This window comes from Sulfuriferula thiophila, assembly GCF_003864975.1.
Lineage (GTDB): Bacteria > Pseudomonadota > Gammaproteobacteria > Burkholderiales > Sulfuriferulaceae > Sulfuriferula > Sulfuriferula thiophila.
The window spans coordinates 1-55,626 of sequence record NZ_BHGL01000014.1 but is presented as its reverse complement, the minus strand read 5'-3'; the positions used below and the strand labels follow the sequence as shown (position 1 = coordinate 55,626).

Here is a 55,626-nt window from a genome sequence, read left to right as displayed (position 1 = left end):
ATCCTTGAGCTGCATGACAGCAGCAGCGACGAACTGCACCGCGCTTCCTTAATCGCCAATGAACTGGCTGATCGCTACGCAGACACCACCAACCGCCTTATTACCAACACCAGCATCACACCTACAGCTATTGCGTGCCACGGGCAAACCATACGCCATCGGCCAGATGCCGGATATACCATACAATTAGTCAACGGTTCGAGACTTGCCGAACGTACGCATACCATGGTGATTACCGATTTTCGTAATCGTGACATTGCCGCTGGCGGACAAGGAGCACCGCTCGTTCCGGCTTTCCACGTTGCTGCATTTCGCCATCCACAACAACACCGCGTCATCGTCAATATTGGTGGTATTGCCAACCTTACTGACATACCATCCACCGGTAAAGTCATAGGATTTGACTGCGGGCCAGGGAATGCATTATTAGATGCCTGGTGCCTGCAACACACCGGTCAAGCTTATGACGATAACGGGGCATGGGGCAGCCAAGGCAAAGCCATTCCTGAGCTATTAGCCAAGTACCTGAGCCACCCATACTTTCAGTTACCCGCACCTAAAAGCGCGGGACGCGAGCAGTTCAATCTGGCCTGGGTAAACAGTCAGTTACAAGGCCATGAATCACCTCAGGACGTACAAGCCACGTTGCTACAGCTCACCGCCTTAAGCGTAGCAGATGCTATTAACCGGCATTGCGCTTTAGCGAGCGAAATTTATATTTGTGGAGGTGGCGCGCACAATGGCGCACTAATTAGCGCGCTACGCACGCACCTGCCTCAACAACGCATCGAACTCACCGACAAACTCGGCATTGATGCAGACTGGCTGGAAGCGCATGCATTTGCATGGCTGGGCTGGCAAACACTGCAGGGGTTGCCGGGCAATCTGACCGATGCTACCGGCGCTGCTCACCCATGCATACTCGGTGCGATTTATCCCGCATAAAAAAAGGAGGCCGAAGCCTCCTTTTTAACTCATGCACTTAACTACTTATGCAGAGAAAGATGAACCGCAACCACACGTAGAAGTCGCGTTAGGGTTTTTAATCACAAACTGCGCACCTTCCAGACCTTCTTGATAATCAATTTCAGCGCCAGCCAGATACTGGTAGCTCATTGGATCAATCAACAAAGTAACACCATTCTTAACCATGCTGGTGTCATCTTCATTCACAACTTCATCAAATGTGAAGCCGTACTGAAAACCTGAACATCCGCCACCGCTCACAAATACACGCAGTTTCAAATCGGTATTGCCTTCTTCTTCAATCAACTGCGCTACTTTATTCGCAGCATTGTCAGTAAATACCAGCACCGACGGCATTTCAGTCATTGCATTCATAACATACTCCTTGTAAACCAGAAATTTAGTCGTTCATTATGTACACGGGATTACTCCACGTCAAGGCAGCAATCCAATTAGTTCCAACCCCATCGTCTCAGGCAAGCCAAACATGATATTCATATTTTGCACAGCCTGACCGGATGCACCCTTCACCAGATTATCGATCACGGACAGAATGACGACCACATCACCACCCTGTGGGCGATGCCATGCAATTCGACATGTATTTGCTCCGCGCACGGAGCGAGTTTCTGGATGCGAACCGGCCGGCAACACATCCACAAAAGGCTCATCAGCGTAACGCGATTCAAATACTGATTGCAAATCAATATCTTTGACAACACGCGCATATAAAGTTGCATGTATACCGCGAATTAACGGTGTCAAATGCGGTACGAACGTCAAGCCTACCGACTCGCCCGAAAATTGCGACAAACCCTGACTGATCTCCGGCAGATGTCTGTGACCTGATGCGCCATACGCTTTAAAGTTATCTGCCGCCTCTGGGAATAACGCATGTACCTCAGCTTTACGCCCTGCACCACTTACCCCGGATTTAGCATCTGCAATCAGGTGTTGAGGATCAATCAGCCCCGCTTCTAACAGCGGCAGGAAACCCAGTTGCACTGCTGTCGGATAGCATCCAGGATTCGCCACCAGACGCGCAGATTTAATCTGCTCGCGATTTACTTCCGGCAAACCATAAATAGCCTCAGCCACCAACTCAGGGCACGCATGCTCCATGCCATACCACTTTTGCCATACAGCGAGATCCTTGATGCGAAAATCCGCAGCCAGATCGATCACACGCACACCGGCTGTCAATAGTTCACGGGCTTGCTGCATGGCTATGCCATTGGGTGTGGCAAAGAACACCACATCACAGTTTTCCAACCCCGCTTGCTGCGGATCACAGAAAGCCAGATCAACGTGCCCACGCAAATTAGGAAACATTTCTGCAACTGGCATGCCCGCTTCTTTACGTGAAGTAATCGCAGTCAGACTCACCTGCGGATGCCGCGCCAATAAGCGCAGTAACTCCACACCCGTATAACCGGTTCCGCCAACAATACCAACTTTAATCATCATTAATTCTCTACAAACAAGATAACGCTATCATAACCCACAGACAACAAAAAAGCCGCCCAGTTCTGGGCGGCTTTTTTGACGATGCAAATAATTAACGCTTGGAGAACTGTTTAGCGCGGCGAGCTTTACGCAGACCGACTTTCTTACGTTCAACCACACGCGCATCACGTGTAACCAGACCAGCTTTCTTGAGAGGTGATTTCAATTCCAAATCAAATTCAATCAAAGCACGGGTGATACCGTGACGAATTGCACCAGCTTGACCAGACTCACCGCCACCATGTACGTTTACCATGATATCGAATGCAGCCAGATTGCTAGTCAACTCTAAAGGCTGACGTACAATCATGCGACCGGTTTCACGAGAAAAATACTCGTCAACCGGCTTTTCATTCACAACGATGTTACCGCTACCCGCTTTAATGAAAACACGAGCAACAGCGTTTTTGCGACGGCCAGTGCCGTAATAGTAATTTCCGATCATGGCTTATCCTCTGATTTCCAGGGCTTTAGGCTGTTGTGCAGCATGCGGGTGAGTTGCACCTGCATAGCACTTCAGCTTTTTAATCATTGCATAGCCCAATGGGCCTTTAGGCAACATGCCTTTAACTGCTTTTTCTAATACACGACCAGGGAAACGCGCTTGCATTTTAGCAAAGCTGGTTTCATAGATACCACCAGGGTAACCAGTATGGCGGTAGTATTTTTTATCTTCCGCTTTATTTCCGGTAACTTTCAGTTTCTCAACGTTTACAACGACGATAAAGTCGCCAGTATCGACGTGAGGTGTAAATTCTGGCTTATGTTTGCCGCGTAAAATGCGTGCAACTTCGGCTGCGACGTGACCCAGCACTTTGTCTGTCGCGTCAACGACAAACCACTCGCGTGTAACTTCATGCGCTTTAGCGGAGAAGGTGCTCATTGCGGAAAAGGTGTTCATTCGAAACCCCTACAAATTCTTAAACAAGGAAAGCCGAGCATATTAATTCAAATATTCGCCCATGTCAAACATCAGCTACAATATTTGTTTTTTCCTAGATACTGCCAATGTCTTGGTTTATCACAGTTTTTGCCAGCGCGTTATTGTTGCCACCCCTCAGCCTCATCCTGCTGGGAGCCGGCGGATTATACCTGCTTTCTTCCCGCCAGCGCTTGGGTAAATGGCTGATCGCGCTTGCACTCACCCTGCTATGCGGCTTATCCATGCCCATCCTGTCCGATCACCTGCTAGCCCAGTTTGAACATTATCCGGCGCTTGACCTGTCCCGCTTGCCCCAGGCTGATGCTATCGTCATTCTGGGCGCGGGCAGCTATTCTGATGCGCCTGAATACGGCGGCGACACTGTCAGTCGCTACGCGCTGGAACGACTGCGGTATGGCGCACGACTGCAGCGTGCCAGTCATTTACCCATTGTGGTAACTGGTGGCAATCCGGCTGGAGGTACACCCGAGGCTTACCTGATGCGAGATGCGCTCATGCAGGATTTCAACGTACCGGCAAGCAGGCTGGAAGCGGACTCTGACACCACATGGGAAAACGCTCGCAATACTCGCGCAATCCTGCCGCACACCATCAAGAAAATTTACCTGGTCACCCATGCATGGCATTTACCTCGTGCCATCTATGCTTTTGAACGCGCCGGATTCGAGGTTATCCCTGCGGGCACGGCGTATAGTCTGGCACGTCACATCAGCCCTCTGGACTTCATCCCGCAACCACGCGGCCTCACCAACAGTTATTTTGCCATTCATGAAGGAATTGGACTTATCTGGTACCGCTTAAAAGGTTAAAATCACTTACATCATTTCACCTATGGAGCATTACATGAAAGCACGTATCAAATGGATAGAGGGTGTCGCGTTTCTGGGCGAAACAGGGAGTGGCCACGGCGTGGTTATGGATGGTGCTGTAGAAGGCGGCGGTCGCAATCTGGGCCCGCGTCCGATGGAAATGCTGCTGCTTGGCGCTGGCGGCTGCACTTCCTATGATGTGGTGAGTATTTTGAAGAAAGCACGCGCCGATATTACCGACTGCGTGGCCGAAATTGAAGCTGAACGCGCTGACACCGACCCCAAGGTATTTACTAAAATACACTTGCACTTCATTGTCAGTGGCCGCAACCTCAAGCCGGAACAAGTGGAACGTGCGATTAATCTGTCTGCAGAAAAATACTGCTCGGCATCCATCATGCTGGGGAAAACTGCTGACATTACTCACGACTTTGAGATCGTCGAAGTTTAAATTGCAGCACGCTGCAGCGACTGCCGCAGCGTGTACTTAACCTGACTCAGACCGGGTAGCAACGCACCGAGTAAACCGAATCGGCCTTGATGATATCAAACAGGCGATCAATATTTGGGTGCTTGCCAGGGTTCTGGCGCGCATCTTCAGTATGTTCCGCGAACAGCTCCAGCGCTTCCTGCGCGGCTTTCTGACCAATACCACCCCATTTCAAGGCCGCATGGTAATACACACGGAATGAGCCACTGCTACCGGGCTTGTTCTCAATCATGCCGCTCACATTACCCATCTCATCAAACAATTTCATTGAACCAAACTGATCAACGTTTTCGAGCGTTGCAAGATTTTCTGCAAAAGTAGCCATGGTGCTTTATACCTTCAATCCAAAATTTAAGGCGTTCATTATACCCAATAAGCGGTTTTCGTCATCACTTTGGACATTAGCTGCATTACCCCTTGAACGGGCATGGGTAAAGCCTCGCCGCCATGCGCCAGTGCCGTTTCGGCATGCCTGGCTTCGTCAATCTGCATTTGCGCTACGACTGCACGACTTTTTGCATCCGCCTCCGGCAATTCAGTCAAATGCGATGCGAGATGCGCACCTACCTGACGTTCAGTTTCTGCGAGAAAGCCCAGATTCCATTTATCACCCAACGCCCCCGCTGCCATACCTATCGCCAGCGAGCTCGCATACCACACCGGATTCAGCAGGCTTTTGCGACCACCCAACGCATTAATGCGCGCCTCGCACCAGGCCAGATGCTCAGTTTCTTCCTGCGCCGCTTCTGCCAGCGCCGTTTTCGCAGCCGGATTACGCGCCGTGAGCGCCTGCCCCTGGTAAAGCGCCTGTGCGCACACCTCACCTACGTGATTAATCCGCATCAAACCTGCGGCATGCTTCTTTTCGGCTTCACCCAGCTCCGCATCAGGCAAATCTTTGCCCGGCAACGGTCGCACACTGTGTGCGGGTGTCAACACGGTACGCAAACCGTTATCCAACGCAATAATCAATGCATCCAGATTCATACTCACCTCTAAAAATTTGTTCTGCTGTGCTTTGCACCCACATTCAGGAGCTCGCCCATAGCCATGTTGCTACCGCAACACCGAATACGCAACCGCGTTCTCGTAGCCGCCGCGTGTTTAATTTTTTCTAGCGCGCTCATTTGTGCAAGAATAACGCGATTCAGCCGAATATGAAACCAGCCTTAGCCATGCAAAAATTTCTCTACCTGCTCCTGTTGTTATGGAATGCTGCGCAAGCCTCCTCGCTGCCGCCCACGGTAACGACCGCATTACAACAAGCCGGGATTCCGTTGCAACACGTTGGTATCGTGGTCTGGGACAGCAACCAGAACGAACCTCAACTCAGCATCAATGCCACACGCTCATTCAATCCGGCATCGACCATGAAGCTGGTCACCAGTTATACCGCACTAGGTCTGCTTGGCCCCGCCTATACCTGGCCGACCGAGATCAGCACGGACGGCATCCTGCATGACGGCATCCTCGACGGTAACCTGTACATCAAAGGTTACGGTGATCCCAGCCTCAACATTGAACGCTTCTGGCAACTCCTCCACCAATTGCGCCTGCATGGTCTGCACCAGATCAATGGCGAGCTGATTCTCGACCAGAGTTATTTCCAGCCAGCACCTGCCAGCGCTTTTGACGACCAGCCACGCCGCGCCTATAACGCGCAGCCGGCTGCGCTGATGGTCAATTTCAACAGCACAGCCATTGATATTAGCGTCCATGACAATCGTATCGAGATCAACGCAGAACCGCTACCTATCAACGCCAAACTCATTAATCGCGTTAGCCTCAGCACTGCCGCTTGCACTGAATGGCTCGATCAGATCCATAGCGAGTGGCGGGCAGATAGTCAGCAATTAATTATCAGCGGTGAATATCCCGCCAGCTGCAGTGAGAAAGCATTTGCCGTCACCCTCGGCGATGCCAGCGAGCTGGCTGCTGGGCTGTTCACCTCGCTCTGGCAAAGCCAGGGCGGCAAATTCCAGGGCAACTGGCGCAACGGTGTCACCCCTGATACCGCCCAACACCTGCTGACTTACACCTCACCGCCGTTGGCACTTGCCGTCTACGACATGAACAAATTCAGCAACAACGTCATGGCACGCAATCTGTTTTTGAGCCTCAGCCAGGACGGCAGCGCCAGCACAGCGAAATCCGCCCAAGTTGTTCATGACTGGCTGCAACAGCAAAACCTGCACTTTCCCGAGCTGGTGCTGGAAAACGGTGCCGGCCTGTCACGCATCGAACGCATCGCCCCCGGCAACATGGCGCGCCTGCTGCGCTCGGCCTATCACAGCCCGGTATACGTGGAACTGGCCGCTGCTTTACCTATCGTTGCTGTCGACGGCACCATGAAAAAACGCGGCAAGAACGATCTGGTCGCCGCGCATGCCCACATCAAAACCGGCACGCTGGACGGCGTAAAAACCCTGGCCGGTTATGTCACCACACGTGCCGGGCATCAGGTAGTCGTCGTGTTTTTTATCAATGATGCCCACGCCTCTGCTGGCAATGCGGCACAGGATGCGCTGCTGGAATGGGTTTATCAGAACCAATAACTTTGCGGAGGCTATTATGCTACCTGCTTTTTTCTTTAGTCATGGCAATCCCATGCTCGACGTAAGGATCAGTTGATCTTAAATCAAACGCCGCAGCGCGTTTTGCGCAGCAATTACACCGCGATAATTCGCTTCTTCAAAAATTGAAAAACCGCTGGCATCGGCATGCGCAAATTGCAACTGCGCATGCTGTCCATCCGCCAGTTGCCGCCGTGCACTGCTTTGCAAGAATCCGGTCAGCGGCCGTGCCATCGCATGCCCCCAACGGAATACATCAATGCGCTGCACATGCTGGCGCAAATTAGGATGCGGCTGAAACAGATCGCGCAAAATGGTTTCTGCCCACTGTGCCTGTGTTTTCTCCAGCAGCATTGCTCTGGCTGCATGCGGCGGGTAGTCGCTGAATGAACGGTAATACGTCAGCACACTGGGTGCGGGAGAAACGCGCATATTCTGATGTGTGGCCACGACATAGCCCAGTGCCGGGCTGTCATACAGCACATTATCCCAGGCCAGCTCGGCGCCATTATTATCTCCGGGTGGTTTGTCCACGGTCAGATTCGCCACCAGCCAGGGCGCATAACTGACCTGACGGGCAGCCGCAGCCCAGCCTTCCGACGGATTAACCCAGACATGCGGCAATATCATCGCCGGCGCCGCAAAAATCAGCTGCCTGCTGTGCCAGCGGGTGGATTGATTGGTGGTCGGATCAAAGACATCGATACTCACACCGGATTTACCGGTTTCCATTCTGTGCACCAAAGCACTGGTCTGAATATGCGCGTTCAGTCGCTGATGCAACCGGTTAGTCAGCCATGCATTACCTTCGGGCCAGGTCAGCACTTCATCGCTATCGGTATGCATGCCGTGCCCGTCGCGGCTGGCAAAATAATGCAACCCCGCCCATGCCGACACCAGCCGGTAATCAGTGCCATAATCATCACGACACGCGTAATTGGCATACCAGTGCAGCGGCTCGCTGGTCAGCCCCTGTTGCAGCAGATAATCGCGCATGGACAGTTGATCCAGCGCGAGCAACTCGACGTCTTGCGACGACAGCGCCATCGGCAGTGCGAATGCGCGCCGTCCATCCGAGCCGTGCTGTTGCTGAAATGCTGCGATCAACTGAAAAAACTGCTGATACTGCGCCTGATCCTGTTTCGTCGCACCGATTTGCGGCAGCAACCCTTCCTGCCACAGTCCGTTTTTATACAAGCGCTCCTGCGGCGCAAAGCATAAATAGCGCTCGTCGTAGCGCGGCACAGACGCATAAGGATCGCCTTGCAACACCCCCAGATCCGCCAGCAGTTCGCGCACGAACACAGCCTCTATCCCCGGCAGCGGTAAATAATGCGCCCCCCACGGGTATGCACTAACGGCATTGCGGCCACTACGGGCATTGCCGCCCACCTCGGATTCCAGCTCAAACAGCTGAAAGTCACCCATGCCGGAACGCTGCAACTGCCATGCCGCCGACAAACCGGCCACCCCACCGCCGACGATGGCAATGTCGGTGTGCCGGGTTTGCGTCGGCGGCGGAAAATCATAACCGCGCAGCCGGTGGCCCAATGCCATGGACGGTGCGAGCAATTGCCCAGCCGGCGCACCTCGCGGCTGCGCGCAACCCGGCAAACACGCCGCGGCGGCCATGCTCAGCAGAAAATCACGGCGCCTGATTTTTCCACTCCGCTTCGTAATAACGCACCAGCGCCTGATTATTAAGACGATTCACCTCGGCAGGCACTTCGCTCATGTCCGGCGGAAACTGGAACAGCACCGGCATCAGGCTGGCATTCGCAAAGCGCAAGCCCGCCACGTCAAACCGGGTCGGTGGAGCATAAGGCAGATGGCTGGCAATGACAAAACCCCATTCGCCAAATGAAGGCACCAGCGCGTGATACGGCGTAGTAGTCAGCCCCACACTCTGTATGGTGTGCACGATGCTCCAGAACGACTGCCGGGCATACAGTGGCGAAGTCGACTGAATAACCGCCAGCCCGTGTTGCGACAAATGTTTGTCGAGCAGGCGGTAGAAGGTTTGCGAATACAGCTTACCCAGCGCAAAGCTGGTTGGATCGGGAAAATCCACCACAATGAAATCAAAACTGTCCTGATTGCGTTCCAGCCACTGCAAGGCGTCGTCATTAATCACCGTCACCCTGGGCGAAGTCAGCGCATGACCATTCAGCGCAGTCAGTTGGGTGTTATGGCTAAACAGGCGGGTCATGCGCGGGTCAAGATCCACCAGCGTGACATGGCTGATCTGCGGGTATTTGAGTATTTCGCGCACCGCCAGCCCGTCGCCGCCGCCCAGCACCAAAACCCGATGCGCGCCACGCACAGCCTGCAAGCCAGGATGAATCAGCGCCTCGTGGTAGCGATACTCATCACGCGAAGAGAACTGCAGATTATTATTCAGGAACAGGCGCAAATCGTTTTTCCAGCGCGTGAGCACGATGTGCTGATAGGCAGTCGTTTCGTTATAGATAATCTGATCGGCGTAGAGGTTTTCCTCGGCAAGCGTGGTGAAGCGCTCCGCAAACACCAGCCCGCTGGCCAGCAACAACGCGGCAACGCCTGCCTGCACCTGCAACACCCAGCGCGCGCCGAGCTCATGGCGAAATAGCCAGATACTCCACACCGCCACCAGCACATTGAACAGCCCGAACAACAAACTGGTGCGGATCAGCCCCAGATGCGGCACCAGCAGGATAGGAAACGCCAGTGACACCACCAGCGCGCCCAGATAATCCACGCTGAGCACTTGCGACACCAAGTCCTTAAAACTGTAATGCTGCTTGAGAATACGCATCACCAGTGGAATTTCCAGCCCGACCAGAATGCCGATCAGCAACACTTCGCCGTACAGCACCCATTTGAACGGCGAAGCCAGATAGGCAAATACCGCAAACAGCACCATAGACGAGGAGCCGCCTATCACCCCGACCAGCAGCTCCACCTGAATAAAGCGCGCCACCACACCGCGTTCGATAAAGCGCGACAAATACGAGCCCACACCCATCGCGAACAGATACACACCGATGACGGTGGAAAATTGCGTCACCGAATCGCCCAGCAGATAGCTCGATAACGCGCCCGCCACCAGCTCGTACACCAGTCCGCAGGAAGCAATAATGAATACCGAAAATAACAGCGCGAACTGCAACGGCAAGCGCCGCGAACTATCAGCCATGTATTGCCGATGCAATGATCAGCGCCAGACCCAGACACATCGCTGCAATCACGATAGCCAACGCGGTATTGCGCTCTTCGACCAGCTCGCGCCACAGATCATATGGTGTGAGCTTATCAATGATGACAAAAGCGATCCAGAATACGGCTATACCCAGAATCGAGTACACCAGCGAATTAAGCAGGTATTGCGGATTCAATAAGTCCATTAGACTTCTCCATTATTTGTGATAAATACTGCGCCCGGTGCCGCCATGCCCGCCACTGCCGCTACCGTGTTTGGCCTCATTCACACCCCATACACTCCAGCCGTGATATTGCGCATAGCTGAACAACGCCAGCAGAAACAGGCTAGTGGCAATAAAACTTTTATATAACATCAATCCTCTCCGTCATTACTGCTGTCGCCTGCATCGGCATAATCGCTATCCTCCCAGCGCCGCGTCTCGAATCGGCTGCCACGCCACCAGACTACCAGCGGCAAGATACTTAGCGCCGCCAGCGTCAGCCAGAAATTGCTCCAGTTAGGCACATCACGCACCAGATCAAGCTGATCAGTCACCGGCGGCGAGCTTGCATCCAGTTCGGCATCCACCTGCATGAAATACTTGCCCGGCGGCACCGCCGATAACAATACGCTGTCTGTCGCACTGCCCTCGGACCAGGAACCATCATCCCAGCCGTAGTAATAGCTCAACTCGCGTCCGAACGCATAACGCTGTCCGGTATCGACATTTACTAGCGCCATATCCAGATACAGCCAGTTATTGCTCAGGCTGGTCTGATTGCGCACCTGCAGATTAGCGGTATGACCCTTGACTTCGAACGGCTCGGTTGTCGTACTGCGCACACCATAGGCATCCCAGCTCAGCGTCTGGTGGTACACCGGCGCGCGTTGTGCCCATATAACAAAACCCATTTGCAGCAACAGTAGCAGCAGCGCCAATAGCGCAAAGGCGTTGCCATACCGGTGTTTATTATCCTCATGGGGCGAAGGCTGATTCGGCGCGATGCCATCAGGCTCAAGCAACGGCTGGGCTGGCTTGAATGCCGCAGCGATTTCTTCCGGTTGCACATATTCGGCAATCGACCAGGTCACCTCACTGGCAGTCCGCTCCCGGCTCAGCATCAGCGGCGGGGAAATATAATCGTCAACCTCCGCCGTCTCGTTGGCCTGGATACGCCAGTAAAATTCGCCGATCACATAGGTAATAACAGCGGTGTTATGCTGAAAATGCACATAATTCCGCCCCAGAAAACTGACCTTGGCTTTTGCTGCGGATGGAATGACTTTTGGTGTACGCGTAGTGGGCGAAATAAAATTCCAGTGACCACGCTCCTCGGACAGCCAGCGGAAGCTGTGCCGGTCGCTATACAGCAAATACTCCGACCATTCGTAAGGCAGCCCATCGACGGTGACGCGGCGACGTAAATAACCGACAATTTGATACTGCGCGCCGCGAAACTTGCCACGACTGCCCAGACTCAGCCGTGGGGTATAACTGACTTGTGCATGATATTTGGCAAGTATCTTGTAATTATCACTACTGCTATCAACCACCGCCCCGCAACCACCACACGCCACACTTAATGTACCCTGCACATGGACGCGCAAGGGCGCGCCACAACTCGGACAGTTGAAATTTTTAATGTGCAATGCCGCAGTTTCTGCCGCATCTTTCAGGCCAGTCAGCGCCAGCGCCGACAACTCGACTTCTTCGCCCAAATACAGTTGCGGCTGATCATCACTGTAATCCAGACTAGCAAAATGCGTGGCACTGGCCAGATCAACCACGGGTGCGGGATAACCGGCGCCCACCTTGAACGGCAGTTCACCTTCGCCAGCAATACAATGGGCCGTTTCGATATTGGTAACGCTGAAATCCTGATTCAGCAGCGTGACATGCTGGCCCAGCCTGATCTCGGCATAAGCAGGCACAGGCCGGGTAATGGCAGTGGGGAAAGTAAACACAAAACTGCCGGAAGCTTCCGACAGCCAGCCAGTGCGCTGATTGTCGAACAGCACAAACCACTCGTTCCATAGCCCTTGCGCGTATTGCAACTGAATACGCCCGATGATGGCAAAATGGCCGCCATGATAACGGCCTTCAACGCCCAATTGCAATGGCGAGGCATCCTCCAGCAAGGTGGCCATTTTGCCGATATTTTCCAGCTCCAGATCATGGCGGATCAATGTGCTCTGACAATATTCGCAGACGGCCAGCACCGATGCAGCCGAACGGAACTGCACCTGCGCCCCGCAGGACGGGCAATGCGCGACGTAATTCATCGACTGTCTAGCTCAGCTTTTTCAACAGCTCGGCTTTTTTCGCCTCAAATTCTGCAACGCTAAGGATGCCTTTGGTAGTCAGCTCATGCAGCTTTTCCAGCAAGGCAGGAATATCTTCTGGCGGGGTAGCGCTGATATTGTTTGCACCCGCAGCAGGCGTCATCGACGCCGCCATGGCCTGACCGATACCAACGCCAACACCCAATCCCGCGCCGATGCCGGCTACACCACCCTCATTGGCAGCCGCAACCGGTATCGCCTGTGCGGTCTGAAATTGCGTATATTTACCCAGATCACCAACGACATTCATGCTGATACGCTGATCGAGTATGGCTTGCAGTTCTTCCGGCAAGGACACGTTCTGCACCACCAGATTATCCAGTTCCAGGCCGTAGCGTTCAAAGACCGGCTGCAGCTTTTCATGTAAGCGCTTGCCCAGCTCATCCTGATTTGCTGCCATATCCAGAAAGGCAATGCCGGACTGCGCAAACAGATCGGTCATTGCCGCAATCATGGTATTGCGTAACTGGCCATCCAGATCGGCTACGGTATAAATTTCGCGCGTACCGCTGATTTCGGTATGGAATTTTTTCGGGTCGACCATGCGATAGGCATAGATACCAAACGCGCGCAGCCGCACCACGCCAAATTCCGGATCACGGATGGTGATAGGATTAGGCGTACCCCACTTGCGATCCATTTGCAGACGGGTGCTGAAAAAGTACACATCGGACTTGAAGGGAGACTCAAACAGCTTGTCCCAGTTCTTCAGATAGGTGAGTACCGGCAAGGTCTGAGTGGTCAGGGTATAACGTCCGGGGGCAAAACTATCCGCCACTTTGCCCTCGTCAACGAACACCGCCAATTGCGATTCGCGTACAGTCAGCGAGGCACCATTCTGGATCTCCATTTCCGCCATCGGGTAACGATAAGCCAGGATACCGTCCTCGGGCTCAGTCCACTGAATGACATCAATAAACTGTTTCTTGGCAAAGTCGAATAAACTCATATATCCTCCCTACTTATGATTTGTTTAACAACGATACGGACATAACATGAACGCAACAGCTCAGCCCGCCGCCCCCAGCAGAATCATCGCTAACTTTGAAGATATCAAAGCGCGCGTGGGCGACATGTTTCAAGTGCAAATCAGTACCGACAAACAGGAAATCCGCCATTCGGTAAAACTGCTCGGTTACCTTGCCGGCAAAACCATCATGATCACCGCCCCTACCGTTAACAACAGCGTGATGCTGTTACGCGAAGGCCAGAATCTGATGGTACGCGCCTTTTCCGGCACAGCGGCTTACGCATTCCCCAGCGAGATCATCAAGGTCTGCAACTCGCCACTGCCTTACCTGCATCTGAGTTACCCTAAAGTCACACAGAAAGTGCCTATCCGCGCTTCCGCCCGCATCAATTTCGATCTGATCGGCGTTTCCAGCAACATCACGCATGGCGAAAATGAGACTACCACACCCATCAGTATCACCGACATCAGCACCACCGGTGCGGCGATCGCCGCATCCAGTCCGCTGGGCAAAAAAGACGATCTGTTGCGTATTGCTTTCCGCGCCAAAGTCCACGATATCGTGGTTCACCCCTCGCTCAAGTGCGTAATACGTTCGCTTACCAGCACTGACGATGAAGTCAATCCCATCAAATACGGTTTGCAATTCCTCGACGTACCCACCTCGGACTTGCTGGCATTACAAAGCCTGGTCTACCAGAAAATCCTGGAAAACAAATAACGGCGGTCTTTGCACGATACCAGCCATGCATCGTGCAAACGCCTGCTTTAAATCTTGGAGCCGGCACCATACAGATAATGCGAAAATTGCGCATAATCACTGCTGACTGAACGGAACAACTTGTCCAGACTCAATACAGCCTGTTCGACGATATTAATCGCGATATACGGATGCTCTACTTTCATACGCTTGTACATCGCCCGTGACAATTTCAGCAACTGGGTATCAGTCGCCTTGGCAACCAGACGTGCAGAACGTGCGCGCTTATCGAAGAATGACATCATCCCCAGCATTTCGCCCGGACCGGAACGCACCACTTCATATTCATTCTGACCGTCCGGAATGATCAGGGCGATTTCGCCCTTCACGACAAAATACAGCTCATCACCCACATCACCCACATCAGACACGATGTCATCATTGTCAAAATGCAATACGGTCAGGTAATTCAGCAGCGTGTTCACTTCAGACACGGTCAGTGATTCGCATAAATATTGATGACTCATGAATTGAGCCAGTTCAGCATGTTCCGCTAATTGCTTTGCAACCATTTCATACTCCCTATTATTAAATCTGCTTCATTATAAATCATTAGTAGTGGCGCTTTGCGCGGCTTTTTCCAGCAGACGCATACCGCCTATCATGCCTTCCACCCGCTCACGCACGCGTGCAGCCAGCTCGCTCCAGCCAGCTTTATCAGTTACCGGCGGGATCGGCTCAAACGGATAATGGCGATGCTGCATACCCGCACACAATGGCGGGCGCGCAGCTAACGCCGCGCCATCCAGCGTCACCAGCAAATCCGCCCACGCCAGCAATGCATCATCCAGCACCGCCACTTCGCCGGACACACCTGTCAATACCGCCGCGCGCGCCTCCATCCATTCGCTACCCAGTTTTTGCGCATAATGTGCCGCAAGATTGGCCGGTGCGGGATGCAACCCGCCCAGAAACACGATGCGCGCCTGTCTTTTATATCCCATCCTTGTTCTATCGCCTTAAATATCTGCCGTTATTTTACGTATTTTGCATGGTCTTAAGGTAAGATTTCGCTTATTTCCGCATACACCCTACGTGCATACTTTATTACTGCCTTTATTGCGCACGCTTTCGGATGGCAAGTTCCACTCCGGCGAAACCCTCGCACAACAGTTCGGGGTGTCACGCGCCAGCATCTGCAATACACTCAACACTGCCAGCAGCATGGGCATAACCTTACACAAAATTCGCGGCCGCGGCTATCGTCTGCCCATCGCCCCCGACTGGCTGGATGCCGCCCTGATCAATACTGCACTGGGCGTTAACGCTGCCAATTTCAGCATCGAAGTTGTCAACAGCATCGATTCGACCAACGCCGCCTTACTGCGCGCACCATCCGACGCACCGCACCGGCATTGCCTGGTGGCAGAAACCCAGCACGCGGGCCGTGGCCGGCGTGGCCGCGTATGGCAAAGCGTACTGGGTGGCAGCCTGACCTGTTCGATACGCTGGCGCTTCAATCAGGGCATGGCCGCTTTGGCCGGGCTGAGCCTGGCGGTAGGCGTGACTTTGTTGCGTACCTTGCGCCAGTTTGGCATAGACGAAGTGCAACTGAAATGGCCCAACGACGTATTGTGGCAGCATCGCAAACTTGCAGGGATCTTGATCGAAGTACAAGGTGACGTGACCGGACCTACAGTGGCGATTATCGGTATTGGCATCAATCTGCAACTGCCCGAGACCGTGAGAGACAGCATTGATCAATCGGTTACCGACCTCACCGAAATACATGGCGCTCTTATCGACCGCAATGCATTGCTTGCTGCACTGCTTAGCCATTTGCACGAAGTCATGGATGAATTCGAACAGCACGGCCTCAGCAATCTGCGCCATGAATGGCAAGCCGCGCACGCGTTTGCCAATAAACCAGTTCGCGTGCTCATGGCCAATGGCAGTGAAATAATCGGCGATGCCATCGGCCTGGCCGAGAATGGCGCCCTATTGCTGCACACGGCGGATGATAAGCAAATTGCGGTCAACAGCGGCGAAGTGCACTTAACGCGCAGAGCACCCTGACGCCATGAACTTACTCGCTATCGACGCTGGCAATACACGCATCAAATGGGGGCTGCACGACGGCCAACAGTGGCAGCAGCGCGGCTATCTTGCCCACGACGAAATCGGTTTATTGCCGACACACATCTCTTCTGCAGATCACATCATCGTCAGCAATGTCGCCGGTGCATCTGTCGGCCTCGCCATCGCCGCAAGCTTTCCTGCCGCCAACACCATTCATGCCACACCCCGGCAATGCGGAGTAAGTAATCACTACGAACAACCGAGCCAGCTCGGTAGCGACCGCTGGGCGGCTTTAATCGCTGCTCACCAGCTTGGTGCCAGCACAGCGCTAATTGTCGGCGCGGGTACAGCACTTACTGTGGATGCGCTGCATGCCGGCGAATTCCTGGGCGGCATCATTGCCCCCGGCTACCAGCTCATGCGCTCAGCACTCACACAGAACGCTGCGCAACTGAAAGTCAGCACCGGCACATTTGCCAATTTTCCCGGCACCACTGCCGATGCCATTACCAGCGGCTGCCAGTTGGCACTCATTGGCGCGATTGAGCATATGGCCGCAACACTGCAACAACGCACGCAACAACCCGTACAAATCTGGCTGAATGGCGGCGATGCCGATTTATTGGCACCGCATCTTTCGCTTCCCGTACGTTTAGAGGACAATCTGGTACTCACCGGATTACATATTATTGCCCAAGAGGTATTCGCTTGAGACTACTGGTTTTATTACTACTGCTGCTCAATTTAGTCACCTTTGCCTGGATACAGTGGGGCCAGCCTGCACCGCAACCCGCCCCTGCCGAACTGAATCCGGAAAAAATCCGCATAGTCACTGAGCCTGCCCTGCCCGCTAAAGCCGAACCTGAACCAGCACCTGCCCCTGTCGTCGCAACAGCAGATGCAGCGAAAACCGCTGCCACGGTCGCTGATGCCGCACCAGCCAGCGCCGAATCAGCCACACCGCCTGAACCGGAAAATCCTGCGCCCGAAGCCAAACCGGTGATTCCTGGCGTATGCATAGCATGGGGGCCGATCGCGATCAACCGCGTCGAAGATGCGCAAATCCGCCTGAACCGCCTAAAACTTGGCGATCGGCTTAGCTCGGAAGATGCGGCTACCCACGGCGGCCCTTACTGGGTGTACTACCCACCGCTCAGAACCAAAGAAGATGCCGACAACAAGGTGACCGAATTACAGGCAAAAGGGATTAAAGATGTAACCGTGGTACGCGACGGCAAATGGCAGAACGCGATATCCATGGGGCTATACTCCAAGGAAGCCATTGCCAATGTCCGCGTCGAGAATTTGAAGAAACTGGGTATTGCTGCTCATATCGAAGCACGGGGCAAAGCTGCGCGCACCTTTACCCTGAGCAACCTGAGCGCTGACGAACATGACAAAATCAGGAAAATCCAGGCCGAATTTGGCGGCCCGGTATTGAAAAAAACCGCCTGCAAAACGCCTTAGCGCGGCAACAGCGCCGTCATGATTTGCGCCTTAAGCGTTTTGATTAGCGCCGCTTCATCCGACGGCACACCCTCGGCCGCTACGCAGGCCCGATCTGCGTAAAGCAAACCAAAAGGCTGCTTGTGCACCACCAGCGGCAGCACAATAAAGCTCGCTGCATCCGGCAATAATTTGGTATGCCAGGCCGGCATCAGCGCGCGCACATTCGCCACAGTCGCATCCGAAATCAGCACATCCACATCATTCTGCATCGCCAGATGGAATATATCGCGACTGCTCACGACAGGGAATACAAAACCAGCCTGACGATGCTGGTTATCTTCACCCAAAGAAATACGCGCGCGGAACTGCTGCGATTTGACGTCTTTAATACACGCTGTAGCAAAACGGAACCCCATACTGTGGTACAGCGTCTCCAGCACCAGCATGATCAGGTCATTCACTTTGCAGCGCCCCGAAGCCACCATCTCGGTCACATCCTGCACCCCCGCCAGCAGCAAATCACGTGCATTTATCGGCTTGCCGCTGGGGTGACGCTGGCCGTTCTGCACTGCACGCACATCGGCAGCCACCAACAGAAAACCATCCAGCGCACTGTCTATCCCCGACGATGTCACAACGACTGGCTCAGGCACCACAGCAGCAGCGGGCACCATCATCGGACAGATGGTATTGGTCAGGGTCTGCGTATCTTCTGCAACTCGTGCCAGCAACTCATTTAACGTGGCGCTATCCAGATCCAGTGCAGCGCCGTACCGGCCCAGCAAATTTCGGGTCATCAATCCCGTATCTGTTTTGCCCGTGTGAGATAACAACATGACCACTTCCGAACTGAAAGCGGCCACTTGCTGCAGCCAGTCCTGCCGTGTTGCAGCGGCTTTTAATGCACTGGATGGCAAAGGTGCCAACGCTTTGATAATGGTAGAAGGAATTTGCCACTGACGCAGCACCGCTTCGGCCAGACTGTCAAAACCGCAGCCCAGCACCTGCATTGCCGCTTGTGCCGGCGAGCAGGCACCCGTCGCGCTCAAGGCCATGATTTCTTCATAGGAATCCGGATCATGCATCACTACCAGCAGGCGGCCGAGATTTTTGAACAATCCGACCACAGATGCCTCTTCTGCATCCTTGAATGAACTGCGCCGCGCCAATTCGCGCCCGACCAGGCTTGCGCCCAGTGCATGCACCAGCTCACGCCGCACGCTCTGGGCAGACTTGCCGCTCATGCCCTCGACCAGCAGCATAGTCAGCGCGATCGTCTTCACCGCATCGAAACCGAGCAGAAAAATCGCTTTGGAAATAGTTGTTACCGGAGCGCCCGACGCTGTGCGATAGCCGACGGTATTGGCCATGCTTAATATCTTCTGCGTTAATGCCACATCGGATAAAATGAAATGCGCCAGACTGTGCACAGCTTCATGGTTGGATGAAGCAATCTGTACGACTTGAGACACTGAGCTACCCAAAGCGGGCAACGCAGAATCTTCCTGTATTTTTTGTTGTAAGCGCTTACGCCGCTCGGCGACTGCATCGCCGTCAGCTGAACCGAACATCACCACCACCTGCCCCCTTCTTATTTTATAAGGCGCATTGTTACACAACCTGAAAAAAAGACCAATGCAGTCAATTTATCCAGGTTGCGCTTGCCCACTCATGCCAGAATACTCATGAACCGGGCAGGTGCTGGCCCAATTCTTATTTTTTCAGGCTATCACGAATCTGGCGTAACAACACAATTTCTTCAGCCGGCTCGGCTGGGGCCGCTGGTGCAGCAGGGGCCTCTTTCTTCATTTTGTTAATAGCCTTGACCGCAACAAAGATAGCCAGTGCAACGATGGTGAAATCCACTACGGTATTAATGAACGCACCGTATTTAATCAATGGCGCGCCGGCTTTTTCTGCCAGTTCCAAAGTGGCAAAAGTCCGATCACCCAGATTCAGGTACAGCTGCTTGAAATCCACCCCGCCGACCAACTGACCGACCATAGGCATAACGATATCTTTAACAAACGAATCGACGATTTTGCCAAACGCGCCGCCGATGATCACACCCACCGCCAGATCGATCACATTACCCTTGATTGCAAACTCTTTAAACTCACTGATAAAGCTCATTTGTCTTCTCCATTATTAAAAATACAGATTAACTCATATCACTGAATCCGCGCTAGTCGTGCAAAGTTAACGATTGTTAAATTCTCTTCCCAACCAACCAAGCAACTTGCTACATGGGTTAATGGCAAAAAAAAACAGGCGACTGAAGTCGCCTGTTTTAAACTCTGACTGGCTAATGCTCTCCTGTTTATCTGATCGTCGAAAAAACAAGTCTAATATTTGCATTTATACGATTCATAGCAACTCGGCGCAAAATACCGCAGGCGTGACAATTCGAGTGCGCTCAATATGCCCTCGTTGCAGCAAACCAGCACGCCGATCACCCGTCACCAGATAGTCTGCATCGCCCGCCAAGGCCATAGCCAGCAAAAATGCATCGTCAGGATCAGCAGTTTTAATCTCAATGGTCAGACGCTCCAGCACCACGGCGCGTTGCAGATTATTGATCATGACGCCAACCTTGGCGGCTTGCAGAACAGCCTGCAACTTGGGATAGCGACTGGCTCGCCGAATTTCATCGAGTTGCAACCGTGACGTCACCACTTCAAAGCGAGCCGAACGCCAGGCACGATAGAGCCTATCTGGCGCACCATACGGCGAGATTAGCGCACTGAATAGAATGTTGCTATCCAGAACGACCCGCATCAGCGCTTACGCGCCCACTGAATGGCTTCATCAACCATCGCGGTTAAATCGGCTTCGTTCACATTTGCATTAGCAGATTTCACCTGTTCGGCTGTCAGTTCCAAAATATGCGCTTGCACTGCCTCTTCAATAAAACGCGACAAATCACCTTTTCTGCCCCCGCCCTGGCTTGCCAGAAACATGCGCAGGGATTGATCGGTATCGGCAGAAACAGCAACATTCCAGCGTATCGTATTCATCATTCTCTCCATAATCGGTGTATATGCGTTTATACACCGGTGTTTATAACTATGCAAGGACGCATTGCTTCTCTATCACAACAGGTATTCCTGCCTTGTATATCCAGTACGCCAATCAGTGACGAAAAAAAACAGGCGACCGAAGTCGCCTGTTTTAAACTCTTTTAAACCCTAGCTGGCAAATGCCAGCGCGAGATTAGAAGGAGTGCTTCAGACCCAAAGACATACCGCTTACAGTGTCACCTGCGCCTACACCCGTAGCTGGGTTGTATGCGAAGTTGTAAGCCGCACCAGCATCATTGCTGATCTTGGTGTACAACGCGTACACAGTGGTACGCTTGCTGAATGCGTAATCAGCACCTAAAGTGTACAACTTTGCGCCGTTAGAAACGGTTGCTGATTGGTTATCGCTACCTGCGTTAGCATAGGATGCCTTAAGCGCAGTTGCGCCCATCTGGTATTTACCAGACAGGAACCAGGTACGGTGGCCGTATAAGTTAGAACCCGCATTGAAATTGTCATCGGTTTTCTCATACAGAGCAGCCAAAGTGAAATCCATGATGCTGTAAGAAGCACCAAGTTTCCATGCTTTTTCTTCAACGTTGCCATTACCGGCTGGTGCAGCAAGAGTACCAGTGCTAGCAGAACCGATATTATGACGTTCGTAAGCAGCGGTCAGGTACAAAGGACCTGCTTCGTACATCGCAGCCAGAGAGTAAGCGTTACCGGTAGAAGCAGAACCGGAAGTTGCTGTTTCAGCACCAAATACATAAGAACCAGCCGCGCTGAAACCGGAGAAGTTAGGTGTCAGGTAAGCAACTGTGTTGTTGGTGCGCTGGTCAAAATAGCTACCCGCTGCTGTGGCAGTTGAAGCGCCAACCAAACCGTTGTAGTCGCCCAAGGTGTCAGCAAACACGTCAAAACGGCCGGTAGACATTTTGTATGGGGTGTCATGCTTACCTACGCGTACTTCACCCAGATCTTTGCTCTTCAAGCCAACAAAGGTGTTACGCATACCAGCACCAGCAAAAGCACCAGTGCCAACGCCGTCTGAATTAATCTGCTGTTCAATCTGCCAAGTAGCAGCTAAACCGTTACCCAGATCTTCAGTACCTTTGAAACCGATACGGGAAGCGTAATCAGACACACGACCAACACGCTTGGTAGAATCACCAGCACCAGCGTTGTTGTTGGTAACAGAATCAACACCAACAGACATCAAACCATAGACATCAACGTTGCTGGTAGCAGCCATTGCAGGTGCAGATACAGCGGTAGCGATAGCCAGCGCGATCAGTTTTTTGTTCATATGAATCTCCAATTGGAAAAGTAAAAGTACTTCCTTATCAGGAAGCTGAGGCGATTGTGCCTGATGGGGTATGCCAGTCGCAAGTGCTTTTTAGCTTTGTGTTGTTTTTTTGCAACGAGTTGGCTATTTTGTCCGCAATCCATGTCTAGCTAGAACTTACTCATCTTAACTATTTATAGATTTCAATCGCCTATAGTCGGCAGCTAAGACTTGGCATTAACAAAGACACATAATACGGAGAAGATAGTGTGCGGCTGAATGTTTTATCCGATAAGCCAAAAGATGTGCCTCGCATGATTTTGCGCGACTGGAGCACTAACTTTCTTACATTCAATTGCCTTATATGCCAGATGTTGCAGGATATCGCTACGCTTAACCCAGCCTGTGAAATTCACTCCCCAATTCGGCCAGAGTATAATTGCATTGGCATACCATAACGCTATGCGTTATAGTTATATATGATTATTAACTTCGCTTCCAAGGAAACTGAAAAAATTTGGCATGGCAACGTGTCTCGCAAGTTTCCGCGCGATATTCAGCAAGTTGCTTTACGCAAGTTATTTATGCTGGATAAGGCACTATTATTAAATGACTTGCGTGTGCCGCCAGCCAATCGGCTTGAGGCACTAAAACATGATCGCAAAGGGCAACATAGCATCCGCATCAATGACCAATGGCGTATTTGTTTTATCTGGTCGGCTAATGGCCCCAGCGCAGTTGAGATAGTGGATTATCATTAAGGAGTACGACATGGATAAATTACATAACATTCACCCTGGCGAAATTTTGCTCGAGGAATTCTTGCAACCGATGGCTATTAGCCAAACAAAACTCGCTCATGCCATCAGTGTGCCGCCTCGCCGCATCAATGAGATCGTTTTAGGTAAACGTGGCATTACCGCTGATACTGCGCTACGCCTTGCCAAGGTATTTGGCACATCTGTCCAGTTTTGGATGGGTTTGCAAGATGAATACGAGTTACGCGAAGCGCGCAATTCGATTGAAACTCAGCTAGATCAAATGATACCGATTGCTGCGTAAGCAGTTGTCGATGGCAGTTCCACTATTCTTGCATTCGATTTTTTATTTGTCATACATTGCTGGATAGTCGTATTGAAATTGCAGTACAAATTATTGCGCAAATCCTGTGCATAACACGCCTTTGTTTGCAAAGGCACTACTGGTATCTCAACGCATCGATCGGATTCATCAGCGCCGCACGGCGCGCCGGGTAGAAACCAAAGAAGATGCCCACTGCTGCCGCAACCCCGAAAGCCAGCAGCATGATGTCAAACGTGACCAGCACCGGGAACCCGGCGAATTTCTGCACCGCCCATGCCCCGCCCACGCCCAGACCCACGCCGATCAAGCAGCCAATCAGCGAAATGGCGATCGCTTCCAGCAGGAATTGCAGCAGTATGTCACGATGCCGTGCGCCGATAGCAATACGAATGCCAATCTCGCGAGTGCGCTCGGTGACGGACACCAGCATGATATTCATGATGCCTATCCCGCCGACAATCAGCGAGATGGATGCGATGGCACCCAGCACATACGACATGATGCGCGTAGCGGCGGCGGAAGCCTCGGCCATGGCAGAGAGGTTGCGCACCGTAAAATCAGCGTCGGCGCCGTCAGCGATGCGATGCCGGGCGCGCAGCAACTCATTCATTTCCTTTTCGATACCCGGCATAGCCTCGGCGGAGCTGCCTTGCACCATGATAAAACGCACACTGCCGGGAAACTGGCTGCCGAATAACTTACGCTGAGCCGTGGTGATGGGGACGATCACCACATCATCCTGATCCCGCCCATCCACGCTCTGGCCTTTGGTTTCGAGCACACCGACCACCGTAAACGGGCTCTGCTTGATGCGCATGGTTTTACCCACGGGATTCTCATCACCGAAAAGATTATCGGCAACCGTTTTGCCGATCAGCGCCACGCGAGCCGCGCTACGCACATCGGCATCGGTAAAAGCAAAACCGGATTCCACCCCCCAGTTACGGACTTGCAGATAATCTGGCGTCACGCCGGTAATTGACGTACTCCAGTTATTCCCCGCGTACACCGTCGCCGCAGTGCCGGGCTGCACGGGCGCAGAGGCGGCGATATTGGGCAACTCGGCGATGGCCTGTGCGTCGGCCATAGTCAGAGTAGGTGCGGTGCCCAGCCCCATGCGCTGCCCGCCGGAAGTCGTGGCACCGGACAGCACTATAAACAGGTTGCTGCCCATAGAACTGATGGTCTCGTCGATAGCGCTTTGCGCGCCCTGCCCTACCGCCAGCATCAGCACTACTGCCGCTACGCCAATCACCATGCCCAGCATGGTGAGAAAAGAACGCAGGCGGTTGGCGATAATTGCCCGCCAGGCTTCCGCCAGCATCGCCAGCCCCATCATGCGGTGATCTCCTCAGGACGGCCATCATGTACGATTTCACCATCCTTGAAGCGCACCAGGCGCTTGGCATAGTGCGCAATATCCGGCTCATGCGTGACCAGCACCACAGTAATGCCACTGGCATTCAACTCGGTAAACAGCGCCATGATTTCTTCGCTGGTATGGCTATCCAGATTGCCGGTAGGTTCATCGGCGAGTATCAATTGCGGCTCATTCGCCAGCGCACGTGCAATCGCCACCCGCTGCTGCTGACCACCGGATAACTCATTGGGGCGGCGTTCACCGAACTTCGCCAGCCCGACTTTTTCCAGCATGGCTTCGGCGCGCTGTCTGCGCTCGCTGCCATCGGTACCCCTGTACAGCAAAGGCAGTGCAACATTATCCCGGGCATTCAGGCGCGGCAATAAGTTGAAACCCTGAAACACGAAACCGATTACCCGGTTACGCAAGTGCGCCAGTGCATCCGGGGACAGCGCCGCCACGTTTTCACCAGCCAGTCTATATTCGCCACGGGTAGGATGATCCAGACAGCCAAGCACATTCATAAATGTAGACTTGCCCGAACCGGACGGACCCATGATCGCCACAAACTCACCCTGGGCGATGCTCAGGTTCACTGATTTCAACGCGACAAACGTACCTGCCGCGGTGGCGTAATCCTTGCCTAGCTGTTTAACCTCTATGATATTAGCCATAAATCAGAATAAGCGTGACGACTGTTTGGCCTTGTTCTTATCGACCTGTTTATCTTCGACGATCACCTTATCGCCGGCTTTCAATTCACCACCCAATAATTCGGTCTGCTTGGAATCCGTTAACCCCGCCTTGATTTTGACCTGCACCGGCTGATCCGCCTGCAGCACATACACACTGGCACCGCGAGCGCGACGAGCTGGCTTGTCGGCTGATTTGCCATCATCCGTTGCCGGCTTGAAGCGCAACGCGGCATTCGGTACCAGCAACGCATCTTTGCGCCGGTCAATTTCGATATTAACGTAGGCGGTCATGCCCGGCAGCAGCTTCAAATCGGGATTATCCACGGCAACCACCACATCATAGGTAACAACGTTCTGCTGGCTGGTTGGATTCAGCCTGATCTGCCGTACTTTGCCCACAAAATCACGTTCGGGAAACGCATCCACAGTAAAGCGCGCTGCCTGTCCGACTTTCACCCCGCCCACGTCGGCTTCCGCCACTGTGGTGTCGATCTGCATCTTGCTCAGATCCTGGCCGATTTTAAACAGCGTCGGAGTCTGAAAGCTCGCAGCCACGGTCTGCCCGACATCGACTGAACGATCTATCACCGTACCGGATACCGGGGAACGGATGACGGTGTAGGAAAGATTGGTCTTATCCCTGGCCAGTTGCGCTTGTGCAACAGCGAGTTGCGCTCGCGCACCGGCCACGCCATCTTCAGCCTGATCGACATCCTGCCGCGCCACATAATCCTGCTTGAATAAGCTGCGCTGGCGCTGTGCAATGGTTTGCGCCAGTTTCAAAGCGGCTTGGGCACGCACCAGATTGGCGCTGCTCTGCGCGATTTGCGCCTGTAATAACGAAGGGTCCAGCTCCAGCAGGATTTGTCCGGCCTTTACCTGCTGGTTGTAATCCACGTAGATTTTCCTGACTGCGCCCGACACCTGGGTACCGACATTAACCAGCACCACCGGATTGAGCGTACCGTTCGCCGACACGTTACGTACCAGATCACCGCGAACAATTGTCGCCAGCTTATAACGCTCCGCCACCGGCTTGGCGGCTTTGCTGTGCCAGTAACCATAACCCGTACCGGCCAGCACCAGCGCCAACACCACCCATTTATACTTTAGCAGCTTCATCACTTCCCTTTTTGTGCCTGATCAAAATTACGCTCTGCTTCACTCAAGTGCGTAATCAATAAATGCGATACGATATTAATGCCTATCCCGGCCGACACCAGCGGCAACAAATACAATGCAATCGACAGTTCGGAGGTAAACAGCCGGTCATCCCAAATGTTTGGTGTATGCGCCGCCTTATTTGCCAGATGCTGTAATAACACCGCATCAATCCCTGCCACCACGATCAAAGCCAACCCCAGCAACAATACCGTCCGCCGGGAAATGGAACGCTTAACAACCATCACCGCGTAAATCACGCCGGGAATCAAAAATGAAAACAGTATTACCAGCACAAAAACCACCCAGAAACGCTCGTCATTCATAACTTCACCTATTCCAGCCGTCCGACAGCCTGTACCAGCGTCACTTTGGCAATGCGCCAGTTGTATTGCGCCTGCACCTGCTGACTGCGCGCATTCGCCAGACTGGCTTGCGCGCTCAATACATCCAGGATATTACCAACCCCGGCACGGTACCGACCCAGCGCCAGTTGCGCCGAAGCAGTCGCACTGCGGATCAGATCATCCGTTGCCGTCAGCGCCGCCGTTTCTGTTGCCAGCGTCTGCCAGGCACGCCACACATCCAGTGCTACCTGATTCGCCAGTTGCGCTTGCTGCGCCTGACTCGCCGTGACCTGCGCCTCGGCGGCTCGCACTTTATAAGTAGTATTGAATCCGCTAAATAGCGGCACCGCCACTGCCACGCCGACGCTGGAGCCCGCGCCATTCAAGCTGCCGTTGTCCTGATAATTCGAGCTTGCGGTGAGTGATACCGTAGGTTTTCCGGCTGCCGATGCAGCGCGCACTTGTGCCTGCGCCGCGCGCAGTTGCGCTGCTGCTGCCTGTAAATCCGGGCGTTGCTGCTGAGCCTGTAAAATCAGATCACGCACATTATCCGGCAGACTGCTGGCCGGCACCTGATCAGCCGGCGGCGCCAGCGACAGAGGCTGATCAGCAACCAAACCCATCGCATTGGTCAACACGCCCTGAGCGATACGTAGACTGCCTTCACCACGCAAGCTCGATAACCGCGCCTGCGAATAGGCCGTTTGCGCTTGCAGCACATCGGCTTTGGTATTCGCCCCAGCCTGATAACGGGCATTGGCGGCATCCAGACTGAGTTGTGCTGATTTTTCCGCCTCACGCAATGCCTCCAGCTGGGCTTGCGCGGCGAAATACTGGTAATACGCCTGCACTACGGCCAGATACACCGCGTTAACGGTCTGATCCTGAGTACGATTGGCTGCCTCCAGCGTCGCCCGTGCCGCATCGGTCTGCGCACTGCGCGTGCCGAAATCAAATAACAAATAATTTAACGACAATCCGAGATTCTTATTCGTCGCGGTAGCGCCTGTCAGCGCAATATGATCACGGCTCAAACTGGCATTGCCATTAATCGTCGGCAAATAGGCGCTCTGTGCACTGCCTAATTGCGCTGCGGCTACCCGCGTATTCGCCCATGCAGCGCGTGTCTGCGGGTTATTGCACAATGCCGTATCCACGACATCCACCAGCGTCATCGGCCCGGTGGCAACACTGCACGTTTGCACCAGATACCCCGTTACCGTAGGCGCAACTGTGGCTAGGGTATTGAATGGATCGCCCGCCGCATGCGCCGTTAACACCATGCAGCAAGACAGCGTCAGAAATGTTCGGTTAAACTGTTTCATGAATTAAATTGTGCCGTCACTTATTATAGACCCCAAAAATGCCTGAACTACCTGAAGTAGAAACCACACGACGCGGCCTGTTGCCGCATACCCGGCATCGCCAGATTGTCGATGTCATCGTGCGCAATCCGCGCTTGCGCTGGCCGATACCCGATAATCTTGCCGCGATTACACGCCACCAGACGATTACCGAACTCAGCCGGCGCGGTAAATATCTGCTCATTCATCTGGGCAATGGCACCATCATCATTCATCTGGGCATGTCAGGCAGCCTGCGCATTCTAGACAGCGCCACCCCGGCCGGAGTTCACGACCACGTCGATATCGTGCTTGATAACCAGCAGTGTATCCGCTTGCGTGACCCGCGTCGATTTGGCGCGGTGTTGTGGACTGAGCATGACGTATTCGCCCACCCTCTGCTCGCCAAACTCGGTGTTGAGCCACTCTCTGATGAATTTACTGGCGATTTATTACACCTGAAATCACGTGGCCGTACTATCGCTGTCAAGTCGTTCATCATGGACAGCCATATCGTGGTCGGCGTTGGCAACATCTACGCCAATGAAGCGCTGTTCCATGCCGGCATACACCCTGCCCTTGCCGCCGGCAAAATCAGCCGGCCGCGCTACGCCAGACTGGCTCTGGCAATCCGCGACACATTAGGCAAAGCCATCATCGCAGGTGGCAGCAGTTTGCGCGATTTCGTCGGCAGCGACGGGGCGGCTGGCTACTTCCAGCAGCAGTATTTTGTGTATGGCCGCACCGGCCTTCCGTGCCGTATCTGCAGCCAACCGATACAACAACTGCGTCAAAACCAGCGCACCACTTTTTATTGCCCGCATTGCCAAAAAAAATAGTGCTTTTTTCACTAAAAACCTTACACTTATCAGCAACTAAGCTTACAATCAGAAAATAATTATCGCTGCATTACAGCGTTTCGGAGGCCTCACCGTGTCAAACTTAACTTTAGCCCAACAATTCGAACAATACGGCGCATGGCGCGAAGGTCTGGCGTCGCAAATCAGCTCATACCGTGACTGGCTCAATCACGAAGAAATCAATGATTGGCAAATTGATCTGCGCCTGCAACATCTCATCGACCGTCTGGCCGAAGACAAGCTCAACGTCGCCTTCGTTGCCGAGTTTTCCCGTGGCAAATCCGAACTGATTAACGCGATATTTTTTGCTGATTACAAAAAACGCCTGCTGCCATCGACTGCGGGCCGCACCACCATGTGCCCGACCGAGCTGCTCTACGATGCCAGTCGCCCGCCTTCGATCCAGTTACTGCCTATCGCCACGCGCGCAGGCAATGTCACCACCACCGAATACAAGCGTTACCCGGACGAATGGACCACCATCCCGCTGGATGTGGATTCTGCTGAAGCCATGCTGGATACGCTGCAACGCGTCAGTGAGACCCAGCAGGTGAGCAAAGAAGATGCGGAGAAATATGGCCTGTACCGCGCGCAGGACGCTGATTCCTTACTCACCGTTTCCGCTGACGGCACAGTCGAAATTCCGCGCTGGCGTCATGCGATTATCAACTTCCCGCACCCGCTGCTGCAAAAAGGGCTGGTTATCCTGGATACCCCGGGACTCAATGCTATCGGTACCGAACCGGAATTGACGCTCAATCTGTTGCCAAGCGCCCATGCCATCATCTTCATTCTGGCAGCCGATACCGGCGTTACCAAATCTGACATCGAAGTCTGGCGTAATCACATTGCCCCGATGCAGGGTGGCCACCGCGGCAGATTAGTTGTACTCAATAAAATTGACGGATTGTGGGATGACCTCAAGTCACAAGAGGCGATTGACGCTGAACTGCAGGGCCAGGTGGAGAGTTGCGCTAATTTGCTCGGTCTGGAAAATAAACAGATCTATCCGGTTTCTGCGCAAAAAGGTCTGCTCGCCAAGATCAATGACGATGCAACTTTATTGGCCCGCAGCCGCTTACTGGAACTCGAGCACGCCCTGAGCGAAGAGCTTATTCCTTCCAAGCAGGACATCGTACGCGATAACACCGCCAGTGAAATGGGCGATCTGGTTACCAGCACCCGCGAACTGCTGGGTGCCCGCCTGCGCAATGTGGACGAGCAACTGGAAGAACTCACCGGCTTGCGCGGCAAGAATGAAGAAGTTGTGCAGCACATGATGACTAAAGTCGAAGAAGAAAAAGCCCACTTCGAAAAAGGCCTGCAACAATTCCAGGCGCTACGCAGCGTATTTTCACATCATTCCAATGAGTTATTCAGCCACTTGGGCATGGATCGCATCAAGACTGAAGTGCGCGATACCCGTATTGCCATGGAAAAAAGCCGGTTCAGCGCAGGTTTGCGCAGCGCGATGACCTCGTTCTTCACCAAGGTGGATCAGAACATCACCCATTCAGCGATCCAGATCGACGAGATCAAGGAAATGATGTCGGCCATGTACAAAAAATTCAGTGCCGAACACGGTCTGACCGAAGTGACGCCGCCGACTTATTCCACGTTCAAATACAAGAAAGAAATGGACAGGCTGGAGAAAAGCTACAACGAGCACTTTAATACCCTGCTCAACATGCTGACTAACGAGCAGTACACCCTGACTGCGAAATTCTTTGAGACGCTGGCCAGTCGTGTCGTCAATATCTATGAAGTTGCCAACCGCGAAGCAGACAGCTGGTTAAAAGCGGTGATGGCACCTATGGAAACGCAGGTACGCGAACACCAGATGCAGTTACGCCGCCGCCTGGAAAGCATCAAGCGCATCCACAAGGCAACAGACACACTGGAAGATCGTATTGCTGAACTACAGGAAATGCGCATCAACATTAACAATCAGTTGAACACGCTGGACAAACTGGACCGTGATATCAAGCATGCATTGATCGCTTCGTTAAATCAGCAAAGCGCCATCGCAGCTTAATCACTTGAACAAAACCCGGATTGCAGTTAATCAAATCACTGCAATCCGGCTATATTGCTACCGTTTTACCGCCTCAAACACTACCTGCCCCTCAACCAGCGTATACATCACCGAGCCTTGCATTTCATAGCCGAGGAACGGCGTATTTTTACCTTGACTGCGTAACCCCGCGGGCGCCACTGTCCAACGTTTTTCCGGATTGAAGACACAGATGTCAGCAGCATGACCAATGGCCAGATGCCCTGCATCCAGCCCAAGGATCTCTGCCGGATAGCGCGTAATCCGCGCAATCGCGTCACTCAGGCTCACCCCTTGCTCAGTTGCCCACTTTAACGTCAATGGCAGCAATAATTCCAGCCCTGTCGCGCCCGGCTCGGACTCCCCGAACGGCATTTGCTTGGCATCGTCATCCACCGGGGCATGGTTCGAGCACAGCGCATCTATCGTGCCCGCGGCCAAACCCGCACGAATGGCATCACGGTCACGAATAGCCCGCAACGGCGGCACCAGATGATAATTCGGATCGAAATAACCGATATCCATGTCCGACAAATGCAGATGATTGATGCTGACATCACAACTTATCTGGAGCCCTTCGGCCTTCGCTACCCGCACCATGTCGATGGCCTGCGCTGAAGACAAACGACACAAATGCACACGCGCACCCGTTTCCCGCGCCAACAATAAAATCGTCGCGACGGCGATTGTTTCGGCACTATACGGAATGCCTGGCAAACCCAGGCGGGTGGCAACAAATCCATCATGCGCAACGCCGCCTTTGGCCAGATGCGCATCCTCCGGACGCAACCACACAGTAAAGCCGAAAGTCGCCGCGTATTCCAGGGCACGCACCAGCACTTGCGTATCGGAAATGGAAGAATCTGCCTGCGAGAACCCAACGCAACCCGCATCGCGCAGCTCGGCCATTTCAGTTAAACGCTGACCTTCCAGCTTTTGCGTCAATGCCCCGATAGGATAAACCCGCGCTTGATTCAGATTCTGCGCACGGAATTTCAGCATTTCTACCAGCCCCGGCTCATCCAGTGGCGGATCCGTATCCGGAGGGCACGCCAGACTGGTGACGCCACCCGCACAAGCTGCGTTCATTTCCGACTCCAGCGTGGCCCGATACTCGAACCCCGGTTCACGCAAGCGCGCAGCCAAGTCCACCAGACCGGGACTGACGACACAGTCGCTGGCATCAATAATACGGTTGGCATGAAAACCGGCCGGCGCCATGCCGATAGCCACAATTTTACCTGCGGCAATAAACACATCAGCTTGCTGATCCAGGCCATTTTTAGGGTCTATCACTCGCCCGTTTTTAATTTGAATTTTCATGCTAATTGCCCGCCAAAATGCTCATAACCGCCATCCGCACCGCAATGCCGTAAGTGACCTGCGGCAAAATCACCGACTGCTTGCCATCCGCCACCGCAGAATCAATCTCCACGCCACGATTCATCGGACCGGGATGCATGACGATGGCATCGGGGCGTGCCAGCGCCAGTTTGTCCTGGGTCAGGCCGTAATACTTGAAATACTCCTGTGCGCTGGGTAAGCGCGCACCGCGCATGCGCTCGTTCTGCAGGCGCAGCATGATCACCACATCGACATCTTTCAATCCCAACGCCATATCGTGGTACACATGCACGCCCATTTGCTCAACGCCCGTTGGCAACAAGGTCTTGGGCGCAATCACGCGCACCTCCGGCACACCTAGCGTAGTCAACGCATGGATTTGCGAGCGCGCCACGCGCGAGTGCAACACATCGCCGACAATGGCCACGCGCAGATTATGAAACTCGCCTTTATATTTGCGGATGGTAAACATATCCAGCAAACCTTGAGTCGGGTGCGCATGGCGGCCATCGCCCGCATTCACCACATGGATATGCGGTGCCACATGGCGCGCAATCATGTGCGCTGCGCCAGATTGCGCATGACGCACCACGAACATATCCGCCTGCATGGCGGCCAGATTGTCCACCGTATCCAGCAAAGTTTCACCTTTGCTCTGGCTGGATGCACTGATATTCAGATTAATCACATCGGCAGACAAGCGTTTGGCGGCAATTTCAAAGGTGGTACGGGTACGCGTGGATGGCTCGAAAAACAGATTAAAAATCGCCTTGCCGCGTAACAGCGGTACTTTTTTAACCTCTTGCTCACTGACTGCAATGAAGCCTTCAGCGGTATCGAGTATCTGTGTCAGTATGGCGCGCGGCAAACCGTCTATCGTCAATAAATGACGCAAGCTGCCATCGGCATTAAGTTGGGGATTTAAGGTCATTTGAGGTCCACTAGTTTCAAACCAAGATTCATATCTGCATCGCGCACTAAATGGATGTGCTGATGAGCAGGCACCGACAATGCCGCGCCGACAAAATCAGCGGCAATCGGTAACTGCCGGTCGCCGACACGATCAATCAACACAGCCAGGCGGATACGCGCCGGACGGCCATAGTCAAACAGCGCATTCATCGCAGCGCGCACCGAACGGCCAGTGTAGAGCACATCATCCACCAGCAAAATATCCCGCCCTTCGACTTCAAAGGGCAAGCGCGTTGGTTTAACCTGGGCATGCAGACCTATGCTTTCAAAGTCATCGCGATAGAACGAGATATCCAGGCTGCCGTGCGGCATGGTGGCATCAAGCAACGGCTGCAGATGTTCAGCTGCCCAAACCCCGCCGGTATGCATCCCGACCAGAACCGTATTTGCCGTCAGCGTGGGTTTAATCGCTGTAGCCAATTGAATGACCAGCGCGTCGGCGCTTGGCAACTCCAACGCATAATCGCTAGGCAAGTTCATGAGCAGATTCCGTTTCATCAAAATATTGTTGCAAAATTTGTTGTGCAGCCACTTGGTCGAGCATGGTTTTCTGCTTGCGCCCACGCACTCCGGACGTGGTCAGCGCCATGCTCGCGGCAGTTGAACTGTAGCGCTCATCTACCCACACCACCGGCAAAACGAATCGGCCTTTGAGGCGATTGGCAAAGCGCAGGCACGTGGGGGCAAATTCATGCGGCGCACCGTCATCATGGTGCGGCATACCGACCACCAGCAGCACCGGTTGCCATTCATTGATTAACGCAGCAATACGCTCGAACCGGACAGTATTAATCTCGCTGGTGATGGTTTCCAGTGGGTGTGCCAGCCCCAGATCCAGAGTGCCTATGGCCACGCCAAGACGCTTCAGGCCAAAATCGAAGCCAAGCACCGCGCCGGATTGTCTGTTATGCGTGTCCGGCATCTTCGGACAAGTTGGCGTAATCCACACCCAGCAAACGCATAGCGGCTTCCAGCCGCTGTTCAGCCGGCATATCGAATATCACCTGAGCGTCAGCAGCAACCGAGAGCCAGGCATTTTGTGCCAATTCCTCTTCCAGCTGGCCGGCATCCCAGCCGGCATAACCCAGCGATACCATCATCTTGTCTGGCCCGCCGCCTTCACCGATCGCATCAAGGATGTCTTTGGATGTCGTCAGTCCCAGCGTGCCATTTACCGCGAGGGTAGATTGCCAGTGCCCCACCGGCTGGTGCAGCACAAAGCCCCGGCCGGTATCTACCGGCCCGCCAAAATATAGGGTTTGCTTTGCCAGTTCCGTACGTGCCAGCGGTGAGCCTATCTGTGTAAACAGATCACTCATATTCATTTCTATGGGACGATTGACGATAACCCCCAACGCACCCTCTTCGTTGTGTTCGCAAATATAGGTAAGCGTACGCGAAAAGCGTTCGTCGGCCATGCTGGGCATGGCAATCAGGAAGTGACCGGTAAGGTTGACAGTCTGCATAATAGGTTAATTGTAGCGACCTCAGACAGGAAGTACAATTTGTTAACGATCTGATGCAGACTATCCGAATAGATAATCTTGAATTAATACGATAATTTATTAAATCCGCTTATGCCGGAATCAAGCGCACAAACCCATAATATCGCCTATCTGGTCTGGCAACCTGATTAATTGACAGACATCATCAGAAGTAGTCTGAGGCATTAAATTCACCAAACCGACATAACCCTCGCGCAAATTATAAATATGGTGATAACCCTGCGCCTGTACAATATTGCAAGCCTCACAGGAACGATTGCCGGTACGACAGATAAAAATTACCGGGGTATCTACTCCCGCAACTTCCGCCACTGCGGCTGAAAAATCGGGATTAGGGTCCCACTCCGGGGTATACAGAGGGATATGGTATGAACCATACACGTAGCCGATTTCATCGCGTTCGTGCTGGAAGCGCACATCAATAATGACCGCATCTGGTTGGCGCACCAATAAACCTGACAATTCATGAGGACTGATTTGCAACATGACAAACCTCCACTGAGTAGTTTAATAAATGGCGCAACCTGCTTGATATATTCCGGCTCCGCCTGACTGACTAAACTGTAAGCAATGTACGTGCCAGCGAAATTCGCGGAATTTTCCGCAATTACTCCATGTTTTTGTTCACATTTCAACAACAATGACGAGATTCGCCATACATTGCACCTGGTGCCACAGACTGGCTTAAGCCCCTGATTCAACGTATCATAAACATCTTTCTGTCGTTTCTTTGAGTTGCCATGACTGACCGCACTGCCTTACTTAACGCCGCACTAAAAAATCGCATCCTGATTCTGGATGGTGCAATGGGCACCATGATCCAGAGCTATAAACTGGAGGAAGTGGATTATCGCGGAACAAGCTTTGCTGATTTCGGTCATGATCTTAAAGGCAATAACGACTTGCTGGTACTGACCCAGCCCCAGATTATCCGTGCCATCCATGCCGCCTATCTGGAAGCGGGTGCCGACATACTGGAAACCAACAGCTTCAACGCCACCGCGATCTCCATGGCGGACTACCACATGGAGCATCTGGTCTATGAGCTCAACGTGGAAGCAGCAAAACTGGCACGCAGCGCTGCCGACGAATACACCGCCAAGACCCCCGACAAGCCACGCTTTGTTGCCGGCATCCTTGGCCCTACCAGTCGCACCGCGAGCATGTCGCCGGACGTCAATGACCCAGGCTTCCGCAACGTCACTTACGACCAGTTAGTAACCACTTACACCGAAGCTATCCGCGGCCTGCTCGATGGTGGCGCAGACATATTGATGGTGGAAACCATCTTCGATACGCTCAATGCCAAAGCCGCCCTGTTCGCCATCGAAAAATTTTTCGACGAGCATGACTGCCATGCGCCGGTAATGATTTCCGGCACCATCACCGACGCCTCCGGACGTACGCTGTCAGGCCAGACCACCGAGGCCTTCCTCAATTCGGTGCGCCACATCCGCCCACTGTCGATCGGCCTGAACTGCGCGCTGGGTGCGCACGAGTTGCGCCAGTATGTGGAAGAACTGGCCGCCAAAGCCGACTGTTATGTCTCCGCCCACCCTAACGCCGGGCTACCCAATGCATTTGGCGAATACGATGAATCGCCGGAAGCCATGGCCACACAAATCGGCCCATGGGCGGCTGCCGGCATGCTCAACGTCATCGGTGGCTGCTGCGGCACTACGCCAGCGCACATCAAGGCGATCCGCGAAGCGGTAGAAGCATATCCACCACGCCCGATCCCGGACATTGAACGCAAGTTGCGCATTTCCGGCCTGGAACCGTTCAATCTGGGCGCGGGTGATCTGTTTGTCAACGTTGGCGAACGCACCAACGTCACCGGCTCCAAAATGTTTGCGCGACTGATCATCAACGGCCAGTACGATGAAGCGCTGGCAGTAGCGCGTAACCAGGTCGAAGCGGGTGCGCAGATCATCGACATCAACATGGATGAAGGCATGCTCGATGCGGAAGCCGCCATGGTGCGCTTCCTCAACCTCATCGCCTCGGAGCCGGACATCGCCCGCGTACCGATCATGATCGATTCGTCCAAATGGTCGATCATCGAAGCCGGACTGAAATGCGTGCAGGGCAAATGCATCGTCAACTCCATTTCCATGAAAGAAGGCGAAGCCGAATTCATCGAACGCGCCAAGCTGTGCATGCGCTACGGCGCGGCGGCAGTGGTAATGGCATTCGACGAAGTCGGCCAGGCCGACACCCAGGCGCGCAAAGTCGAAATCTGCACCCGTGCTTATAAAATCCTCACCGAGCAGCTTAACTTCCCGCCGGAAGACATCATTTTCGACCCGAACATCTTCGCCGTAGCGACCGGTATCGAAGAGCATAATAATTATGCCGTTGATTTCATCGAGGCCACCCGCGAGATCAAACGTACCTTGCCGTTTGCCAAGATTTCCGGCGGTGTGTCCAACGTATCGTTCTCGTTCCGCGGCAATGAACCAGTACGCGAAGCGATCCACACTGTATTCCTCTACCATGCTATCAAGGCCGGCATGGACATGGGCATCGTCAACGCAGGACAATTAGGCGTGTACGATGCAATCCCCGCCGATCTGCTGGAGCGAGTGGAAGATGTCGTCCTCAACCGTCGTCCTGACGCTACCGAACGTCTGGTGGAGTTTGCCGATAGCGTTAAAGGCTCGGCCAAGGAGCAGACTGAGGATTTAAGCTGGCGCGAGGCACCGGTGGGGCAGCGCCTGACCCATGCACTGGTCAAAGGCATTACCACGTACATCATTGAGGACACCGAAGCCGCCCGTCTGGAGGCAGCTCGCCCGATCCACGTCATTGAAGGCGCGTTGATGGATGGCATGAATGTGGTCGGCGACCTGTTCGGCGAAGGCAAAATGTTCCTGCCGCAAGTAGTTAAATCTGCGCGGGTGATGAAACAGGCGGTCGCTCACCTGATCCCGTTTATTGAGGCGGAAAAGGCATTGAGTGGCGAATGCGCAGAAGCCAAAGGCAAGATCATCATGGCCACGGTCAAGGGCGACGTGCATGACATCGGCAAGAACATCGTCGGCGTGGTGCTGGCCTGCAACAACTACGACGTGGTCGATCTGGGCGTGATGGTGCCTGCCGCCAAAATCCTGCAAGCAGCGATTGATGAGAAAGCCGACATCATCGGCCTGTCCGGACTGATTACCCCATCGCTGGAAGAAATGGCGCATGTCGCCAAGGAAATGGAGCGGCTGGGTATGAAGCTGCCGCTGCTCATCGGCGGCGCGACCACCTCGCTGGCGCACACCGCGGTCAAGATCGAGCCGAATTACAGCGGCGCCACCGTATACGTAAAAGATGCCTCGCGCGCCGTCGGCGTCTGCACGCAACTGCTGTCACCCGACTTGCGCGACGCCTACATGGCAGAAGTCAAAGCCGATTACATCCGCATCCGTGAGAGCCACAAGGGCAAACGTGCCCAATCGAAACGCGCCACGCTGGCACAGGCCCGCGCCAATGCGCTGGTCACCGACTGGACGACGTACACGCCGCCAGTACCGAAACAGCTAGGCATCCAGGTTTTCAAGGACTACCCGCTCGCCGAAATCGCGCGCTATATTGACTGGACACCTTTTTTCCAGACCTGGGAACTGCATGGGCGTTACCCGAAAATACTGCAGGATGAAGTAGTCGGCGAAGAAGCGCGCAAGCTGTTTGCCGATGCCCAAGCCATGCTCAAACGCATCATCGCGGAAAAATGGCTGCATGCCAGCGGCGTTATCGGCCTGTTCCCCGCCAACCGCGTGGATGATGACATCGAAATCTATACCGATGAAACCCGCAGCACGGTGGCCATGACCTACCACGCCCTGCGTCAGCAGATGGAAAAGCCGCCAGGCCGCCCGAACATGTGCCTGGCCGATTTCATCGCACCTAAAGACAGCGGTGTGAAAGATTATATTGGCGGCTTTGCCGTCACTGCCGGGCTGGACATGGATGAGCGCGTCGCGGCCTACGAAAAGGATCTGGATGACTACAACGCCATCCTGCTCAAGGCGCTGGCCGACCGCTTTGCCGAAGCTTTTGCCGAGTGCATGCATGCTCGTGTGCGCCGCGAATTCTGGGGCTATGCTGCCGACGAGACCCTCAGCGACGAAGAACTGATCGACGAGAAATATCGCGGCATCCGTCCCGCACCTGGTTACCCGGCCTGCCCGGAACACAGCGAGAAAGCCGGGCTGTTCGCGTTGCTGCATGCTACTGAAAATACTGGCATGCAGCTCACCGAGAGTTACGCCATGTTGCCCGCCTCCAGCGTCTCCGGCTTCTATTTTTCCCACCCCGAATCCAGCTATTTCGCCGTTGCCAAGATAGACCGCGACCAGCTCGAAGATTACGCACGCCGCAAGGACTGGGATATCGCTACTGCCGAGCGCTGGCTGGCACCTAATCTGGGTTATGAATAAACGGGTACTGCCCGCTTATCTCGGCGTCATCCTGATCTGGTCAACCACGCCGCTGGCGATACAGTGGAGTGGCAGCGGCGCTGATTTTGTGTTCCCGTTGCTGGCGCGCATGGTCATCGGCTTACTGGCCTGCGTGATGATCATGGCTGCCATCCGCCTCAAACTGCCCTATCACCGTGCCGCCCTGCATGCCTATGTCGCTGCCGGACTGGGCATATTCGGGGCGATGCAATTGGTGTATTGGGGCGCGCGCTTCGTACCATCAGGGCTGATTGCGGTGTTATTCGGTCTGGTGCCATTATTCACCGGCATTATCGGGCTGCTGCTCGGCAGTGATGACCGCCTCAGCTTCGCCAAACTCGCCGGCATCCTGCTCGGTCTGGTCGGTCTGGGCGTTATTTTTGGTGCCGGCACGCATATCGGCGCGCAGGCCATGCCTGGCTTTGTTGCCGTGCTGGGTGCTGTGATGCTGCAGTCTGGCAGCCTGGTATGGGTAAAGCGGGTCGGCGCAAGCATTCCGGCATTGGCGCTCACCACCGGATCACTCACTTTGGTAGTAGCGCTGTCGTTACCACTCTGGTGGCTGCTATTCGGCCACATTCCCACGTTCACTGCCCAGAATGCCCTGTCTACCTTATATCTGGGTATTTTCGGTTCCGTGGCCGGGTTTACCTTATATTTTTACGTTACCAAGCACCTGCAAGCCGGGCAGGTTGCGCTCATCACCCTGATCACTCCCGTCAGCGCCCTGCTACTCGGGCAATGGCTCAACCATGAACAAGTCGGTTTCGACATCTGGCTGGGTACGGCACTGATACTGCTGGGTTTGGGCCTGCATCAATGGCAACAGTTACTGCCTGTTTCTAGGGTAAAATAAGCTTTATTTCGCATACCCGTTTACCACCATGGCCAAATTCCCTCCCAGCACTGACCCAGAACTGACCGCTATCAAATTACCACCGCATTCAGTCGAGGCGGAGCAGTCCGTACTTGGTGGTCTGTTGCTGGAAAACCACGCCTGGGATCGCATTGCCGACGTCATTAATCGCAACGACTTCTATCGCCATGACCACCGCCTGATCTATCAGACCATCACCAAACTGCTGGAACAGGGCAAGCCTGCCGACGTGGTCACCACCGGTGAAGCGCTGGAAAATCTGGGTGAGCTGAACAACGTCGGCGGCCTGCCGTATCTGGTGGCGCTGGCCCAGAACACCCCGTCGGCTGCCAATATCCGCCGCTACGCCGAGATCGTGCGCGATCGCGGCATCATGCGCAAACTGGTGGAAGTGGGTACGGACATTACCGAATCCGCTTACAGTCCGGCCGGTCGCTCAGCCAGCGATTTGCTCGATCAGGCTGAATCCAAGGTATTCGATATTGCCGAAGCTGGCGCCAAGGGCAAGCAGGGTTTCCTCGAGATCAAACCACTGCTGACACAGGTTGTGGAGCGTATTGACGAACTTTTCAGCCGCGACAACCAGAGTGATATCACCGGCATTCCTACCGGCTTTGCCGATCTGGATGCAAAAACCGCTGGCTTGCAGCCTGGCGATTTGATCATCGTCGCCGGACGACCATCCATGGGCAAGACCGCATTCTCCATCAACATGGGGGAAAACGTCGCGATTGACAGCGGCCTGCCGGTTGCCATTTTCTCCATGGAGATGGGTGGCGCTCAGCTGGTGATGCGTATGCTGGGTTCTATCGGCCGGCTGGATCAACACAAAATCCGTACCGGACGCCTGCAAGACGACGACTGGCAGAAACTGACCTATGCCGTCGGCAAATTGAATGAGGCCCCCATTTTTATTGATGAAACACCGGCTCTCAATTCGCTGGAACTGCGTGCGCGCGCCCGCCGTCTGCACCGCCAGTGCGGCAAATTGGGCCTCATTATCATCGACTACCTGCAACTGATGTCCAGCGTCAGCAGTGGTGAAAACCGCGCTACCGAAATCTCGGAAATATCGCGCTCACTGAAAGGTCTGGCGAAAGAATTACAGTGCCCGGTCATCGCCCTGTCGCAGCTTAACCGCTCTCTGGAGCAACGCCCGAACAAACGCCCGGTCATGTCCGACTTGCGCGAATCCGGCGCTATTGAGCAAGATGCCGACGTGATTCTGTTCATTTACCGTGATGAGGTATACAACCCGGACAGCGATGACAAAGGCAGCGCAGAGATCATCATTGGCAAACAGCGTAATGGTCCGATTGGCACCGTACGCCTGACCTTCCTCGGTGAGCACACCCGCTTTGAAAATTATGCCAGTGGGTATGCCGAGCGCCGCGAGGAATACTAAGTCATGTCACGCCCGCTTTTCGCTCACATTGACACGGCTGCGCTGCAGCACAACCTCAGCGTGGCCCGCAGTCACGCTGGCCAGGGCCGCATCATGGCCGTGGTCAAAGCCAATGGCTACGGTCATGGTCTGGCGCGCGTAGCGCACGCATTATGGGCAACAGACGGATTTGCGGTAGCCTCGCTTGACGAAGCTGTGCAATTACGTGAGCTAGGTTGGCAAAAACCGATTTTGTTGCTGGAAGGCATATTTTCTGCTGATGAAATCACCGCGTGCATCAACCACCAGCTAACCGTCGCGATTCATCATTTTGAACAGATACACATGCTGCAGGCCGCCAGACTGGCGTCGCCATTATCCGTATTCCTCAAGCTCAACAGCGGCATGAATCGGCTTGGATTCAAACCACAGGATTATCTGAATGCGCTGACGCAGCTACAAGCCATCCCTGCCTGCGGCGATATCACGCTGATGAGCCATTTCGCCACTGCAGACGATGACTATGGCATTGCCGATCAATTGCAGGTCATGCAACGCTGCTTTTCCCAACTCAGCTACCCGGTCAGCATTGCCAATTCCGCTGCGTTATTTCGTTATCCGGCTCATCATGGTGACTGGGCACGCCCGGGCATTGCCTTATATGGCGCCTCGCCCTTTGCAGAGATGACCGCTCAGGCACTGGGCCTGCGCCCGGTCATGACCTTACACAGCCAGATTATTGGCATACAGATGCTGAATACTGGCGATGCCCTGGGTTATGGGCGAGCCTGGATCGCTGACCGACCCTCTCGCATTGGTGTTGTGGCCTGTGGTTATGCGGATGGTTATCCCCGGCATGCGCCGACCGGCACGCCGATTCTGGTCAATGGCCAGCTTACCCGTACGCTTGGACGGATATCCATGGATATGCTGTTTGTGGATTTAACTGAATTACCGACAGCTCAGGTAGGCAGTACCGTCATATTGTGGGGTAAGGGCTTGCCCGTTGAAGCCGTAGCGCAGGCTGCAGGTACCATTAGTTATGAGTTGCTCTGCGCACGCGCACAACGTGTGCCTGAGCGCGATATCGCATAAATTGCAATGCGCATAAAAAAGGCGTTCCGGGATAACCCGGAACGCCTTTTTACTCAATGCAATTTCTTACATTTTTTTCGCGTCTGCTGCTGGCGCTGCTGGAGCAGCAGCGGCCGGTGCAGCAGGTGCTGCGGCAGCTGGCGGTGTGAACTTCGCACCAGCGTCATTAGCCATATACGCTACTGCCCGTGCAATTTCCGTATCGGTCAGATCAGGATTGCCGCCACGTGCCGGCATCTGACGGATACCTTCAATCGCGTGCTTGATCAGCGTCTCGTAACCTTGCTTGATGCGAGGACCCCAAGCCGCTTTATCACCGAACTTAGGCGCGCCCAATGCACCAGGCGTGTGGCAAGCGGTACAAACTTCACCAAATACCTGCTCACCCTCTTTATCTACGTGCACTGCATTGGCATCAACCACATTCACTTCACCAACTGGATGAATCCGTTCTTCAACTGCCTGATCATTATAAGCCAGTGCTGCCTGGGTCGAATGGCTACCTTGAATCTTGGCAACCAGACCGACAATCAGGGCAATCGCAATAATTGGTGCAAACAGCCCACCCCATAACGCAAAGAAAAACTGTTGTGGTGTGGTTTTAGTCATTTTTACGTCATGGTCACTCATCACTACATCCTTAATAGTCGCAAACTTGAAGATTTTACGATTATAACGTCAAATCTTCAATCGCAAAAGCATTGCATACAAATGCATATAGACGTTAGCTAAGAAAATCGTTATTCTAGCGGTCTGAATGCGCCCGTAGCTCAGATGGATAGAGTATTGGTTTCCGAAGCCAAGGGTCACTGGTTCGACTCCAGTCGGGCGCACCACCTCTTTCCACATCCCGCATAAGCTAGGAGTTAAGACATGGCAGGACTGGATAAAAATACCCCGCTACCCACCGAAATCAAACTTCATCAGGCATCTCATGTGCTGGAAGTCGCATTCAATGACGGAAGTGTATTCCACCTGCCTTACGAGTTTCTGCGCGTATATTCGCCGTCCGCTGAAGTGCGTGGACATGGTCATGGCCAGGAAACCTTGCAGGTAGGCAAACAGGGCGTCAGCATTGCTAGCATTGAACCGGTAGGCAGCTATGCTGTTCAACCCACATTTTCAGACGGACATGATACCGGCATCTATTCATGGGATTACCTTTACGAAATAGGTAAAAACCAGGACATGTTATGGACACGCTATCTGGAACGCCTGGCTGATGCAGGTGCATCACGTACCGCACTTTAAGCAGGATTTACGCAACAATGCAGCAACTTGTGCTTGATATTGTCCCTGCACCACCACCCTGTTTTGATAACTTCGTCACCGCAACCAATGCAGAACTGGTTCATGCCATTCATGCAATTGCAGTACGACAGGATCAGGAGCCACTGTTATATGTATGGGGCGCAGCAGGCAGTGGCAAATCCCACTTACTTCAGGCCAGCGTACATCTGGCATTGTCTCAGGGCTTTACTGCGCACTATCTGGATGCGTCTGAATTCGCCACTGCCGACCTACCGGCATATGATCTGGTAGCTATCGATAATGTCGAACAATTGGACGCTGCCAGCCAGATCAAATTATTCAACCTCATCAACCAGGTGCGTGAAGGGCATGGCCGGCTCATTTCTGCCGGACTCACAGCTCCCATGCAACTACCGCTACGCGCTGACCTGACCACGCGACTGGGCTGGGGACTGATTTATCAAATTCACCCGCTCTCCGATGCCGACAAACTGTCTGTGCTCATCACTCATGCTCAGGCCCGCGGTTTTACTTTGCACCCAGGGGTAGCTGATTACCTCATACGTCACTGGCGCCGAGATCTGCCGTCACTGCTGGCCGCGCTCGATAGCCTGGATCACTATTCGCTACAAACCCAGCGTCCTATTACCTTACCCTTGCTCAAAGAAGTTCTAAGCTGAACATAATGTAGTCACACTACGTTTTCGCCATAAAGCATGCGCAATAAAAAAGGGCACCCAGATTGAGTGCCCTTTTCCACAACTTTGCTACTTACCCACTCATATTACATATGGTAAGCGCTCTCGCCGTGAGTTGTTGTATCCAGACCTTCACGCTCTTCTTCTTCTGGTACACGCAGACCCATGAACATGTCGATGAGCTTGAACAGCACGAAGCTCACGACACCCGACCAGACTACCGCAGTACCGACTGCCCACAACTGGCTAACCATTTGGGTAGAAGTACTGTATTCGGCAACCTTGTTGGCAGCGTAGTCAAACACACCGGAACCACCTAAAGCAGGATTAGCGACGATACCCGTGCCAAGCGCACCGATGATACCGCCGATACCGTGCACGCCGAACACATCCAGGCTGTCGTCGTAACCCAGCATTTTCTTCAGGCCGTTCACGCTCCATAAGCACACCACACCGGTTACAGCACCCAGTACGATAGCGCCCATAGGGCCAGCGAAACCTGCTGCCGGAGTAACAGCAACCAGACCGGCAACCGCACCGGAAGTTACACCCAGCAAACTTGGCTTGCCTTTAATCATCCACTCGGCAAACATCCAGGACAAACCAGCAGCAGCAGTAGCGACAATGGTGTTAACCATAGCCAGCACCGCGGTACCTGTCGCTTCCAGATTGGAGCCGGCGTTGAATCCGAACCAGCCCACCCACAGCAATGATGCGCCTATCATGGTCATCACCAAGCTATGCGGCGCCATGGACTCTTTACCGTAACCAATACGCTTGCCCAATACTATCGCACCCATCAGCGCTGCAATACCGGCGTTAATGTGAACAACTGTACCGCCCGCGAAATCCAGCGCACCCTTGCCGAACAGGAAGCCGGAAGGATCACCGAATGCAGAAGGACCGCCCCAGAACCAGACCATGTGCGCCATAGGCAAGTAGGAGAAAGTAAACCACAATACCGAGAACACCAGCATCGCAGAGAACTTCACGCGCTCAGCCAGACCGCCAACGATCAGCGCAACGGTAATTGCCGCAAACGTTAACTGGAACACCATGAACACCATCTCAGGAATGACCACACCCTTGGAGAAGGTTTCTACCGTGGAATTAACATCCATGCCACTCAAGAACAATCTCGACATGCCGCCGATAAAGTCATTCATGCCCCCGCCAGCGGTAAACGCCATCGAATAGCCATACACTACCCACAGAATCGAGATCAGGCAGAATATGGTGAATACTTGCGTTAACACAGACAGCATGTTTTTCTGACGCACCAGACCACCGTAGAACAATGCCAGACCGGGTATTGTCATCAGGATCACCAGCGCTGTAGCAACGATCATCCAGGTAGTGTCGCCTTTATCAGGCACAGGTGCTGCAGCAGCGGGTGCTGGTGCAGCAGGGGCGGCCACGGCAGCAACAGGTGCAGCTGCAGGCGCCTCCATTGCCGGCATAGCCGCAGCATCCGGGGCTGGTGCAGCTGCTACAGGCGCAGCAGCGGGCGGAGTAGCGTCATCAGCAATGCTCATGCCGGCGACACCAAAACTACATAACATACTTAGTGCGATGAGCCATTTTTTCATGTCGCTCTCCCTTTATAGTGCTTCTGGCCCGGACTCACCAGTACGAATGCGTACGGTTTGCTCCAGGTTGAATACAAATATCTTGCCGTCACCAATCTTGCCGGTGTGTGCGGATTTTTCTATCGCCTCGATCACCTGATCGAGCAACTCGTCGGCAATGGCCGCCTCAATCTTGACCTTAGGCAGAAAATCCACCACATATTCCGCACCACGATACAATTCGGTGTGCCCCTTTTGCCGACCAAAGCCTTTAACTTCAGTAACGGTAATACCCTGCACGCCGATGGCGGAGAGGGCTTCACGTACCTCGTCAAGCTTGAACGGCTTAATAATTGCCGTAACGAATTTCATGTTTTCTCCTTAATGCGGACGCAAAATATATTGCGTCCGCAGCTTGTTTAACGACTCAATCAACTTACAAATGCAGAATTAGAACGTTTTGCCAACGGATACGACGACTGCGCCAGCGCCCAGGTCTTTCGTTTTTGTACCTTCAGTCGAAATAACGGTTCTATTGGTATCGATATAGGCTAATGACCAAGTCAAACCAACCATATCCTTCGATACGCCAATTTTCCAATCATCAATAGAAGAGCTTGCTGTAACGCCATCATAAATAAAGTTTGGACCTTTATTGGTTTGATGACCGTAGTGAGCAACTAAGCTGATGTCGGCTGGCAACGGCACTGTTGCATTAGCTTCCAAGTAGTTACTGCCCTTACTATCAACAACGCCAAAGAAATTCGTTAAATCTTGCGTATATTTAACATTAAGCCATTTCCAGGTCGCACCAGCGTACGCTTCCCACGTATTTTCCGTTGGGTTCATAGTGCCGCCTGGGTAATAAACATAAATAGCACCGACATCATAAGACAAATCATCATTGATTTTGCCTCTGTAACCACCATACCAATCCGTCTCAATATTCGCGCCAGGATTCCAAGTGCTGCTTACATTTGATGCCCACGTTCCGATATACAAACCACTAGAATGCGTTACATCAAAACCACCCTGAATAGCTGGATTTTTAAATGTTTGCGAAATACCACGGAAACGGTAGTCAGACGTCATACCGATATTGCCTGTCAATGTGAAGTCAGATGCTGGTGCCGGCGCATCTGCAGCAAATGCTGGAATAGCCACACAAGCAAGGGCGATAGATAAAATGGTTTTGTTAAGGGTGCGCATCAGATACTCCTATGTAAAAAAATCGCAACATTGCGAAAATTTATATAGCACAACTCGTGCCAGAAATATTATTGTTTAGAAACATTACAATACATATCAAACACAATATACAACAAGTTACACCGCACCAAATAAATGCGCTTTTCTGCACAATAGCACCAATTAAGTGCAACATTCTTATACTGCCTATGAAATTTCACCATGCTTTCCTAGCAGGCTGGCAATTTGCCAGTTAAAATAGAAATACCTTAGACTTAGCGCATCCATTACAAGGGAATAACCATGCTACCCAATCAGAAACTATTCGATGAACTTGGTGACAAAATCAGCCAGGCTGTCAACCAGGGCCCTTTCAAAGACATCGAGCATAATCTGCGCGCGCTGGTGCAAAGCACACTGCAAAAACTCGACATCGTTACCCGCGAAGAATTTGATGTGCAGCAGGAAGTTCTGCTACGTACCCGTGAACAGCTAGTTGCGCTAGAGGCTCGCATATCCGAGCTGGAAAAAGCACTGACACCACCGGCAGCATAATTCGATATGGCGATTGCGGTATTGCATAGCCGAGCGCTCACTGGCATGACCGCACCCGAGGTTATCGTCGAAGCGCATTTGGCGAATGGATTACCCAGTTTCACCATCGTCGGGTTACCGGAGGCGGAAGTCAAAGAAGCGCGCGACCGTGTACGCGCTGCCATTCAGAACTCGCGTTTTGAATTTCCTGTCAGTAGGATTACCGTCAATCTGGCACCAGCTGACTTACCCAAAGAATCCGGTCGCTATGATTTACCCATAGCGCTGGGCATTCTCGCTGCATCTGGTCAAATACCCGTTCAAGCGCTGAAAGACTATGAATTTGCTGGAGAGCTAGCCCTTACCGGCGAATTACGTCCGATCCGCGGGGCACTGGCGATGACGCTTGGTGCAGTCTCAAGCGGTAGAGCATTCATACTACCAACAGCCAGCGCAGCGGAAGCTGCACTGGTCGAGCAGGCTGTTGTGTACCCCGCCGACTCTCTCCTGGCGGTTTGCGCGCACCTGACACGACAAACATTGCTTAGCCCACAGCCAGCAGCGATTCCTGATGCTACTGCGTTTGCTCCGCCTGATTTCAGCGAAGTCAAAGGTCAGGCAGGTGCAAAACGCGCACTGGAGGTTGCCGCTGCCGGTGGACACTCACTGCTGATGTCAGGCCCACCGGGTACGGGCAAGTCTATGCTGGCAAGCCGCCTCCCCGGCATTCTGCCGAACATGAGCGAACGCGAGGCCATAGAATCAGCTGCCCTGCTTTCATTAAACGGCGGGTTCAGGATCGCACACTGGCGCCATCGCCCTTATCGTAGCCCACACCACACCGCTTCAGCAGTAGCCCTGGTCGGTGGTGGCAGCAACCCCCGGCCTGGCGAAATATCCTTGGCCCACCATGGCGTGCTGTTTCTGGATGAATTGCCTGAATTTCCACGCACGGTACTTGAGGTGTTACGCGAACCGCTAGAATCGGGTTCTATCACCATTTCCCGCGCAATGCGCCAAGTCGATTTTCCCGCGCAATTTCAATTGATTGCTGCAATGAATCCCTGTCCCTGTGGCTATCTGGGCCATCCTTCAGGAAAATGCCGCTGTACGCCAGATCAAATCGCCCGCTATCGTGGCAAGTTATCCGGACCGCTACTAGACCGCATTGATATCCAAATTGAGGTGCCTGCATTAAGTCATGATGAGTTACTCAAACAGGCCGACGGCGAATCAAGCGCAGTCATACAGCAACGTGTCGAAAACGCCCGGGCTCGACAACTCGATCGGCAAGCCAAACCCAATAACGCACTCTCCAGCAACGAAATAGATAGCCATTGCACACCTGATGCAGCAGGCGCGGCATTACTGAAACAAGCTATCACCCATCTTAACTTATCAGCACGCGCATATCATCGCATACTCAAAGTGGCACGTACTGTTGCTGATCTGGCAGGCGAGGCAAACATCAGTAATCGCCATATTGCCGAGTCCATACAGTACCGCCGCATGACAAACGCATAAAGGCCAGTCACATGCCCGAACACAATCATGCTCTTGAAGGCTGGCAAGAAGAAAAACGATCAGCTTATTTATATCGCAATATAGCCTTGGCCGAAACCGGTACGCCAAATCAGCAACTATTCAGTGAGCTCGCGGATGCGGCTGAACAACAATCCAAATTATGGGAAACTGAGTTAAACAAAGCTGGCATAGCAATACCATCTGAGTTTCAACCTGATCTGCGTAGCCGTTTGGTAAGCGCACTGGTTAAGCGGCTCGGCACACGTGCTATGCGCCCAGTGTTGTCGGCAATGAAAGTTCGCGGCATGGCCATCTATACCCATGCCAACCCGGGCCACTCGATGCCAACAACCCTTGGAGATGTTGGTCAGCGCCATCGCCTTGGGGGGCAGGGCAATCTGCGCGCTGCCGTCTTCGGCATCAACGATGGTCTGGTTTCCAACGCCAGTCTCATCATGGGGGTTGCGGGTGCAACTATGGCTCACGGCCAAAGCCAGATGGTGCTGATCTCCGGCCTGGCTGGTTTGCTGGCAGGTGCATTTTCAATGGCATCCGGTGAATATATTTCAGTACGCTCGCAGCGGGAAATGTTTGAGTATCAGATCGGATTGGAACGTGAAGAATTAGCCCAGTATCCGGCCGAAGAAGCTGCTGAACTGGCTCTCATCTATATGGCTAAGGGTATGAATAAAACCGAGGCGGAACGCGTAGCCAATATGCTTATTGCCGACCCGGAACGCGCTCTGGATACCTTGGCCCGCGAAGAGCTGGGGCTTAATCCTGATGAACTTGGCTCCCCGTGGAGTGCAGCTATTTCGTCATTTCTGGCATTCTGCACTGGCGCGGCAATTCCTCTACTACCGTTCTTATTCACTACTGGCCAACAAGCGTTAGAAGGTTTGATCGCCATAACCGCCCTGGCACTATTTGTGGTAGGTGCCAGCATCAGTCTGTTTACAGGTCGCCAGGCTATGCGGGGGGGATTGCGCATGTTGCTGATCGGCGGAGCCGCAGGTATCGCAACTTACTACATAGGCAGTTTCCTCGGCGTTAGTTTGAGTTAACGGCAACCAGCAAGACATTTGCCATGAATTACGGCATAATCAAAAAATAATCATAAAACATCATAATGTTTCATCCAAGGAGATAACACATGGATTTTAATATCACCACCGTTTTGAATTTCACCTCCATACTGTTTATGTTTTACTGCCTGTATTTGGTGTTATCACTCAAATCCAGCATTCCGGGTGGCATGGTGGGTAAACGCTGGAATTTTCTGACCATGCTGGTCGTACTGTTCACTATCGGCTACCTGGCAACGCCTTTCTTCGATCAGCTACCCGATGACATCCTGCGGCTAGTCGTGTCATGTATCTTCCTTTTCGGTGCTATTTACGTTGTAGTCACCGTCCGCCTGATTTTTAATATTATTCGCGAATTAACAGAATAAACTGGAGTAATCATGCATCCAGATTTGATCTTATTTCGCACCCCCAAGGGTGAGGAAATTGCCCACAGTCACGGGCATGAAATCTCCGCCAACCATCGCCGTGCTTTACTGGTGGTCGATGGCAAGACCTCTGTCGCCAACCTGGCAAAAAAAGTATTTTGGGTCAGTGATGTGACGTCAGTCCTGAAAGAGCTGTATTCTTTGGGACTGATTCATGATGATGTGTCCACAATACACGGTCAGGTCAGCCAATCAAGTGGTGGCGGACTGTTATTAAAAGTACAGCTTGCCGGTATAGCCAAAGAGCTTTTGGGAAATAACGCCGAACGTATTATTAAGAAGATAGAAGATGCAGACGGCACGCCGGACGCCCTGGATGAGGCCTTGTTAGCCTGCAAGAAATTGATCAAGCTGACCATTAGCGACGAGTTGGCTGATACTTTTTTGCGGCGCGGTCGCAGTGTCATCGGTAAATAGCATCATTACCCTTACTCCAGGGTAATGATGACCGGCGCATGATCGGATGGGCGCTCCCGCCGCCGCGGTTCCTTATCAATCTCACATTTTCGACATGACCCAACCAGCGCGGCAGACAGTAATATATGGTCAATTCGCGCACCCATGTTGCGTCGAAATGCCGCCATACGATAATCCCACCAAGTAAAGCTGCCCGCCGCTTGGTCAAACAAACGGAAACTATCCACCAAACCCAATGCCAACAAGCCTTGGAATGCTGCACGCTCAGCTAGTGAAACCAGCACCCCGCCATCCCAGGCAACAGGATCATAAACATCTTCATCAGCTGGCGCAATATTGTAGTCGCCTAAGACAGCAAGCTTAGGATAGTTAACCAACTCATCCTCCAAATAGCGTGTAAGCGCACGTAACCAAGCCAACTTATACTGATACTTGTCTGAATCCAGACTCTGTCCATTAGGAACATATACGCAAATTACCCTTACACCGGATACAGTGGCAGCGATCACGCGTTGTTGCGGATCTTCCCAGCCGGGTATGCCCGCAACGACATTCTCCAGCGCATATCTGCTCAGTATGGCGACGCCGTTATAAGCTTTCTGGCCAATATACCTGACCTGGTAACCGGCAGCTTCAATGGCCGCATGAGGGAAATTACCATCCTCTAGCTTGGTTTCTTGCAGGCAAATCACATCAGGCTGTTGTGCTTCCAGCCAATCCAGCACTTGCGGCAATCTAATTTTCAGCGAATTTACGTTCCACGTTACAAATTTCATGCTTATTTTGTCTGATTCGTATTCTGCGCTTCGATTTTGCGCCTGTCTGGTATACGTGTCTTGGGATAACCTGCCTCATCCAGCATTGCATTCCATTGTGTAGGCTCAAACCCTTTTATCATCTCTTTACCAATTTTAATTACGGGCAATTCCATTGCTCCCGTTAGTGTATTTAAGGCTTCCGCATCCTCTTTATTTTTTTGCGGCTCCTTCAAAGCATAAGGAATGCCGCGTTTCTCAAGTAAATTCTTTGCATTAGCGCACAATGGGCCGCAATCGCCCCCAAACAGAACAACCGGATTTTTCTGAACCGCATCTTTTACCAGGTAAGATGCCTGCCCGTCTATCACGTTTGCATCCAGTTTGCGTTGTTCTAATTTCCGAACCGGACCAGTAGGGGAATGATCGCTATAATGTACAGATCCGGACTTATCGATCCAGCGATAAAATTCGGTTGCGTATGCATTGCCCATCCACAAAATTAAAATTACCCCAGTTACACTTGTACGCATATTTCCCCCTCGGTATGTTCAATTCATCCCATGATGCCGTAACAATGCATCCATATTTGGCTCTCTACCTCGAAATGCAATAAATGATTCTAACGCCGGGCGTGACCCACCCACTGCAAGTATTTCATTCCAGAACTTGATACCAATCTCGGGTGACAGCACGCCGTTATCTTCAAACAAGCTGAACGCATCAGCCGAGAGGACCTCGGCCCATTTATAACTGTAATAACCTGCAGCATACCCACCGGCAAAGATATGTGAGAAATTATTCGGAAATCGATTGTAGTCCGGCGGGATCAGAACTGCTACCTGTTCACGAATTTTCTGCAATAACGCCAATGCAGAAATCCCGGTGCCGGCCTCAGCACCATGCAACTCCAGATCAAACAACGAGAACTCAATCTGGCGTAATGTCTGTAACCCGCTTTGGAAATTTTTTGCAGCTATCATTTTGTCAAACAAGGCACGCGGTAACGCTGTTTTGCGATCAACATGCTGAGTCAAATGTGAAAGTACATCCCATTCCCAGCAGAAGTTTTCCATAAACTGTGAAGGTAACTCAACTGCATCCCATTCCACACCATTGATCCCCGAAACGCCCAGATCTTCAACCCGGGTAAGCAAATGGTGCAATCCATGCCCAAACTCATGGAATAATGTAATCACTTCGTCGTGCGTAAACAAGGCTGGCCTGCCACCAACCGGTGCTGAAAAATTACATGTTAGGTAAGCCACCGGAGTCTGAATAACATCGCCCCGGCGTCGGCGAGTGAGCGCATCATCCATCCATGCGCCACCTCGCTTATGTTCACGAGCATATAAATCAAGATAAAACTGACCGATCAAGCCACCGGTTTCATCATGAATATCATAAAATTTCACATCAGGGTGCCATACCGCAGCTTTGCCTGGACGGATGGTCAGCCCATACAGGGTATGAATCAATTTAAACAAGCCGGGCAGTACTTGTGATTCAGGAAAATATTCTTTTACTTCCTGGTCCGAAAAGGCATATCGAGCAACACGCAACTTTTCGCTCGCATAACTGATGTCCCATGCCTGCAAATCATTCATCCCCAATTCTTGCCGTGCAAAATCAAGTAACTCTTGCTTGTCTTGTTCCGCGTAAGGTTTAGCCCGTAGCGCTAATTCCTGTAGAAATGTGATCACTAGTTGAGCAGACTCAGCCATTTTGCTGGCTAGAGAAAGTTCAGCATAGCTGGTGAACCCGAGCATTATCGCCGCTTCGTAGCGCAATCTGACAATATCTGCAATCAAGGCTGTATTGTCCAATTCTGCAGGACCAAACTCAGAAGCACGAGTAACATATGCCTTATACATGGTTTCGCGTAACATACGATTCTCAGCGTATTGCATAACCGGCCCAAACGATGGCGCATGCAGCGTCAGCTTCCATCCCGGCCTATCATCAGAGAGAGCGGCTTCCTTCGCAGCTTCCAGCACATCTTCTGGCAACCCCGCTAACTCAGCTGCATCTGTAATGTACAGACTAAACGCGTTAGTCGCATCCAGTAAATTTTCTTCAAATTTTGCGGCTAACTGGGATAACTTTTCCTGAATCTCAAGGAAACGGGGCTTATCCTTATCATCCAGATCGGCTCCACCCAATTGAAAGTCACGCAATTCATTTTCTATTATTTTCTTTTGAGCGTCGCTTAAGATACTAAAATTCTGGCTGTTTTTTATGAGCTTAAATTTATCAAACAATGCAAGATTCTGCCCCAACAAAGCGTAATGTTGAGTTATTTTTGGAAGATTTTCATTATAGCTTTCGCGTAATTCGGCACTATTCATCACGCTGTTCAAATGCGAAACCGGCCCCCAAGCCCGCGACAATCTTTCATTTGCATCCTCCATAGGCTGAACAAATGTGCTCCAGGTGGGCAATTCCTCGGATTGCAGCATGTCGGCAATAACCTCGGAACCAGCCTTCAGCAATTCATCGATTGCGGGTGTGATATGCTCAACCTTGAATGCGTCGTAGTGTGGCAGGCCAGAAAAATCTAGTAATGGATTCATTCAGTTCAATCTAAAAAATATAAAAATGGACAGCACAGTAAAGTTTTTTAATAAGCAATGTTTATAATACTTATTTTAGCAAACATGGAATTGAGAATATGCTTAGTCATTCTTCAGCAGGTGAAGCTTACCTGGACACTTTTCCAAAACTTGCCAATAACGTCTGGATACATCATAGCGCGAATGTAATCGGCAATGTCATTTTAGGGGAGAATTCATCGGTATGGTGTGGTGCAGTTATCAGGGGCGATGTTAATCATATACATATAGGTGCAAATACTAATATTCAAGATAACAGCGTCTTGCATGTATCACATAAAACTCAACTAGATCCTACTGGGTCACCACTGATTATTGGTGATAATGTGACCATAGGACATAGTGTGATTTTACATGGCTGCAACATCGCCAATGAATGTCTGATCGGTATGGGTAGTTTGATTATGGATAAGGTTATGATTGAACCTCGTGTATTGGTAGGAGCAGGCAGTCTGGTCGCAGAAGGTAAAACCTTGTTAAGCGGCCATTTATATTTAGGTCGTCCGGCGAAATTAATACGCCCCCTTACAGAAGAAGAACTCGCTTATTTTCAATATTCCGCCAGGCACTATGTAAATCTTGCCCGAAATTATCAAAATTCCATTACCTGATGCATTGTCTCATCAAGCTACGAATGCCATTTTAATCAGCCAATAAAAAACCCCCGGAGCGTAAGCTACGGGGGTTTTTAGAATGGGGTGTCTGACGATGACCTACTTTCACAT

The 55,626-nt window shown here is 52.7% G+C and carries 61 protein-coding genes and 1 tRNA gene (1 of these 62 only partly in view); 25 read left to right on the top strand and 37 right to left on the bottom strand.

Annotated features, from left to right (window positions below; all coding sequences use genetic code 11):
* Positions 1–945: the 3' portion of an anhydro-N-acetylmuramic acid kinase gene (locus EJE49_RS07995; RefSeq protein WP_124949893.1), read on the top strand. 189 nt of this gene lie to the left of the window's left edge; 945 of the gene's 1,134 nt are visible here — the last part of the coding sequence; the start codon falls outside the window, past its left edge; the stop codon is at positions 943–945.
* A 45-nt stretch (positions 946–990) separates the two neighbouring features.
* Here EJE49_RS07995 and erpA read toward each other — a convergent pair whose 3' ends face one another.
* The 4 genes from erpA to rplM all read right to left on the bottom strand — a co-directional run bounded on the left by erpA (position 991) and on the right by rplM (position 3,355).
* Positions 991–1,341 (bottom strand): iron-sulfur cluster insertion protein ErpA, encoded by a 351-nt coding sequence (gene erpA / locus EJE49_RS07990; protein WP_124949892.1) that lies wholly within the window; start codon positions 1,339–1,341, stop codon positions 991–993.
* A 60-nt stretch (positions 1,342–1,401) separates the two neighbouring features.
* Positions 1,402–2,430, bottom strand: coding sequence for an N-acetyl-gamma-glutamyl-phosphate reductase (gene argC, locus EJE49_RS07985; RefSeq protein WP_124949898.1), 1,029 nt, complete (start codon positions 2,428–2,430; stop codon positions 1,402–1,404).
* A gap of 94 nt (positions 2,431–2,524) precedes the next feature.
* On the bottom strand, positions 2,525–2,917 hold the full coding sequence (gene rpsI / locus EJE49_RS07980; protein WP_124949891.1) for a 30S ribosomal protein S9: 393 nt from the start codon (positions 2,915–2,917) through the stop codon (positions 2,525–2,527).
* A gap of 3 nt (positions 2,918–2,920) precedes the next feature.
* Positions 2,921–3,355 (bottom strand): 50S ribosomal protein L13, encoded by a 435-nt coding sequence (rplM, locus tag EJE49_RS07975; protein WP_087448403.1) that lies wholly within the window; start codon positions 3,353–3,355, stop codon positions 2,921–2,923.
* Positions 3,356–3,480: 125 nt separating this feature from the next.
* Here rplM and EJE49_RS07970 point away from each other — a divergent pair, with 125 nt between their 5' ends.
* A complete protein-coding gene (locus tag EJE49_RS07970) occupies positions 3,481–4,224 on the top strand; it encodes a YdcF family protein (protein WP_124949890.1) in 744 nt (247 codons plus the stop codon).
* 34 nt (positions 4,225–4,258) lie between these two features.
* Positions 4,259–4,675, top strand: a complete 417-nt coding sequence (locus EJE49_RS07965; protein ID WP_124949889.1) for an OsmC family protein — start codon at positions 4,259–4,261, stop codon at positions 4,673–4,675.
* A gap of 46 nt (positions 4,676–4,721) precedes the next feature.
* Here EJE49_RS07965 and EJE49_RS07960 read toward each other — a convergent pair whose 3' ends face one another.
* Both EJE49_RS07960 and coq7 read right to left on the bottom strand, forming a co-directional pair.
* The gene (locus tag EJE49_RS07960; protein WP_124949888.1) at positions 4,722–5,039 is read right to left on the bottom strand and encodes a DUF2322 family protein; all 318 of its coding nucleotides are present in this window, start codon (positions 5,037–5,039) and stop codon (positions 4,722–4,724) included.
* 38 nt (positions 5,040–5,077) lie between these two features.
* On the bottom strand, positions 5,078–5,701 hold the full coding sequence (gene coq7 / locus EJE49_RS07955) for a 2-polyprenyl-3-methyl-6-methoxy-1,4-benzoquinone monooxygenase (protein WP_124949887.1): 624 nt from the start codon (positions 5,699–5,701) through the stop codon (positions 5,078–5,080).
* 170 nt (positions 5,702–5,871) lie between these two features.
* On the opposite strand from coq7, the gene dacB reads away from it, so the two are divergent.
* Positions 5,872–7,269 carry a D-alanyl-D-alanine carboxypeptidase/D-alanyl-D-alanine endopeptidase gene (gene dacB, locus EJE49_RS07950; protein WP_124949886.1) on the top strand — a complete coding sequence of 466 codons (1,398 nt, stop codon included), beginning with the start codon at positions 5,872–5,874 and terminating at the stop codon, positions 7,267–7,269.
* Between the two features lie 78 nt (positions 7,270–7,347).
* Here dacB and EJE49_RS07945 read toward each other — a convergent pair whose 3' ends face one another.
* The 6 genes from EJE49_RS07945 to EJE49_RS07925 are packed head-to-tail and all read right to left on the bottom strand — an operon-like array spanning position 7,348 to position 13,760.
* Positions 7,348–8,919 carry an FAD-dependent oxidoreductase gene (locus EJE49_RS07945; RefSeq protein ID WP_223246834.1) on the bottom strand — a complete coding sequence of 524 codons (1,572 nt, stop codon included), beginning with the start codon at positions 8,917–8,919 and terminating at the stop codon, positions 7,348–7,350.
* A gap of 13 nt (positions 8,920–8,932) precedes the next feature.
* Positions 8,933–10,462: a polyamine aminopropyltransferase gene (locus EJE49_RS07940; RefSeq protein ID WP_124949884.1), complete on the bottom strand. Its 1,530-nt coding sequence runs from the start codon at positions 10,460–10,462 to the stop codon at positions 8,933–8,935.
* The gene (locus tag EJE49_RS07935) at positions 10,455–10,670 is read right to left on the bottom strand and encodes a DUF350 domain-containing protein (protein ID WP_124949883.1); all 216 of its coding nucleotides are present in this window, start codon (positions 10,668–10,670) and stop codon (positions 10,455–10,457) included. Before EJE49_RS07935 ends, EJE49_RS07940 begins: the two co-directional genes overlap by 8 nt.
* 12 nt (positions 10,671–10,682) lie before the next feature.
* Positions 10,683–10,841 (bottom strand): hypothetical protein, encoded by a 159-nt coding sequence (locus EJE49_RS14105; RefSeq protein ID WP_189941769.1) that lies wholly within the window; start codon positions 10,839–10,841, stop codon positions 10,683–10,685.
* On the bottom strand, positions 10,841–12,751 hold the full coding sequence (locus tag EJE49_RS07930; protein WP_124949882.1) for a DUF4178 domain-containing protein: 1,911 nt from the start codon (positions 12,749–12,751) through the stop codon (positions 10,841–10,843). The genes EJE49_RS14105 and EJE49_RS07930 overlap by 1 nt, the downstream gene beginning before the upstream one ends.
* 7 nt (positions 12,752–12,758) lie before the next feature.
* On the bottom strand, positions 12,759–13,760 hold the full coding sequence (locus tag EJE49_RS07925; RefSeq protein ID WP_124949881.1) for an SPFH domain-containing protein: 1,002 nt from the start codon (positions 13,758–13,760) through the stop codon (positions 12,759–12,761).
* 46 nt (positions 13,761–13,806) lie between these two features.
* Here EJE49_RS07925 and EJE49_RS07920 point away from each other — a divergent pair, with 46 nt between their 5' ends.
* Positions 13,807–14,502, top strand: a complete 696-nt coding sequence (locus EJE49_RS07920; protein WP_124949880.1) for a flagellar brake protein — start codon at positions 13,807–13,809, stop codon at positions 14,500–14,502.
* Between the two features lie 47 nt (positions 14,503–14,549).
* Here EJE49_RS07920 and EJE49_RS07915 read toward each other — a convergent pair whose 3' ends face one another.
* Both EJE49_RS07915 and EJE49_RS07910 read right to left on the bottom strand, forming a co-directional pair.
* Complete coding sequence (locus tag EJE49_RS07915; RefSeq protein WP_124949879.1) at positions 14,550–15,053, bottom strand: Crp/Fnr family transcriptional regulator; 504 nt, start codon at positions 15,051–15,053, stop codon at positions 14,550–14,552.
* A 30-nt stretch (positions 15,054–15,083) separates the two neighbouring features.
* Positions 15,084–15,485: a hypothetical protein gene (locus EJE49_RS07910; RefSeq protein ID WP_124949878.1), complete on the bottom strand. Its 402-nt coding sequence runs from the start codon at positions 15,483–15,485 to the stop codon at positions 15,084–15,086.
* A gap of 91 nt (positions 15,486–15,576) precedes the next feature.
* On the opposite strand from EJE49_RS07910, the gene EJE49_RS07905 reads away from it, so the two are divergent.
* Genes EJE49_RS07905 through EJE49_RS07895 form a run of 3 tightly spaced genes read left to right on the top strand, consistent with a single transcriptional unit; the run spans position 15,577 to position 18,027 of the window.
* Positions 15,577–16,557, top strand: a complete 981-nt coding sequence (locus EJE49_RS07905; protein ID WP_124949877.1) for a biotin--[acetyl-CoA-carboxylase] ligase — start codon at positions 15,577–15,579, stop codon at positions 16,555–16,557.
* Positions 16,558–16,561: 4 nt separating this feature from the next.
* Positions 16,562–17,272: a type III pantothenate kinase gene (locus EJE49_RS07900; protein WP_124949876.1), complete on the top strand. Its 711-nt coding sequence runs from the start codon at positions 16,562–16,564 to the stop codon at positions 17,270–17,272.
* Positions 17,269–18,027 carry an SPOR domain-containing protein gene (locus EJE49_RS07895; RefSeq protein WP_124949875.1) on the top strand — a complete coding sequence of 253 codons (759 nt, stop codon included), beginning with the start codon at positions 17,269–17,271 and terminating at the stop codon, positions 18,025–18,027. The genes EJE49_RS07900 and EJE49_RS07895 overlap by 4 nt, the downstream gene beginning before the upstream one ends.
* Here EJE49_RS07895 and EJE49_RS07890 read toward each other — a convergent pair.
* From EJE49_RS07890 to EJE49_RS07870, 5 genes are all read right to left on the bottom strand, one after another.
* Entirely contained in the window at positions 18,024–19,580 is a 1,557-nt protein-coding gene (locus EJE49_RS07890; RefSeq protein WP_124949874.1) for an HDOD domain-containing protein, read from the bottom strand. The genes EJE49_RS07895 and EJE49_RS07890 overlap by 4 nt on opposite strands.
* Positions 19,581–19,722: 142 nt before the next feature.
* Positions 19,723–20,142: a large conductance mechanosensitive channel protein MscL gene (gene mscL / locus EJE49_RS07885; RefSeq protein ID WP_124949873.1), complete on the bottom strand. Its 420-nt coding sequence runs from the start codon at positions 20,140–20,142 to the stop codon at positions 19,723–19,725.
* Between the two features lie 234 nt (positions 20,143–20,376).
* A complete protein-coding gene (locus EJE49_RS07880; RefSeq protein ID WP_124949872.1) occupies positions 20,377–20,787 on the bottom strand; it encodes a putative toxin-antitoxin system toxin component, PIN family in 411 nt (136 codons plus the stop codon).
* A complete protein-coding gene (locus tag EJE49_RS07875; RefSeq protein WP_442267848.1) occupies positions 20,787–21,029 on the bottom strand; it encodes a ribbon-helix-helix domain-containing protein in 243 nt (80 codons plus the stop codon). The genes EJE49_RS07880 and EJE49_RS07875 overlap by 1 nt, the downstream gene beginning before the upstream one ends.
* A gap of 193 nt (positions 21,030–21,222) precedes the next feature.
* On the bottom strand, positions 21,223–22,335 hold the full coding sequence (locus EJE49_RS07870) for a porin (RefSeq protein WP_124949870.1): 1,113 nt from the start codon (positions 22,333–22,335) through the stop codon (positions 21,223–21,225).
* Between the two features lie 458 nt (positions 22,336–22,793).
* Between EJE49_RS07870 and EJE49_RS07865 the strand changes: the two genes are divergently transcribed.
* Positions 22,794–23,075, top strand: a complete 282-nt coding sequence (locus EJE49_RS07865) for a type II toxin-antitoxin system RelE/ParE family toxin (RefSeq protein WP_124949869.1) — start codon at positions 22,794–22,796, stop codon at positions 23,073–23,075.
* A 10-nt stretch (positions 23,076–23,085) separates the two neighbouring features.
* Positions 23,086–23,376, top strand: coding sequence for a HigA family addiction module antitoxin (locus tag EJE49_RS07860; protein ID WP_124949868.1), 291 nt, complete (start codon positions 23,086–23,088; stop codon positions 23,374–23,376).
* Positions 23,377–23,512: 136 nt separating this feature from the next.
* Here the strand turns inward: EJE49_RS07860 and EJE49_RS07855 are convergent, their stop codons facing one another.
* Genes EJE49_RS07855 through EJE49_RS07835 form a run of 5 tightly spaced genes read right to left on the bottom strand, consistent with a single transcriptional unit; the run spans position 23,513 to position 28,285 of the window.
* On the bottom strand, positions 23,513–24,733 hold the full coding sequence (locus EJE49_RS07855; protein WP_124949897.1) for an ABC transporter permease: 1,221 nt from the start codon (positions 24,731–24,733) through the stop codon (positions 23,513–23,515).
* Entirely contained in the window at positions 24,733–25,431 is a 699-nt protein-coding gene (locus tag EJE49_RS07850; protein ID WP_124949867.1) for an ABC transporter ATP-binding protein, read from the bottom strand. The genes EJE49_RS07855 and EJE49_RS07850 overlap by 1 nt, the downstream gene beginning before the upstream one ends.
* A 3-nt stretch (positions 25,432–25,434) precedes the next feature.
* Positions 25,435–26,574 carry an efflux RND transporter periplasmic adaptor subunit gene (locus EJE49_RS07845; RefSeq protein ID WP_124949866.1) on the bottom strand — a complete coding sequence of 380 codons (1,140 nt, stop codon included), beginning with the start codon at positions 26,572–26,574 and terminating at the stop codon, positions 25,435–25,437.
* Positions 26,574–26,939 carry a hypothetical protein gene (locus EJE49_RS07840; RefSeq protein ID WP_124949865.1) on the bottom strand — a complete coding sequence of 122 codons (366 nt, stop codon included), beginning with the start codon at positions 26,937–26,939 and terminating at the stop codon, positions 26,574–26,576. The genes EJE49_RS07845 and EJE49_RS07840 overlap by 1 nt, the downstream gene beginning before the upstream one ends.
* Positions 26,940–26,947: 8 nt before the next feature.
* Positions 26,948–28,285 (bottom strand): TolC family protein, encoded by a 1,338-nt coding sequence (locus EJE49_RS07835; RefSeq protein ID WP_124949864.1) that lies wholly within the window; start codon positions 28,283–28,285, stop codon positions 26,948–26,950.
* 38 nt (positions 28,286–28,323) lie between these two features.
* Here EJE49_RS07835 and mutM point away from each other — a divergent pair, with 38 nt between their 5' ends.
* Together mutM and EJE49_RS07825 are read left to right on the top strand one after the other, a co-directional pair.
* Entirely contained in the window at positions 28,324–29,142 is an 819-nt protein-coding gene (gene mutM / locus EJE49_RS07830) for a bifunctional DNA-formamidopyrimidine glycosylase/DNA-(apurinic or apyrimidinic site) lyase (protein ID WP_124949863.1), read from the top strand.
* Positions 29,143–29,236: 94 nt separating this feature from the next.
* A complete protein-coding gene (locus EJE49_RS07825; protein ID WP_124949862.1) occupies positions 29,237–31,198 on the top strand; it encodes a dynamin family protein in 1,962 nt (653 codons plus the stop codon).
* A 57-nt stretch (positions 31,199–31,255) separates the two neighbouring features.
* Here EJE49_RS07825 and EJE49_RS07820 read toward each other — a convergent pair whose 3' ends face one another.
* From EJE49_RS07820 to EJE49_RS07795, 6 genes are all read right to left on the bottom strand, one after another.
* Positions 31,256–32,539 carry a dihydroorotase gene (locus tag EJE49_RS07820; protein ID WP_124949861.1) on the bottom strand — a complete coding sequence of 428 codons (1,284 nt, stop codon included), beginning with the start codon at positions 32,537–32,539 and terminating at the stop codon, positions 31,256–31,258.
* A gap of 1 nt (position 32,540) precedes the next feature.
* On the bottom strand, positions 32,541–33,491 hold the full coding sequence (locus tag EJE49_RS07815; RefSeq protein WP_124949860.1) for an aspartate carbamoyltransferase catalytic subunit: 951 nt from the start codon (positions 33,489–33,491) through the stop codon (positions 32,541–32,543).
* Positions 33,488–34,012, bottom strand: a complete 525-nt coding sequence (gene pyrR / locus EJE49_RS07810) for a bifunctional pyr operon transcriptional regulator/uracil phosphoribosyltransferase PyrR (RefSeq protein ID WP_223246826.1) — start codon at positions 34,010–34,012, stop codon at positions 33,488–33,490. Before pyrR ends, EJE49_RS07815 begins: the two co-directional genes overlap by 4 nt.
* Positions 33,999–34,454, bottom strand: coding sequence for a Holliday junction resolvase RuvX (gene ruvX / locus EJE49_RS07805; protein WP_124949859.1), 456 nt, complete (start codon positions 34,452–34,454; stop codon positions 33,999–34,001). The genes pyrR and ruvX overlap by 14 nt, the downstream gene beginning before the upstream one ends.
* On the bottom strand, positions 34,438–34,998 hold the full coding sequence (locus EJE49_RS07800) for a YqgE/AlgH family protein (protein WP_124949858.1): 561 nt from the start codon (positions 34,996–34,998) through the stop codon (positions 34,438–34,440). Before EJE49_RS07800 ends, ruvX begins: the two co-directional genes overlap by 17 nt.
* Positions 34,999–35,118: 120 nt before the next feature.
* On the bottom strand, positions 35,119–35,523 hold the full coding sequence (locus EJE49_RS07795) for a rhodanese-like domain-containing protein (protein ID WP_124949857.1): 405 nt from the start codon (positions 35,521–35,523) through the stop codon (positions 35,119–35,121).
* A 254-nt stretch (positions 35,524–35,777) separates the two neighbouring features.
* Here EJE49_RS07795 and metH point away from each other — a divergent pair, with 254 nt between their 5' ends.
* The 4 genes from metH to alr are packed head-to-tail and all read left to right on the top strand — an operon-like array spanning position 35,778 to position 42,841.
* Positions 35,778–39,464, top strand: coding sequence for a methionine synthase (gene metH / locus EJE49_RS07790; RefSeq protein ID WP_124949856.1), 3,687 nt, complete (start codon positions 35,778–35,780; stop codon positions 39,462–39,464).
* Complete coding sequence (locus tag EJE49_RS07785; protein ID WP_124949855.1) at positions 39,457–40,341, top strand: DMT family transporter; 885 nt, start codon at positions 39,457–39,459, stop codon at positions 40,339–40,341. Before metH ends, EJE49_RS07785 begins: the two co-directional genes overlap by 8 nt.
* Positions 40,342–40,369: 28 nt before the next feature.
* The gene (locus tag EJE49_RS07780; protein ID WP_124949854.1) at positions 40,370–41,767 is read left to right on the top strand and encodes a replicative DNA helicase; all 1,398 of its coding nucleotides are present in this window, start codon (positions 40,370–40,372) and stop codon (positions 41,765–41,767) included.
* A gap of 3 nt (positions 41,768–41,770) precedes the next feature.
* Positions 41,771–42,841 carry an alanine racemase gene (gene alr, locus EJE49_RS07775; protein ID WP_124949853.1) on the top strand — a complete coding sequence of 357 codons (1,071 nt, stop codon included), beginning with the start codon at positions 41,771–41,773 and terminating at the stop codon, positions 42,839–42,841.
* Between the two features lie 66 nt (positions 42,842–42,907).
* On the opposite strand, the gene EJE49_RS07770 is transcribed toward alr, so the two are convergent.
* Positions 42,908–43,471 carry a c-type cytochrome gene (locus EJE49_RS07770; RefSeq protein ID WP_124949852.1) on the bottom strand — a complete coding sequence of 188 codons (564 nt, stop codon included), beginning with the start codon at positions 43,469–43,471 and terminating at the stop codon, positions 42,908–42,910.
* A gap of 129 nt (positions 43,472–43,600) precedes the next feature.
* Here EJE49_RS07770 and EJE49_RS07765 point away from each other — a divergent pair.
* The 3 genes from EJE49_RS07765 to hda all read left to right on the top strand — a co-directional run bounded on the left by EJE49_RS07765 (position 43,601) and on the right by hda (position 44,772).
* A tRNA-Arg gene (locus EJE49_RS07765) sits at positions 43,601–43,677 on the top strand.
* A gap of 37 nt (positions 43,678–43,714) precedes the next feature.
* The gene (locus EJE49_RS07760) at positions 43,715–44,092 is read left to right on the top strand and encodes a gamma-butyrobetaine hydroxylase family protein (protein ID WP_124949851.1); all 378 of its coding nucleotides are present in this window, start codon (positions 43,715–43,717) and stop codon (positions 44,090–44,092) included.
* A 17-nt stretch (positions 44,093–44,109) separates the two neighbouring features.
* A complete protein-coding gene (hda, locus tag EJE49_RS07755) occupies positions 44,110–44,772 on the top strand; it encodes a DnaA regulatory inactivator Hda (RefSeq protein ID WP_124949850.1) in 663 nt (220 codons plus the stop codon).
* A gap of 104 nt (positions 44,773–44,876) precedes the next feature.
* On the opposite strand, the gene EJE49_RS07750 is transcribed toward hda, so the two are convergent.
* The 3 genes from EJE49_RS07750 to EJE49_RS07740 all read right to left on the bottom strand — a co-directional run bounded on the left by EJE49_RS07750 (position 44,877) and on the right by EJE49_RS07740 (position 47,567).
* A complete protein-coding gene (locus EJE49_RS07750) occupies positions 44,877–46,379 on the bottom strand; it encodes an ammonium transporter (protein ID WP_124949849.1) in 1,503 nt (500 codons plus the stop codon).
* A 12-nt stretch (positions 46,380–46,391) separates the two neighbouring features.
* Positions 46,392–46,730: a P-II family nitrogen regulator gene (glnK, locus tag EJE49_RS07745; RefSeq protein ID WP_087448070.1), complete on the bottom strand. Its 339-nt coding sequence runs from the start codon at positions 46,728–46,730 to the stop codon at positions 46,392–46,394.
* 78 nt (positions 46,731–46,808) lie between these two features.
* Positions 46,809–47,567, bottom strand: a complete 759-nt coding sequence (locus EJE49_RS07740; protein WP_124949848.1) for a TorF family putative porin — start codon at positions 47,565–47,567, stop codon at positions 46,809–46,811.
* Positions 47,568–47,849: 282 nt separating this feature from the next.
* Here EJE49_RS07740 and EJE49_RS07735 point away from each other — a divergent pair, with 282 nt between their 5' ends.
* The 5 genes from EJE49_RS07735 to EJE49_RS07715 all read left to right on the top strand — a co-directional run bounded on the left by EJE49_RS07735 (position 47,850) and on the right by EJE49_RS07715 (position 51,534).
* Positions 47,850–48,101, top strand: a complete 252-nt coding sequence (locus EJE49_RS07735) for an accessory factor UbiK family protein (RefSeq protein ID WP_124949847.1) — start codon at positions 47,850–47,852, stop codon at positions 48,099–48,101.
* Between the two features lie 6 nt (positions 48,102–48,107).
* The gene (locus tag EJE49_RS07730) at positions 48,108–49,604 is read left to right on the top strand and encodes a YifB family Mg chelatase-like AAA ATPase (protein WP_124949846.1); all 1,497 of its coding nucleotides are present in this window, start codon (positions 48,108–48,110) and stop codon (positions 49,602–49,604) included.
* Positions 49,605–49,615: 11 nt separating this feature from the next.
* Positions 49,616–50,668, top strand: a complete 1,053-nt coding sequence (locus EJE49_RS07725; protein WP_124949845.1) for a VIT1/CCC1 transporter family protein — start codon at positions 49,616–49,618, stop codon at positions 50,666–50,668.
* An 89-nt stretch (positions 50,669–50,757) separates the two neighbouring features.
* Positions 50,758–51,057, top strand: a complete 300-nt coding sequence (locus EJE49_RS07720) for a hypothetical protein (RefSeq protein WP_124949844.1) — start codon at positions 50,758–50,760, stop codon at positions 51,055–51,057.
* Between the two features lie 12 nt (positions 51,058–51,069).
* Positions 51,070–51,534: a hypothetical protein gene (locus tag EJE49_RS07715; RefSeq protein ID WP_124949843.1), complete on the top strand. Its 465-nt coding sequence runs from the start codon at positions 51,070–51,072 to the stop codon at positions 51,532–51,534.
* Between the two features lie 11 nt (positions 51,535–51,545).
* Here the strand turns inward: EJE49_RS07715 and xth are convergent, their stop codons facing one another.
* The 3 genes from xth to EJE49_RS07700 are packed head-to-tail and all read right to left on the bottom strand — an operon-like array spanning position 51,546 to position 54,862.
* Positions 51,546–52,310 (bottom strand): exodeoxyribonuclease III, encoded by a 765-nt coding sequence (gene xth / locus EJE49_RS07710; RefSeq protein WP_124949842.1) that lies wholly within the window; start codon positions 52,308–52,310, stop codon positions 51,546–51,548.
* Between the two features lie 2 nt (positions 52,311–52,312).
* A complete protein-coding gene (locus EJE49_RS07705) occupies positions 52,313–52,822 on the bottom strand; it encodes a glutaredoxin family protein (protein ID WP_124949841.1) in 510 nt (169 codons plus the stop codon).
* Between the two features lie 18 nt (positions 52,823–52,840).
* Positions 52,841–54,862 carry a M3 family metallopeptidase gene (locus EJE49_RS07700; protein ID WP_124949840.1) on the bottom strand — a complete coding sequence of 674 codons (2,022 nt, stop codon included), beginning with the start codon at positions 54,860–54,862 and terminating at the stop codon, positions 52,841–52,843.
* Between the two features lie 98 nt (positions 54,863–54,960).
* On the opposite strand from EJE49_RS07700, the gene EJE49_RS07695 reads away from it, so the two are divergent.
* A complete protein-coding gene (locus EJE49_RS07695) occupies positions 54,961–55,512 on the top strand; it encodes a gamma carbonic anhydrase family protein (RefSeq protein WP_124949839.1) in 552 nt (183 codons plus the stop codon).
* Positions 55,513–55,626: the final 114 nt, after the last annotated feature.

What these genes read in the sequence shown, in the direction of transcription:
- EJE49_RS07935 (WP_124949883.1), bottom strand. Translation starts at nt 10,670, where the DNA reads ATGGACTTATTGAATCCGCAATACCTGCTTAATTCGCTGGTGTACTCG.
- EJE49_RS07800 (WP_124949858.1), bottom strand. Translation starts at nt 34,998, where the DNA reads ATGCAGACTGTCAACCTTACCGGTCACTTCCTGATTGCCATGCCCAGC.
- EJE49_RS07845 (WP_124949866.1), bottom strand. Translation starts at nt 26,574, where the DNA reads ATGAAGCTGCTAAAGTATAAATGGGTGGTGTTGGCGCTGGTGCTGGCC.
- mscL (WP_124949873.1), bottom strand. Translation starts at nt 20,142, where the DNA reads ATGAGCTTTATCAGTGAGTTTAAAGAGTTTGCAATCAAGGGTAATGTG.
- EJE49_RS07850 (WP_124949867.1), bottom strand. Translation starts at nt 25,431, where the DNA reads ATGGCTAATATCATAGAGGTTAAACAGCTAGGCAAGGATTACGCCACC.
- EJE49_RS07820 (WP_124949861.1), bottom strand. Translation starts at nt 32,539, where the DNA reads ATGAAAATTCAAATTAAAAACGGGCGAGTGATAGACCCTAAAAATGGC.
- EJE49_RS07890 (WP_124949874.1), bottom strand. Translation starts at nt 19,580, where the DNA reads ATGTTCGGTTCAGCTGACGGCGATGCAGTCGCCGAGCGGCGTAAGCGC.
- EJE49_RS07965 (WP_124949889.1), top strand. Translation starts at nt 4,259, where the DNA reads ATGAAAGCACGTATCAAATGGATAGAGGGTGTCGCGTTTCTGGGCGAA.
- EJE49_RS07730 (WP_124949846.1), top strand. Translation starts at nt 48,108, where the DNA reads ATGGCGATTGCGGTATTGCATAGCCGAGCGCTCACTGGCATGACCGCA.
- EJE49_RS07735 (WP_124949847.1), top strand. Translation starts at nt 47,850, where the DNA reads ATGCTACCCAATCAGAAACTATTCGATGAACTTGGTGACAAAATCAGC.
- EJE49_RS07960 (WP_124949888.1), bottom strand. Translation starts at nt 5,039, where the DNA reads ATGGCTACTTTTGCAGAAAATCTTGCAACGCTCGAAAACGTTGATCAG.
- EJE49_RS07875 (WP_442267848.1), bottom strand. Translation starts at nt 21,029, where the DNA reads ATGATGAATACGATACGCTGGAATGTTGCTGTTTCTGCCGATACCGAT.
- EJE49_RS07795 (WP_124949857.1), bottom strand. Translation starts at nt 35,523, where the DNA reads ATGTTGCAAATCAGTCCTCATGAATTGTCAGGTTTATTGGTGCGCCAA.
- coq7 (WP_124949887.1), bottom strand. Translation starts at nt 5,701, where the DNA reads ATGAATCTGGATGCATTGATTATTGCGTTGGATAACGGTTTGCGTACC.
- xth (WP_124949842.1), bottom strand. Translation starts at nt 52,310, where the DNA reads ATGAAATTTGTAACGTGGAACGTAAATTCGCTGAAAATTAGATTGCCG.
- EJE49_RS07835 (WP_124949864.1), bottom strand. Translation starts at nt 28,285, where the DNA reads ATGAAACAGTTTAACCGAACATTTCTGACGCTGTCTTGCTGCATGGTG.
- EJE49_RS07860 (WP_124949868.1), top strand. Translation starts at nt 23,086, where the DNA reads ATGGATAAATTACATAACATTCACCCTGGCGAAATTTTGCTCGAGGAA.
- hda (WP_124949850.1), top strand. Translation starts at nt 44,110, where the DNA reads ATGCAGCAACTTGTGCTTGATATTGTCCCTGCACCACCACCCTGTTTT.
- alr (WP_124949853.1), top strand. Translation starts at nt 41,771, where the DNA reads ATGTCACGCCCGCTTTTCGCTCACATTGACACGGCTGCGCTGCAGCAC.
- EJE49_RS07715 (WP_124949843.1), top strand. Translation starts at nt 51,070, where the DNA reads ATGCATCCAGATTTGATCTTATTTCGCACCCCCAAGGGTGAGGAAATT.
- EJE49_RS07785 (WP_124949855.1), top strand. Translation starts at nt 39,457, where the DNA reads ATGAATAAACGGGTACTGCCCGCTTATCTCGGCGTCATCCTGATCTGG.
- EJE49_RS07750 (WP_124949849.1), bottom strand. Translation starts at nt 46,379, where the DNA reads ATGAAAAAATGGCTCATCGCACTAAGTATGTTATGTAGTTTTGGTGTC.
- EJE49_RS07900 (WP_124949876.1), top strand. Translation starts at nt 16,562, where the DNA reads ATGAACTTACTCGCTATCGACGCTGGCAATACACGCATCAAATGGGGG.
- EJE49_RS07910 (WP_124949878.1), bottom strand. Translation starts at nt 15,485, where the DNA reads ATGGGATATAAAAGACAGGCGCGCATCGTGTTTCTGGGCGGGTTGCAT.
- pyrR (WP_223246826.1), bottom strand. Translation starts at nt 34,012, where the DNA reads ATGAACTTGCCTAGCGATTATGCGTTGGAGTTGCCAAGCGCCGACGCG.
- EJE49_RS07970 (WP_124949890.1), top strand. Translation starts at nt 3,481, where the DNA reads ATGTCTTGGTTTATCACAGTTTTTGCCAGCGCGTTATTGTTGCCACCC.
- EJE49_RS07925 (WP_124949881.1), bottom strand. Translation starts at nt 13,760, where the DNA reads ATGAGTTTATTCGACTTTGCCAAGAAACAGTTTATTGATGTCATTCAG.
- EJE49_RS14105 (WP_189941769.1), bottom strand. Translation starts at nt 10,841, where the DNA reads ATGTTATATAAAAGTTTTATTGCCACTAGCCTGTTTCTGCTGGCGTTG.
- ruvX (WP_124949859.1), bottom strand. Translation starts at nt 34,454, where the DNA reads ATGCCGGACACGCATAACAGACAATCCGGCGCGGTGCTTGGCTTCGAT.
- EJE49_RS07880 (WP_124949872.1), bottom strand. Translation starts at nt 20,787, where the DNA reads ATGCGGGTCGTTCTGGATAGCAACATTCTATTCAGTGCGCTAATCTCG.
- EJE49_RS07700 (WP_124949840.1), bottom strand. Translation starts at nt 54,862, where the DNA reads ATGAATCCATTACTAGATTTTTCTGGCCTGCCACACTACGACGCATTC.
- EJE49_RS07695 (WP_124949839.1), top strand. Translation starts at nt 54,961, where the DNA reads ATGCTTAGTCATTCTTCAGCAGGTGAAGCTTACCTGGACACTTTTCCA.
- EJE49_RS07815 (WP_124949860.1), bottom strand. Translation starts at nt 33,491, where the DNA reads ATGACCTTAAATCCCCAACTTAATGCCGATGGCAGCTTGCGTCATTTA.
- EJE49_RS07780 (WP_124949854.1), top strand. Translation starts at nt 40,370, where the DNA reads ATGGCCAAATTCCCTCCCAGCACTGACCCAGAACTGACCGCTATCAAA.
- EJE49_RS07770 (WP_124949852.1), bottom strand. Translation starts at nt 43,471, where the DNA reads ATGAGTGACCATGACGTAAAAATGACTAAAACCACACCACAACAGTTT.
- erpA (WP_124949892.1), bottom strand. Translation starts at nt 1,341, where the DNA reads ATGAATGCAATGACTGAAATGCCGTCGGTGCTGGTATTTACTGACAAT.
- argC (WP_124949898.1), bottom strand. Translation starts at nt 2,430, where the DNA reads ATGATTAAAGTTGGTATTGTTGGCGGAACCGGTTATACGGGTGTGGAG.
- EJE49_RS07705 (WP_124949841.1), bottom strand. Translation starts at nt 52,822, where the DNA reads ATGCGTACAAGTGTAACTGGGGTAATTTTAATTTTGTGGATGGGCAAT.
- EJE49_RS07740 (WP_124949848.1), bottom strand. Translation starts at nt 47,567, where the DNA reads ATGCGCACCCTTAACAAAACCATTTTATCTATCGCCCTTGCTTGTGTG.
- dacB (WP_124949886.1), top strand. Translation starts at nt 5,872, where the DNA reads ATGAAACCAGCCTTAGCCATGCAAAAATTTCTCTACCTGCTCCTGTTG.
- rpsI (WP_124949891.1), bottom strand. Translation starts at nt 2,917, where the DNA reads ATGATCGGAAATTACTATTACGGCACTGGCCGTCGCAAAAACGCTGTT.
- EJE49_RS07725 (WP_124949845.1), top strand. Translation starts at nt 49,616, where the DNA reads ATGCCCGAACACAATCATGCTCTTGAAGGCTGGCAAGAAGAAAAACGA.
- EJE49_RS07915 (WP_124949879.1), bottom strand. Translation starts at nt 15,053, where the DNA reads ATGGTTGCAAAGCAATTAGCGGAACATGCTGAACTGGCTCAATTCATG.
- EJE49_RS07920 (WP_124949880.1), top strand. Translation starts at nt 13,807, where the DNA reads ATGAACGCAACAGCTCAGCCCGCCGCCCCCAGCAGAATCATCGCTAAC.
- EJE49_RS07930 (WP_124949882.1), bottom strand. Translation starts at nt 12,751, where the DNA reads ATGAATTACGTCGCGCATTGCCCGTCCTGCGGGGCGCAGGTGCAGTTC.
- glnK (WP_087448070.1), bottom strand. Translation starts at nt 46,730, where the DNA reads ATGAAATTCGTTACGGCAATTATTAAGCCGTTCAAGCTTGACGAGGTA.
- EJE49_RS07760 (WP_124949851.1), top strand. Translation starts at nt 43,715, where the DNA reads ATGGCAGGACTGGATAAAAATACCCCGCTACCCACCGAAATCAAACTT.
- EJE49_RS07870 (WP_124949870.1), bottom strand. Translation starts at nt 22,335, where the DNA reads ATGAACAAAAAACTGATCGCGCTGGCTATCGCTACCGCTGTATCTGCA.
- EJE49_RS07720 (WP_124949844.1), top strand. Translation starts at nt 50,758, where the DNA reads ATGGATTTTAATATCACCACCGTTTTGAATTTCACCTCCATACTGTTT.
- EJE49_RS07945 (WP_223246834.1), bottom strand. Translation starts at nt 8,919, where the DNA reads ATGGCCGCCGCGGCGTGTTTGCCGGGTTGCGCGCAGCCGCGAGGTGCG.
- rplM (WP_087448403.1), bottom strand. Translation starts at nt 3,355, where the DNA reads ATGAGCACCTTCTCCGCTAAAGCGCATGAAGTTACACGCGAGTGGTTT.
- EJE49_RS07840 (WP_124949865.1), bottom strand. Translation starts at nt 26,939, where the DNA reads ATGAATGACGAGCGTTTCTGGGTGGTTTTTGTGCTGGTAATACTGTTT.
- mutM (WP_124949863.1), top strand. Translation starts at nt 28,324, where the DNA reads ATGCCTGAACTACCTGAAGTAGAAACCACACGACGCGGCCTGTTGCCG.
- EJE49_RS07940 (WP_124949884.1), bottom strand. Translation starts at nt 10,462, where the DNA reads ATGGCTGATAGTTCGCGGCGCTTGCCGTTGCAGTTCGCGCTGTTATTT.
- EJE49_RS07855 (WP_124949897.1), bottom strand. Translation starts at nt 24,733, where the DNA reads ATGGGGCTGGCGATGCTGGCGGAAGCCTGGCGGGCAATTATCGCCAAC.
- EJE49_RS07865 (WP_124949869.1), top strand. Translation starts at nt 22,794, where the DNA reads ATGATTATTAACTTCGCTTCCAAGGAAACTGAAAAAATTTGGCATGGC.
- metH (WP_124949856.1), top strand. Translation starts at nt 35,778, where the DNA reads ATGACTGACCGCACTGCCTTACTTAACGCCGCACTAAAAAATCGCATC.